35 protein-coding genes and 1 riboswitch are annotated in these 51,034 nt (G+C 72.0%); of the genes, 16 read left to right on the forward strand and 19 right to left on the reverse strand.

Features of this window, described 5'->3' with window-relative positions:
• Window positions 1–158 precede the first annotated feature (158 nt).
• From BG452_RS28485 to BG452_RS28520, 8 genes are all read right to left on the reverse strand, one after another.
• Window positions 159–818 carry a trimeric intracellular cation channel family protein gene (locus BG452_RS28485; protein WP_188307222.1) on the reverse strand — a complete coding sequence of 220 codons (660 nt, stop codon included), beginning with the start codon at window positions 816–818 and terminating at the stop codon, window positions 159–161.
• Between the two features lie 127 nt (window positions 819–945).
• Window positions 946–2,004 carry an ABC transporter ATP-binding protein gene (locus BG452_RS28490; RefSeq protein WP_188307223.1) on the reverse strand — a complete coding sequence of 353 codons (1,059 nt, stop codon included), beginning with the start codon at window positions 2,002–2,004 and terminating at the stop codon, window positions 946–948.
• Between the two features lie 34 nt (window positions 2,005–2,038).
• Window positions 2,039–3,121: an ABC transporter ATP-binding protein gene (locus BG452_RS28495; protein WP_188307224.1), complete on the reverse strand. Its 1,083-nt coding sequence runs from the start codon at window positions 3,119–3,121 to the stop codon at window positions 2,039–2,041.
• Complete coding sequence (locus BG452_RS28500) at window positions 3,118–4,128, reverse strand: ABC transporter permease (RefSeq protein WP_188307225.1); 1,011 nt, start codon at window positions 4,126–4,128, stop codon at window positions 3,118–3,120. The genes BG452_RS28495 and BG452_RS28500 overlap by 4 nt, the downstream gene beginning before the upstream one ends.
• 99 nt (window positions 4,129–4,227) lie before the next feature.
• The gene (locus tag BG452_RS28505) at window positions 4,228–6,000 is read right to left on the reverse strand and encodes an ABC transporter substrate-binding protein (RefSeq protein ID WP_188307226.1); all 1,773 of its coding nucleotides are present in this window, start codon (window positions 5,998–6,000) and stop codon (window positions 4,228–4,230) included.
• Window positions 6,001–6,066: 66 nt separating this feature from the next.
• The gene (locus BG452_RS28510; protein WP_188307227.1) at window positions 6,067–7,056 is read right to left on the reverse strand and encodes an ABC transporter permease; all 990 of its coding nucleotides are present in this window, start codon (window positions 7,054–7,056) and stop codon (window positions 6,067–6,069) included.
• 459 nt (window positions 7,057–7,515) lie between these two features.
• Entirely contained in the window at window positions 7,516–8,451 is a 936-nt protein-coding gene (locus tag BG452_RS28515; protein WP_188307228.1) for an enhanced serine sensitivity protein SseB C-terminal domain-containing protein, read from the reverse strand.
• A 115-nt stretch (window positions 8,452–8,566) separates the two neighbouring features.
• Window positions 8,567–9,373 (reverse strand): enhanced serine sensitivity protein SseB, encoded by an 807-nt coding sequence (locus tag BG452_RS28520; protein ID WP_188307229.1) that lies wholly within the window; start codon window positions 9,371–9,373, stop codon window positions 8,567–8,569.
• Between the two features lie 187 nt (window positions 9,374–9,560).
• Window positions 9,561–9,667: riboswitch (glycine riboswitch) on the forward strand.
• Window positions 9,668–9,911: 244 nt separating this feature from the next.
• Between BG452_RS28520 and gcvT the strand changes: the two genes are divergently transcribed.
• From gcvT to BG452_RS28545, 5 genes are all read left to right on the forward strand, one after another.
• Complete coding sequence (gene gcvT, locus BG452_RS28525) at window positions 9,912–11,033, forward strand: glycine cleavage system aminomethyltransferase GcvT (RefSeq protein ID WP_188307230.1); 1,122 nt, start codon at window positions 9,912–9,914, stop codon at window positions 11,031–11,033.
• Window positions 11,034–11,132: 99 nt separating this feature from the next.
• Window positions 11,133–11,516: a glycine cleavage system protein GcvH gene (gene gcvH / locus BG452_RS28530; RefSeq protein ID WP_188307231.1), complete on the forward strand. Its 384-nt coding sequence runs from the start codon at window positions 11,133–11,135 to the stop codon at window positions 11,514–11,516.
• Window positions 11,517–11,653: 137 nt separating this feature from the next.
• Entirely contained in the window at window positions 11,654–12,922 is a 1,269-nt protein-coding gene (glyA, locus tag BG452_RS28535; protein ID WP_188307232.1) for a serine hydroxymethyltransferase, read from the forward strand.
• Window positions 12,923–13,061: 139 nt separating this feature from the next.
• Entirely contained in the window at window positions 13,062–14,429 is a 1,368-nt protein-coding gene (locus tag BG452_RS28540) for an L-serine ammonia-lyase (RefSeq protein WP_188307233.1), read from the forward strand.
• Window positions 14,430–14,539: 110 nt separating this feature from the next.
• Window positions 14,540–14,689 (forward strand): hypothetical protein, encoded by a 150-nt coding sequence (locus BG452_RS28545; RefSeq protein ID WP_188307234.1) that lies wholly within the window; start codon window positions 14,540–14,542, stop codon window positions 14,687–14,689.
• 25 nt (window positions 14,690–14,714) lie between these two features.
• On the opposite strand, the gene BG452_RS28550 is transcribed toward BG452_RS28545, so the two are convergent.
• Both BG452_RS28550 and BG452_RS28555 read right to left on the reverse strand, forming a co-directional pair.
• Window positions 14,715–16,274 carry an MDR family MFS transporter gene (locus BG452_RS28550; protein WP_188307235.1) on the reverse strand — a complete coding sequence of 520 codons (1,560 nt, stop codon included), beginning with the start codon at window positions 16,272–16,274 and terminating at the stop codon, window positions 14,715–14,717.
• 30 nt (window positions 16,275–16,304) lie between these two features.
• Window positions 16,305–16,898 carry an NADPH-dependent FMN reductase gene (locus BG452_RS28555; protein ID WP_188307236.1) on the reverse strand — a complete coding sequence of 198 codons (594 nt, stop codon included), beginning with the start codon at window positions 16,896–16,898 and terminating at the stop codon, window positions 16,305–16,307.
• Between the two features lie 143 nt (window positions 16,899–17,041).
• On the opposite strand from BG452_RS28555, the gene BG452_RS28560 reads away from it, so the two are divergent.
• Complete coding sequence (locus BG452_RS28560) at window positions 17,042–17,779, forward strand: TetR/AcrR family transcriptional regulator (RefSeq protein ID WP_188307237.1); 738 nt, start codon at window positions 17,042–17,044, stop codon at window positions 17,777–17,779.
• A gap of 67 nt (window positions 17,780–17,846) precedes the next feature.
• Here BG452_RS28560 and BG452_RS28565 read toward each other — a convergent pair whose 3' ends face one another.
• From BG452_RS28565 to BG452_RS28585, 5 genes are all read right to left on the reverse strand, one after another.
• Window positions 17,847–18,707, reverse strand: a complete 861-nt coding sequence (locus BG452_RS28565) for a DMT family transporter (RefSeq protein ID WP_317621267.1) — start codon at window positions 18,705–18,707, stop codon at window positions 17,847–17,849.
• A 790-nt stretch (window positions 18,708–19,497) separates the two neighbouring features.
• Complete coding sequence (locus BG452_RS28570; protein WP_411293037.1) at window positions 19,498–20,055, reverse strand: ATP-binding protein; 558 nt, start codon at window positions 20,053–20,055, stop codon at window positions 19,498–19,500.
• 149 nt (window positions 20,056–20,204) lie between these two features.
• Entirely contained in the window at window positions 20,205–21,425 is a 1,221-nt protein-coding gene (locus tag BG452_RS28575; RefSeq protein ID WP_317621269.1) for an Ig-like domain-containing protein, read from the reverse strand.
• 163 nt (window positions 21,426–21,588) lie between these two features.
• Window positions 21,589–22,818 carry an Ig-like domain-containing protein gene (locus BG452_RS28580; protein WP_317621270.1) on the reverse strand — a complete coding sequence of 410 codons (1,230 nt, stop codon included), beginning with the start codon at window positions 22,816–22,818 and terminating at the stop codon, window positions 21,589–21,591.
• Between the two features lie 180 nt (window positions 22,819–22,998).
• Window positions 22,999–24,228, reverse strand: a complete 1,230-nt coding sequence (locus tag BG452_RS28585; RefSeq protein ID WP_188307239.1) for an Ig-like domain-containing protein — start codon at window positions 24,226–24,228, stop codon at window positions 22,999–23,001.
• A 518-nt stretch (window positions 24,229–24,746) separates the two neighbouring features.
• Here BG452_RS28585 and glgX point away from each other — a divergent pair.
• Window positions 24,747–26,954 (forward strand): glycogen debranching protein GlgX, encoded by a 2,208-nt coding sequence (gene glgX / locus BG452_RS28590; protein ID WP_188307240.1) that lies wholly within the window; start codon window positions 24,747–24,749, stop codon window positions 26,952–26,954.
• Between the two features lie 4 nt (window positions 26,955–26,958).
• Here glgX and BG452_RS28595 read toward each other — a convergent pair whose 3' ends face one another.
• Window positions 26,959–28,386, reverse strand: a complete 1,428-nt coding sequence (locus BG452_RS28595; protein WP_188307241.1) for a family 2B encapsulin nanocompartment shell protein — start codon at window positions 28,384–28,386, stop codon at window positions 26,959–26,961.
• 232 nt (window positions 28,387–28,618) lie between these two features.
• Between BG452_RS28595 and BG452_RS28600 the strand changes: the two genes are divergently transcribed.
• Together BG452_RS28600 and BG452_RS28605 are read left to right on the forward strand one after the other, a co-directional pair.
• The gene (locus BG452_RS28600) at window positions 28,619–30,442 is read left to right on the forward strand and encodes an ABC transporter ATP-binding protein (protein ID WP_188307242.1); all 1,824 of its coding nucleotides are present in this window, start codon (window positions 28,619–28,621) and stop codon (window positions 30,440–30,442) included.
• Complete coding sequence (locus BG452_RS28605; protein ID WP_223242855.1) at window positions 30,439–32,448, forward strand: ABC transporter ATP-binding protein; 2,010 nt, start codon at window positions 30,439–30,441, stop codon at window positions 32,446–32,448. Before BG452_RS28600 ends, BG452_RS28605 begins: the two co-directional genes overlap by 4 nt.
• Window positions 32,449–32,557: 109 nt before the next feature.
• Here BG452_RS28605 and BG452_RS28610 read toward each other — a convergent pair whose 3' ends face one another.
• Entirely contained in the window at window positions 32,558–33,457 is a 900-nt protein-coding gene (locus tag BG452_RS28610; RefSeq protein WP_188307243.1) for a hypothetical protein, read from the reverse strand.
• Between the two features lie 89 nt (window positions 33,458–33,546).
• Window positions 33,547–36,213: an alpha-glucan family phosphorylase gene (gene glgP, locus BG452_RS28615; RefSeq protein WP_188307244.1), complete on the reverse strand. Its 2,667-nt coding sequence runs from the start codon at window positions 36,211–36,213 to the stop codon at window positions 33,547–33,549.
• A gap of 1,065 nt (window positions 36,214–37,278) precedes the next feature.
• Here glgP and BG452_RS28620 point away from each other — a divergent pair.
• From BG452_RS28620 to pyk, 7 genes are all read left to right on the forward strand, one after another.
• Entirely contained in the window at window positions 37,279–39,234 is a 1,956-nt protein-coding gene (locus BG452_RS28620) for an alpha-1,4-glucan--maltose-1-phosphate maltosyltransferase (RefSeq protein WP_188307255.1), read from the forward strand.
• Window positions 39,231–40,955, forward strand: coding sequence for a maltose alpha-D-glucosyltransferase (gene treS, locus BG452_RS28625; RefSeq protein WP_188307245.1), 1,725 nt, complete (start codon window positions 39,231–39,233; stop codon window positions 40,953–40,955). The genes BG452_RS28620 and treS overlap by 4 nt, the downstream gene beginning before the upstream one ends.
• A 253-nt stretch (window positions 40,956–41,208) precedes the next feature.
• Window positions 41,209–42,699, forward strand: a complete 1,491-nt coding sequence (locus BG452_RS28630) for a maltokinase N-terminal cap-like domain-containing protein (protein ID WP_188307246.1) — start codon at window positions 41,209–41,211, stop codon at window positions 42,697–42,699.
• 99 nt (window positions 42,700–42,798) lie between these two features.
• Window positions 42,799–45,132: a 1,4-alpha-glucan branching protein GlgB gene (glgB, locus tag BG452_RS28635; RefSeq protein WP_317621271.1), complete on the forward strand. Its 2,334-nt coding sequence runs from the start codon at window positions 42,799–42,801 to the stop codon at window positions 45,130–45,132.
• 244 nt (window positions 45,133–45,376) lie between these two features.
• A complete protein-coding gene (gene pta, locus BG452_RS28640; RefSeq protein ID WP_188307247.1) occupies window positions 45,377–47,506 on the forward strand; it encodes a phosphate acetyltransferase in 2,130 nt (709 codons plus the stop codon).
• A complete protein-coding gene (locus BG452_RS28645) occupies window positions 47,503–48,726 on the forward strand; it encodes an acetate kinase (protein ID WP_188307248.1) in 1,224 nt (407 codons plus the stop codon). The genes pta and BG452_RS28645 overlap by 4 nt, the downstream gene beginning before the upstream one ends.
• A 94-nt stretch (window positions 48,727–48,820) precedes the next feature.
• Window positions 48,821–50,248, forward strand: a complete 1,428-nt coding sequence (pyk, locus tag BG452_RS28650) for a pyruvate kinase (RefSeq protein WP_188307249.1) — start codon at window positions 48,821–48,823, stop codon at window positions 50,246–50,248.
• Window positions 50,249–50,319: 71 nt separating this feature from the next.
• Here pyk and BG452_RS28655 read toward each other — a convergent pair whose 3' ends face one another.
• Window positions 50,320–50,853: a hypothetical protein gene (locus BG452_RS28655; RefSeq protein WP_188307250.1), complete on the reverse strand. Its 534-nt coding sequence runs from the start codon at window positions 50,851–50,853 to the stop codon at window positions 50,320–50,322.
• Window positions 50,854–51,034 lie beyond the last annotated feature (181 nt).

Consider the following 51,034-nt stretch of genomic DNA (forward strand, 5'->3'; position numbering starts at 1 on the left):
CTGCGTGGCCGCGCCGGTGGCGGGCAGCGGCGGGCGGACGGTCGCCGCCTGCGCGCTGAGCGCCCCGGCGGGCCAGGTGCCGCCGGCCGAACTGGCCCGGATGCTGCCGGAGCTGCTCTGCACGGCCGAGGCGATCTCGCTCGCGTACGGGGGCTCGCCTACTCCTCGCTGGTGCGAGAACCGTTGCGGTGCCAGGCCCGCGGGGCGCGCCAGCCGTACTTCAGGGCGAGCATCCGCAGCCCGAACGCGGTGAGCGCGGCGGCGGTGCCGGTGACGCCGGTGAGCCGGTCCGCGCCGATCAGCACGGCCACCAGGGCGGCGCCGACCAGGGCCGGGACGGCGTAGATCTCGCGGTCCCAGCGCAGCAGCGAGGGAATCTCCCCGGCCAGCACGTCGCGGATCACCCCGCCGCCGGCGGCGGTGACCATGCCGAGCGCGACGGCGGCGACCGCGCCCAGCCCGTAGTCGTGCGCCTTGGCGGTGCCGGTCACGCAGAACAGGCCGAGGCCGAGGGCGTCCAGGGTCTGCACCGCGCGGTTGATCCGCTCGACCTCGGGGTGCAGGAAGAACACCACGAGGGCGGCGGCGAGCGGGGTGACGAAGTAGCCGAGGTTGGTGAAGGCGACGACCGGGGTGGCGCCGATCACCAGGTCGCGCATCACCCCGCCGCCGAGGGCCGTGACCTCGGCCAGCACACAGATCCCGAAGATGTCCATGTTCTTGCGGACGGCGAGCAGCGCTCCGGAGAGCGCGAAGACGAAGATGCCGACGAGGTCCAGCGACTGCTGCACGTCGGAGGGGAAGATCTGCGAGGTCACCACACAACTATGACCTGCGCGAAACCCTCCCCTCCGCCCACGGCCCGCTCAGGCCTTGTTCTCCGGGAAGTGCTAGTCGTTCCCCACGCTCCGCTCCGGGCTGTGCAAGTCGTTCCCCACGCTCCGCTCAGGGCTGTGCCTGATCGTTCCCCTCGCTCCGCTCGGGGAAGTGACAGGCCACCTGGTGCCCGGTCGCCAGCGCCGTCAGCGGCGGCTCCTGGCTGGCGCACACCTCCTGCGCCTTCCAGCAACGGGTGCGGAAGCGGCAGCCGCTGGGCGGGTTGATCGGCGAGGGCACGTCGCCGGTGAGCAGGATCCGCTCGCGCCCGCCGCGCTGGCGCCGGCGCGGGTCGGGCACCGGGACGGCCGACATCAGGGCGTTGGTGTAGGGGTGCATCGGGGTGCGGTAGAGCGAGTCGCGGTCGGCGATCTCGACGATCTTGCCGAGGTACATCACCGCCACCCGGTCGGAGACGTGCCGGACCACCGAGAGGTCGTGCGCGATGATCAGGTAGGTCAGGCCGAGCTCCTGCTGGAGGTCGTCCAGCAGGTTGACCACCTGCGCCTGGATCGACACGTCCAGGGCCGAGACCGGCTCGTCCGCGATGACCATCTTCGGCTTGAGCGCGAGCGCCCGGGCGATGCCGATGCGCTGGCGCTGGCCGCCGGAGAACTCGTGCGGGTAGCGGTTGTAGTGCTCGGGGCTGAGCCCGCACAGTTCCAGCAGGTCCTGGACGGCCTTCTTGACGCCGCCCTCCGGGTGGACTCCCTGGAGCTTGAACGGCGCGCTGACGATGGTGCCGACGGTGTGCCGGGGGTTCAGCGAGGAGTACGGGTCCTGGAAGATCATCTGGATGTCGCGGCGCAGCGGCCGCATCCCGCCGGCGCCCAGGTGGCTGATGTCGGTGCCCTCGAACTCGATCGTCCCGCCGGTGGGTTCGTCGAGCCGGGTGACCAGCCGTCCCATGGTGGACTTGCCGCAGCCGGACTCGCCGACGACGCCCAGCGTCTCACCGGCGTTGACGGTGAAGTCGATGCCGTCGACGGCCCGCACCGCACCGGTCTGGCGCCGCAGCAGTCCGCCGCGGATCGGGAAGTGCCGGGTCAGGCCGGTCACCTTCAGCAGCGGCTCGCGGTCGGAGGCGGGCGCCGGCGAAGGGAGGGTGGCCCCCTGAGTGTCCGTCATCGGTTCTCTCCAGAAAGGTGGTACGAGGCCGGGCTCACAGCCGGGGCGCGATCTCTTCGGCGAAGATGCGGTGCCGCTCGCCGACCGGCAGGTGGCAGGCCGCGACGTGCCCGGGCCCGGCCTCGGCCAGGACCGGGACCTCGCTCGTGGAGCGCCCGCCGGTCAGGGCGGCGTACGGGCAGCGCGGGTGGAAGGCGCAGCCGGACGGCACGTTGATCAGGCTGGGCGGGGTGCCCTTGACCGGGACGAGCCGCTCCTGCAGCTCCCGGTCCAGGCGCGGCATCGAGCCCAACAGGCCCCAGGTGTAGGGGTGTTCGGGCGCGTCGAAGAGGCTCTCGGCGGGGCCGCGCTCGATGCACTTGCCGCCGTACATGACCAGGATGTCGTCGGCGAGCTCGGCGACCACCCCGAGGTCGTGGGTGATGATGATGACGGCGGAGCCGAACTCCTCCTGGAGGTCGCGGATGAGGTCCAGGATCTGCGCCTGGACGGTGACGTCCAGGGCGGTGGTGGGCTCGTCGGCGATCAGCAGCGAGGGGTCGTTGACCAGGGCCATGGCGATCATCGCGCGCTGGCGCATGCCGCCGGAGAACTGGTGCGGGTAGTCGTCCAGCCGGCGGTCGGGCTGCGGGATGCCGACCCGGTCGAGCATCTCGATCGCGCGGGTCCGGGCCTGCTTCTTGGTGGCCTGGGGGTGGTGCACCCGGTACGCCTCGACGATCTGCGCGCCGACGGTGTAGTAGGGGTGCATCGCGGTGAGCGGGTCCTGGAAGATCATCGCCAGTTCGCGGCCGCGCAGTTGGCGCACCCGGTCCGGTCCGGCCGCGATCAGGTCCTCGCCGTCCAGCCGGATCTCGCCGCTGATCCGGGCCCGCTTGGAGCGGTGCAGGCCCATGATGCCGAGCGAGGTGACGGACTTGCCGGAGCCGGACTCGCCCACGATGCCGAGGGTGCGGCCCTTGTGCAGGTCGAAGCTGACCCCGTCCACCGAGCGGACCAGGCCGTCGTCGGTGTCGAAGTGGATCCGGAGGTCGCGGACGGACAGGAAGGGGTCGCCCAGCGGGGGCCGGTCGGCGTCGGCCGGGGCGGCCGCCGGGGTCTTCTGGAGGTCGGTCACGAGAGCCTCACGCGGGGGTCGACGAGCGCGTACAGGAGGTCGACCACGAGGTTGCAGACGACGATGAAGAAGGCGGCGAGCAGGGTGACGCCGAGGATCTTGGGCAGGTCGTTGTCGGAGATCGCCTGGACGGCGAACTGGCCGATGCCCTTGAGCGAGAAGACCTGCTCGGTGATCAGCGCACCGCCGAGCAGCAGGCCGAGGTCCATGCCGAAGATGGTGACGATCGGGGTGAGGGCGGAGCGCAGCCCGTGCTTGACCACCACCTTGCGCTCGGCCAGGCCCTTGGCCCGGGCGGTGCGGATGTAGTCCTCGCTCATCGTCTCCAGCATCCCGGCGCGGGTGAGCCGGGCGTAGAGCGCGGAGTAGAGGAAGGCCAGCGAGATCCACGGGAGGATCAGGTTGCGGGCCCACATCAGCGGGTTGGCGGTGAAGTCGACGTACTCCAGGTTGTCCAGGATCGGCCACTCGTAGCTGAACACGGTCAGCAGCAGGGCGCCGGTGAAGAACACCGGCAGCGAGACGCCGGCCAGGGCGATGCCCATGGAGAGCCGGTCGAAGATCGACCGCGGCTTGAGGGCGGAGATCACGCCGGTGGTGACGCCGGAGACCAGCCAGAGCACCGCCGCGCCGATGGCGAGCGAGATGGTGACCGGGATCCGGCTGGTCATCTCCGGCCAGACCTCCAGGTGGTTCTTGAAGGAGTAGCCGAAGCAGGGCACGTGGCAGGTGGCCGGTTCCGGGCCGAACTTGTACTCGGCGCCGCTGACCAGCGCCTTCAGGAAGTTCCAGTACTGGGTGTACAGCGGCTGGTCGAAGCCGAGGTTCTGCTTGACCGCCTGGATCGCCTCGGGCGAGGGGTTCTTCCCGATGTACTGCGCGGCCAGCTGGTCGGTGGTCTCACCGGCGATGCGCGGGAGCAGGAAGAAGATCGCGAAGGTGACCGCGCTGACGACGACCAGCAGCGCGGCGGCCGCGAGGATCCTGCGGATGATGTAGGCAAACACAGTTGGGCGGCTCCGGCGGCCCGCCGCCGTCCGGGATCTGCCGGACGGCGGCGGGCGCCGCTGCCTTCACCTGCCTTCAGGGATGCGGAGCCAGGCTCTTTACTTGGTGGTGCCGATGTTCAGGTAGTCGTACTCGCCCGAGAAGGCCGGGGTGGAGGCGATGTTGGTCGCGCTGTCCGGGCGGTACAGGAAGACCTTGAAGTCGGTGAGCGGGACATACACCGCGGACTCCATGACCTTCTTGTCGATGTCGCCGTAGATCTTCTCGCGGGCGGCCCGGTCCGGGTTGACGGCCGCGTCGTCGATCATCTTGTTGACGGCGGGGTCGTTGAGCTGGGCCAGGTTGCTGTTGCCGGAGGCCTTGATCGCGCGGCCGTCGACGATCTGCTGCAGGAAGCCGTAGCCGGTCGGCCAGTCGGCGCCCCACTGCATCATCATCAGACCGATGTTGTGGTCCTGGGTGTACTGCGGGGCACCGGCCGAGTCGGTCAGGTACTTGCCCTGCGGGAACTGCTGGATCTCGGCGTTGATGCCGATGCTCTTCAGCTGCGCCTGGATCGCGGTGGCCGCGGCGACCTCGGTCGCGCGCTCGGTGCGGGCGGACAGCACGGTGCTGAAGCCGCCGTCCTTGCCACAGGCCTTCAGGGCGTCCTTGGCCTTGGCCTGGTCACCCTTGTTGTCCTTGGTCTCGAACAGGTTGAAGTCCTGGTGGCCCGGGATGTCCGGCGGGAGCACGGTGTTGGCCACCTGGCCGCGGATCGGGCCGCCGAGCGAGGTCTGCACCGCGACCTTGTCGATCGCGTACTGGACGGCCTTGCGGCACTCGATGTTGTCGAACGGCGCGACCTTGGTGTTGATCGCCATGTAGACCAGGCGGCCGCCGTAGGCGTTGTCGGTCTTGGCCTTGAGCTTCGGGTCGCGCAGGATCTGCGCCTGGGTCTGCGGGTCGACGCCGCCGCCCACCAGGTCGACCTGGGCGTTGCCGGCGATCAGGTCCTTGTCGATGGTGGCCTGGTCGATGTTCATCTTGAGCACGATCTTGTCCGCGAGCTGCTTGCGGATCGGGTCGGTGCTCTTGTCCCAGTTGGTGTTCGGCACCAGGACGGCCTGCTTGCCGTCCTCGTAGGACTCGAACTTGTAGCTGCCCGAGGACACGATGTGCTTCACGTAGTCGGCGCCGGTGTCCTTGGCCTGCGGGACCGGCGCGGTCTGCGGGGCGCTGACCAGGTAGTCGAAGTCGGCGAAGGGGTGCTGCAGGTGGAAGACGACCGTGGTGTCGTCCGGCGTCTCGATCGACTTCAGGTCGCCGGTCTTGTCCTTGTACGGGCCCTGGTACGGCGTCGGGTTGTCGACCAGCAGGTCGTGGAAGTACGTCGGGCCGTTGGAGTTCACCTCGGGCGCGAAGTTCGAGCGCTCCACGGCGTACTTGACGTCCTTGGAGGTGATCGCGGTGCCGTCGTCGTACTTCAGGCCCGCGCGGAGCTTGTACGTCCAGGTCAGACCGTCCGCGCTGGGCTGGCCCAGCGACTCGGCGAGGTCCGGGACCAGCTTGTTGCCGTCGGCGCCGGCCGCCGGGTTGAAGGTGGTCAGCGGACGGCCGTACAGGCGCGAGAAGTTGTAGATGTACGCGTAGTACGTGTTGCCCGGGTCGAGGGAGTCCGGGGTGCCCTTCATCTCGTAGGTGACCGTCCCGCCCTTCTTGTCCGAGGCGTTGACGACCTGCTTGGTGGCCGCGTCGGCACCGCCGCCACTGGCGTCGGCCGAGGAGGAGGAGCTGCCACCGCTGCTCTTGGAACTGGATGAGCAGCCGGTGACGACCAGGACCGCGGCAGCGGCCACGGCGGTCAGCACGGCGGTACGGGACCTACGCATGGGTGAGATCAACCCCTTGAGGATGTGGAGGAGGGAGGACCTGACGCGGAGCCGGTGGCTCTCGGGTCAGTTGCTCTTGGGATCGAGGGCGTCACGCAGCCCGTCGCCGAGCAGGTTGAAGGCGAGCACGGTGATGAAGATCGCGACACCGGGGACCACCATGTACTGGGGGTCCACCTGGTAGTAGTTCTTCGCGTCGGCGAGCATGCCGCCCCAGGAGGACTGCGGGGGCTGGATGCCGACGCCGAGGAAGCTCAGCCCGGCCTCGAAGAGGATGTTGGTCGGGATCAGCAGGGTCGAGTAGACCAGGATCGGGCCGACCAGGTTGGGCAGCAGTTCCTTGAACAGGATGAACGGGCCGCGGGCGCCGAGGCTGCGGGCCGCGTGCACGAACTCCCGCTCGCGCAGCGAGAGGGTCTGTCCGCGCACGATCCGGCCCATGTAGGGCCAGTTGAAGAAGCCGATCACGAAGATCAGCACCAGGATGTGCAGCGGGAGGCCGTGCAGGCCGAACGCGCCGCCCTGGAGCGAGGCCGAGATCGCGATGGCGAACAGCAGCAGCGGGAACGCCAGGAAGACGTCCATCAGCCGGCTGATCAGGGTGTCCACCCAGCCGCCGTAGTAGCCGGCCATCACGCCGAGCACGGTGCCGATGGTGTTGGACAGCACGGTCGCGCCGAAGGCGACCAGCAGGGAGACCCAGGAGCCGTCGACCACGCGGGAGAGCAGGTCACGGCCCTGCAGGGGGTCGACGCCGAGCAGGTGGTCCCCGCTCATCCCGCCCCAGTCGCCGAGCGGGAGTCCACCGAGGTCGGCGTCCAGCAGGTCCGGGTTGGGCTGGTCGGGGTTGAGCCCGAACAGGGACTCCAACGGCCCGGAGAGGACGGCCAGGAGGATCAGCAGGATCACCACGATGCCGCCGGCGACAGCGGCCTTGTCCCGCTTGAAGCGGGTCCAGGCGATCCGACCGAGGGAACGGCCCTCGATCGTCGTGGCCGGGCTCGGGGAGGCGGGTGCCTCGGGTTCGTTCCCGGCGGTTGTGATGGGTGCGGTCATGGTCAGTTGGTCCCCTCGCCGACGGTGGCCGGCCCACGGGTGCCGGGCGCCGGTTCGGCGGTACGGCTGCGGACGTGCGGAGGTGCTAGGAGCAGGTGGTCGCGGCAGTGCGTCGTGCACGGGCACTGCCTCCACGCGGGATGGGCGTCGCGTGGATCGAGCGGTCGGCGTGCGCGTTCACCTTCGTGGGGTTCCCAGTACGCGCGGTGCGTTGCGCAGAACTCTCTGCCATCCGAACTGGCTTGCGCCAGCCCTGACAACCGACAGATGCCCAACTGTGATCTGCCCGCATGCACCTCGCCGGTCTCCGGCATATACCTCTTCACACGGGTGTGAGAGCCATGTCAAGATACGTCGGCGGCGACGGTGGAAAATTCGTCCGGAAACCACCGAAGCCGACCTGATGGCAGATCAAGTCGGCTTCGTGTCCGAGACTTTGGCAATAGCCGGTTTCGGCAATCAGCGGCCGGGGTAGCCCGGCCACTGTCGCTGGGGGTGGTGACCCCAACCCGGCGCGGGCTGTTGGGCGCCGTACGACCACCCCGGCGTCGGCTGCCCCGGCATCGACTGCCCCGGATAGGGCGGCGGCACCGGCGGGTACGGACCGGTCTGCGGTCGGCCCGCCTCCCGGTCGAAGAACGGCCGGGCGTTCGCGCGCATCCACAGCGCCACCGGGTCGTACTCGTCCGCCATCGCCACCGTGGACACCGCGAGCCCCTCCGGAGCCACCGCGATCGCCCGCTGCATCAGCGCCCGCACCGCCTCCACGGCCGGCGGCGAACTCTCGTACAGGTCCAGGCCGATCGCCAGGTACGGCTCCCCCACCGCCGGCTGCACCCAGGCCCGGCGCAGCGCCCGCACCGCGCGCACCTCACCGGCCTGCCGCTCCAGCAGGGCGAAGAACTGCTGGGCGTTCACCTGCGGCTCGCTCAGCTTCAACGGACCGGCCGGCAGCCGGTCCAGGCCCGCGGCGACCCGCCGCAGGTCCGCCCACGGCACCCCGACCCCGCCGCCCGGCGCGTGCGGGTTGAGCCACAGGCCCCAACGGGTGCGGTACAGCGAGGCGGCGATCTCCCGCCCGGAGATGACCTCGTGGGCCCGCGCCCAGCCGGAGGCCGTCAACTGCTCGGGCGAGGTGACGGCCGGCGCGTAGCCGTGGCCGCTGATCTCCATGTTCCCGTACTGCGCGTCCGGGCTGCCCGGCGTACCGTGCCAGAGCAGCATCCAGACCCGGCCCTCGGCCAGCGCGTGCAGCAGCCGCTCGTACGCGTCGTAGCGCTCCGGCGCGACCTCGCGCAGAGCCTGCTCCAACACGCCCGGATCCGCTGCCGGGGGCCCGGCCGGTGCCTGGCCCCAGGGCCCCGGCACCCCGGCCGCTCCCGTTCCCGCACTCATGCGCCCACCTCGCCGCGCCTCTTTCCTGAACCCGCCGGCCCGTCAGCCGCCTGCACGCACCCTATGGCGCGGCACCGGCCGCCGCCACGGCGACGTGCCTGTGAAGGATCCCCGCTCACACCCGCGAGTAGAAGGGCATGACCCGGGTCAGCAGCCACTCGACCACCGGGTCGTCGGCGAGGTCGAGCAGCACGAGGTGGACGCCCCCCGGCAGCGGGGCGGTTCCCAGTGCCCGCCCGAGCGCCTCGTTCACCGCGCCCGGGTCGGCCGGGGCCGCCGGATCCAACTGGACCCCGACGAACATCACGGTCGGCTCGCCCTCGATGCTGGCCAGCGCCCGGCGCGCGGTCAACACCCCGGGCAGGGTCGACAGTTCGGCTCGGCAGACGGCCAGGAAGTGCTCCGGGTCCTCGCCCGGCACCGGCTCGCGCAGCGCCACCCGGCCACCGGTCGGCCCTTCCGGCGCGTTCGCGGTGTGCTCCCAGCGGTCCTCGCGCGGGCCGCGGCGCAGCTCGGCCACCCCCTGCGGCGGCACCGGAATGCCCACCGCCGCCTCGGGGTTGACCGCGATGCCCACGCCCAGCGGCAGCCCGCGGGCGAACTCCCAGGCCGGCGCGACCGCGAAGGGCATCCCCGGCGCCTGCTGCAGGAACACCTCCTGCGAGGAGAACACCGGCACGTACGGGGCCCCGGCCAGTTCGATGGTCGGCAGGTCCAGCGCCTGCCCGCCCGGGTCGCCCCCGGCCGGCAGCGGGATCCACACCTGGCTGCGGGCCAGCACCTCGACCACCCGCGGGGTCGCCCCCGGGTCGCCCAACGCGGCCGTCAGCACCTGCTCCAGCTCGTTCGCCGGCCACGCCCCGCCCGAGGGCGCCGCCTGCGGCCCGCCCCACCCCTGCTGCTGCTCCACCGGGTACTCCATGCGCCGCCGATCCGGCCCGCGGCCGGGTCGGCCGCCCATTGCTGCGCCGACGCGCAAGAGTTTAGGGCTCGGCCCCGAACGCGCGTCGTGTGACCGGGTCCCCTCTCCCGTCCTCCGCGAGGACGTGCCATGATGTGCGCGTCCGACGGCATGCGCCGCGGGCCCCCACAACTCCACACCGGCCGCTCGAACCCGCGCGGGAGAGCCCGGAGTGCCCCTTCGCGGGGGCACGGCCGGCGCCGAAGGAGCAAGTCCTCCCCGGAATCTCTCAGGCCCCCCTACCGCGCGGGTTAGGCACATCTGGAAAGCGGCGCACGGCCCCGCCGTGCGCCCACCCACGGTGCAAGCCGCCGTCCTGTCCCCGATGCTGGAACCAGCCGATGCTGGAACCGGCTGCGGGCAGGTGGGCGGTGAAGCTCTCAGGTTCGACGACAGATGGGGAGACCCACGCCGCCGCATGCCCGCGCGCGGGGTCGGCCCCGAGCGGTCCGGTCCGGCGCGTGCACCCCTGAGTGCCCCGACCGAGGAGTTCCTGGCCATGTCGTCCCTCCGCCTGACCGCGCTCGACGCGCTGCACCGCGCCCTCGGCGCGACCATGACCGACTTCGCCGGCTGGGACATGCCGCTGCGCTACGGCAGCGAGCGCGAGGAGCACCTCGCCGTCCGCACCAAGGCCGGCCTGTTCGACCTCTCGCACATGGGCGAGATCACCGTCACCGGCCCGCAGGCCGGCGAGATGCTGGACCACGCGCTGGTCGGCTTCGTCTCCGCACTCGGCGAGCTGCGCGCCCGCTACACCATGATCTGCGCCGAGGACGGCGGCATCCTGGACGACCTGATCGTCTACCGCCTGCGCGCGGACGCCTTCCTGGTCGTCGCCAACGCCTCCAACGCCCAGCTGGTGCTGGACGAGCTGATCGCCCGCGCCAAGGGCTTCGACGCCGTCGTCACCGACGACCGCGACACCTACGCGCTGATCGCCGTCCAGGGCCCGGAGGCCACCGGCATCCTGGCCGGGACGACCGACGCCGACCTGCCCGGCCTGAAGTACTACGCGATCCTGCCCGCCACGGTGGCCGGCCGCGAGGTGCTGCTGGCCCGCACCGGCTACACCGGCGAGGACGGCTTCGAGATCTTCTGCGCCCCGGCCGACGCCGAGCCGGTCTGGCAGGCGCTGACCGCCGCCGGCGAGGGCCGCGGCCTGGTCCCGTGCGGCCTGTCCTGCCGCGACACGCTGCGCCTGGAGGCGGGCATGCCGCTGTACGGGCACGAGCTGTCCACCGACCTGACCCCGTTCGACGCCGGCCTGGGCCGGGTCGTCCGCTTCGACAAGACCACCAACGAGGGCGCGTTCGTCGGCCGCAAGGCGCTGGAGCAGGCCGCCGCCGCGGCCGAGACCAACCCGCCGAAGGTGCTGGTCGGCCTGGTCTCCGAGGGCAAGCGGGTCCCCCGCGCCGAGTACACCGTGGTCTCCGCCGACGGTGCCCCGATCGGACGGATCACCTCGGGCGCGCCGTCCCCGACCCTGGGCAAGCCGATCGCGATGGCCTACGTCGACGCGGCCCACGCCGCCCCCGGCACCGCCGTCGCGGTGGACGTGCGCGGCCGGCACGAGCCGGTCGAGGTCGTGGCGCTGCCGTTCTACAAGCGCGCCCGCTGAGGCCCTCGCAGCCCCCGGTTTTCCCATCGACGCACGTCGGAGCCGTCCGTGCGGCGGCCCGCTGCGTCGTACCCGCTTCCCATCCTGGAGAATGACGCCATGAGCAACCCCCAGCACCTGCAGTACACCAAGGAGCACGAGTGGCTGACGGCCGCCGACGCCGACGGTGTCTCCACGGTCGGCATCACCAAGCACGCCGCCGACGCGCTCGGTGACATCGTCTACGTGGCGCTGCCCGCGGTCGGCGACACCGTGACCGCCGCCGAGACCTGTGGCGAGCTGGAGTCGACCAAGTCCGTCAGCGACCTGTACTCCCCGGTGACCGGCGAGGTCACCGAGGTCAACCAGGACGTCCTGGAGGACAACAGCCTGGTCAACAGCGCCCCGTTCGAGGGCGGCTGGCTGTTCAAGGTCCGCGTGGAGGCCACCGACACGCTGCTCAGCGCCGACGAGTACAACGCGCTCACCCACGCCGAGGGCTGAGCCGCCCACCGGGACGGACCGCCGCGCGGCGGTCCGTCCCGCCCCGCCGGCTCTCCGGCCACCCGTCGCCCGCCGCCGCCCCGCCGAGGGCGCGCTTCGCACGGCACCCCTGATCCTCCTCCCGGGAAGACCACACCATGACGGTTCTCAACCAGTCCCTGCACGCCCTCGACCCGGAGATCGCCGCCGCGGTCGACGCCGAGCTGCACCGCCAGCAGACCACGCTGGAGATGATCGCCTCCGAGAACTTCGCCCCGGTGGCGGTCATGGAGGCCCAGGGTTCGGTGCTCACCAACAAGTACGCCGAGGGGTACCCCGGCCGCCGCTACTACGGCGGTTGCGAGCACGTCGACGTGGTCGAGCAGATCGCGATCGACCGGGTCAAGGCCCTGTTCGGCGCCGAGCACGCCAACGTCCAGCCGCACTCGGGCGCGCAGGCCAACGCCGCCGCGATGTTCGCGCTGATCCAGCCGGGCGACACCATCCTGGGCCTGAACCTGGCCCACGGCGGTCACCTGACCCACGGCATGAAGATCAACTTCTCCGGCAAGCTCTACAACGTGGTCGCGTACCACGTCGACGAGAAGACCGGCCAGGTCGACATGGCCGAGGTCGAGCGCCTGGCCAAGGAGCACCAGCCGAAGCTGATCATCGCCGGCTGGTCCGCCTACCCGCGCCAGCTCGACTTCGCCGCTTTCCGCCGGGTCGCCGACGAGGTCGGCGCACTGCTCATGGTCGACATGGCGCACTTCGCCGGCCTGGTCGCCGCGGGCCTGCACCCGAACCCGGTGCCCTACGCGGACGTGGTCACCACCACCACCCACAAGACCCTGGGCGGCCCGCGCGGCGGCGTCATCCTGTCCAAGGCCGAGTACGCCAAGAAGATCAACTCCGCGGTCTTCCCCGGCCAGCAGGGCGGTCCGCTGGAGCACGTCATCGCGGGCAAGGCCGTCGCCTTCAAGGTCGCCGCCTCGGAGGAGTTCAAGGAGCGCCAGCAGCGCACCCTGGACGGCGCCCGGATCCTCGCCGAGCGCCTGCTGCAGGCCGACGTCGCCGAGGCCGGCGCCTCCGTGCTGTCCGGCGGCACCGACGTCCACCTGGTCCTGGTCGACCTGCGCAACAGCCAGCTCGACGGCCAGCAGGCCGAGGACCGGCTGCACGAGGTCGGCATCACCGTCAACCGCAACGCCGTCCCGAACGACCCGCGCCCGCCGATGGTCACCTCGGGCCTGCGGATCGGCACCCCGGCCCTGGCCACCCGCGGCTTCCAGGCCGAGGACTTCCGCGAGGTCGCCGACATCATCGCCGAGGCGCTCAAGCCCGCCTTCGACGAGACCGTCGCCGCCGCGCTGAAGGCCCGGGTCACCGCCCTGGCCGAGAAGTACCCGCTCTACCCGAACCTCTGATCATCGGCGGCGGGTGACCGGCCTCACGCCGGCCGGCCGCCTGCCGTTTCCGGGGCACCGCGCACACTGGACAGTACGCGCGGTGCCCCGTCCCATGTACCGCTTTGTCCTTCCACGAGACCCAGACAAGGACGTCCCCGTGGCCATCAGCGTCTTCGACCTCTTCTCCATCGGCATCGGCCCGTCGAGCTCCCACACCGTCGGCCCGATGCGCGCCGCCCGGATGTTCGCCCGTCGGCTGCGCTCCGAAGGCCTGCTGGACCGGGTGACCGGGGTGCGCGCCGAGCTGTACGGCTCGCTCGGCGCCACCGGCCACGGCCACGGCACCCCGAAGGCCGTCCTGCTGGGCCTGGAGGGCCACTCGCCCCGCACCGTCGACGTCGACCAGGCGGACAAGGACGTCGAGCGGATCGCCGCCGAGAAGCGGATCAACCTGCTCGGCGAGCACCCGATCGACTTCGACCCCGACAACCAGCTCGTCCTGCACCGGCGCCGCTCGCTGCCGTACCACGCCAACGGGATGACCCTGTGGGCGTACGCGGCGGACGGCTCGACGCTGCTGGAGAAGACCTACTACTCGGTCGGCGGCGGCTTCGTCGTGGACGAGGACGCGATCGGCGCGGACCGGGTCAAGCCCGACGACACCGTGCTGAAGTACCCCTTCCGCACCGGCGACGAGCTGCTGCGGCTCAGCCGGGAGACCGGGCTGTCGATCTCCGGCCTGATGCTGGAGAACGAGAAGGCCTGGCGCAGTGAGGAGGAGATCCGCACCGGACTGCTGGAGATCTGGTCCGTGATGCAGGAGTGCGTGCGGGCCGGCATGACCCGCGAGGGCATCCTGCCGGGCGGGCTGAAGGTCCGCCGCCGGGCCGCCGCCGCGGCCCGGGCGCTGCGCGCCGAGGGGATCGGGCCGGCCAACGCGATGGAGTGGGTGACCCTCTACGCGATGGCGGTCAACGAGGAGAACGCCTCCGGGCGCCGGGTGGTCACCGCCCCGACCAACGGTGCGGCCGGGATCATCCCCGCCACCCTGCACTACTACCTGAACTTCATCCCGGGCGCCGACGACGACGGCATCGTCCGCTTCCTGCTCGCGGCCGGCGCCATCGGCATGCTCTTCAAGGAGAACGCCTCCATCTCCGGCGCCGAGGTCGGCTGCCAGGGCGAGGTCGGCTCCGCCTGCTCGATGGCCGCGGGCGGCCTCGCCGAGGTCCTCGGCGGCACCCCCGAGCAGGTCGAGAACGCCGCCGAGATCGGCATCGAGCACAACCTCGGCCTCACCTGCGACCCGGTCGGCGGCCTGGTCCAGATCCCCTGCATCGAGCGCAACGGCATGGCCTCGGTCAAGGCCGTCACCGCGGCCCGGATGGCGCTGCGCGGCGACGGGCGCCACCACGTCTCGCTGGACAAGGCGATCAAGACGATGAAGGAGACCGGGGCCGACATGAAGATCAAGTACAAGGAGACCTCGCGCGGCGGCCTCGCCGTGAACGTCATCGAGTGCTGACCTCGGACGGCTGACGGCCGGCCCCCGGGCGGAACCCCGTACCGCCCGGGGGCCGACCCGTACCGGGGGCGGACCCGTACCGCGGGCGGGCGGGCGGTACGGTGCGGGCCATGAGAATGATCGGTGCGGGGATCCGCGGGTTCTGGTCGGCCGTGGCGATGGGCGATCCGCTGTGGCCCGCCGTGACGATCCTGCTGGGCTCGGTCGTCCTGGCGGTCGTGACGGCCGCGGTGCGCTTCAGGCGCTCCCGCAACGGGTGACCCGGGCCACCGCCGTACGGTGCCGCTACGGCCGTACCGCCGCTTCCGCCACGTCCTTCACCGGCGCCTCGGAGCCCTTCGACGCCGGGCTCGGCCCCGGGTTCGGCCGGGCCAGGCAGGCCACCGCCGTCGCCACCGCCGCCAGGGCGATGCCGCCCGCCACCGTGCCGTGCAGCCCGCTGGTGACCGCCGTGCCGACGGCGTCCCGGACGGCCTGGGGCAGGCCCGTCAGCGAGGCGGGGGTGAGTCCGCCGCCACCGGTCAGCTGGGCGGCCTCGGCCGGGCTCAGCCGGGCCTCCAGGCCGGCGGTCAGCCGGGCCGTGTAGACCGCGCCGAGGGCGGCCATGCCGAGCGAGCCGCCGACGCTGCGCAGCAGGGTCACCACGCCCATCGCCGCGCCCATGTCCTGGGGCGGCACCGCGCCCATCGAGGTCAGCATGGTGCTCTGCATCAGCAGGCCGATGCCGATCCCGGCGACCGCCGTGAGCCCGGACGCCAGTGCCACCGGCGTGTCCGTGCCCAGGAGCAGCAGCAGCGCGGCCCCGGCCAGGGCGAGTGCCCCGCCCAGCAGCGGGTAGCGCCGTTCGCCGCCGGGCCGGCTCATCAGCCGAGCGGTGACCAGCTGGGTACCCATCATGCCGAGCATCAGCGGCAGCAGGAGCAGCCCGCCGGTGGTCGGCGAGGCACCCTGGACGAACTGGAGGTACTGCGGCAGGTAGCCGATCAGGGCGAGCATCACGGCGCCGGTGAGGAAGCCCAGCACCTGGGCCACCGTGAAGTTGCGGTTGCGGAACAGCGCGGGCGGGACGAGCGGTCCGGGGGCGCGCAGTTCGGCGCGGGCGAAGCCGGCCAGCGCGAGCACCGCGACCGCGCCCGTCCCGAGGATCAGCGGCGAGGTCCAGGGGTACGTCGTCCCGCCCCAGCTGCTGACCAGGGTGAGCCCGAGGATGCCGGTGGTCAGCAGGACGACCCCGGCCCAGTCGAAGGGGGCGCGGATCCGCTCCGCCTTCGGCAGCCGGACCGCGGCGCCGACCGCGAGCAGGGCGAACACCCCGACCGGCAGGTTGACGTAGAAGGCCCAGCGCCAGCTGAGCCGGTCGGTGAGGAAGCCGCCGAGCAGCGGCCCGCCGACGAAGGCGATCGGCATCAGCACGCCGATCACCGACTGCACCCGGCCCCGGTCGGAGGCGGGCACCAGCACCCCGATCACCGACAGCGCGCCGACCATCAGGCCGCCCGCGCCGACCCCCTGGAGGGCCCGGAAGGCGATCAACTGGCCCATGTCCTGCGAGAGTCCGGACAGCATCGAGCCGATCAGGAAGACCGCCACCGCCCACTGGTAGGCGCCCTTGCGCCCGTACAGGTCGCCGAGCCGGCCCCACAGCGGGGTGGCGGCGGCGGAGGTGAGCAGGTAGGCGGTGACCACCCAGGAGAGGTGCTCCAGCCCGCCGAGGTCGCCGACGATGGTCGGCAGCGCGGTGCCGATGATCTGCCCGTCGAGGGCCGCCAGGAAGATGCCGAGCATCAGCCCGATCACGCCGAGCAGCGGCGGCTTGGGGCGTTCGCCCAGCGGTTCCGTGGTCATGACCGTTCCCCCTTTCCCCGGGCCCCGGGCTCAGGCCGCGAACGGGCGGGTCTGCCGGGCCTGCCGCAACGCCCGGGCCCACCAGTCCAGTTGGTCGAGCATGGTCGTGGCGGCAGCATCGGCGGCCGGGTCCTTCGCCTTGCCGTCGGCGTCGAAGCACTGCGCGGCGCCGTGGAAGCTGACCGTGTTGCGGATCGTCACGGCGTTCAACTCGGCCATCACCAGCCGCAGTTGCTCGACGGCCCGGAGCCCGCCGGAGAGCCCGCCGTACGAGACGAAGCCGATCGGCTTGCCGTGCCACTGCTGGTTGTGCCAGTCGATGGCGTTCTTCAGCGCCGCCGGGAAGCTGTGGTTGTACTCGGGCGTGACGAACACGAAGGCGTCGGCGGCGGCCAGTCGGGGCGACACGGCCTCCAGCAACTCGACGTCGCCGGGGGGCAGTTCGCCACCCCAGGACGGCATGACCGTGGGCAGCGGGGTGGCCGCCGGGTCGATCAGGTCGGCGGTCATGTCGCCGCGGGCGTCGAGGTGGCCGATCAGCCAGTCGGCGACGACCGGGCCGAACCGGCCGTCGCGGGTGCTGCCGAGGACGACGGCGACCTTCAGGCGCTGCTCCGTGGACATGGGAATCCCCCTCCGGGACGATGTGTACGCCGTATTGGCGATGGATACAACGTACACATTGGCGCGTACGTCGTCCACTGGCCAGATACGGCGTACACATGAGTGGTACGGTGAGACCTCCCAGCCGGAAGGAGCCCGCCCTCATGCCCGCTCAGCAGGCCCCCACCGGGGACGACCGCCCTCAGCCCTCACTCTGGGAGCGGCTCGACCGCCCGGCCGCCGCACCGCGCACCACCCTGACCCCGCACCGGATCGCCGAGGCCGCCGTCGCCATCGCCGACGCCGAGGGCCTGGACGCCGTCACCATGCGCCGCCTGGCCACCGCCCTCGGCGTCGCCCCGATGGCCGCCTACCGGTACGTCTCCGGCAAGGACGAACTCATCGAGCTGATGGTCGACTTCGTCTACGGCCGGCTCCCTCTGGACACCCCCTCCGACGGCTGGCGGGAAGCCATGCGCTCCCTGGCCGTCCACCTGCGTGCGATGAGCCTGACCCACCCCTGGCTCGCCCGCGCGGCCACCCCGTTCTCCCTCAGCCCCAACCAACTCGCCGTCCCCGAAAGGGCGTTCGCCGCCCTCGCCGGCCACGGCCCGGACGCCGACACCACCATGGCGATCTTCCGTACCGTCACCGGCTACGTCCACGGCTCGGTCTCCGCCGAGATCACCCTGGACACCCAGCGCCGCGACCGCGGCTGGTCCGCCGGCGACGAGACCCGCGCCGCCCTGGCCCCCCGGATGTCCTACCTGATGGGCACCGGCCGCTACCCCGCCTACCAGCAGTACCTCCAGCAGGCCACCCGCAAGGACGACCCCGCCTGGCACTTCGAAACCGGCCTCGACTGCGTCCTCGACGGCATCGCCGCCCACTTCGGCATCTGACCCGCCCAGGGGCTGGCCGCACGGGAAGTCGGCCGGCCCGACGTCCCGTGCGGCAGTGGCAGCGGGGCTACCGCCGACCGGGGAGGGCCAGGAACGCCAGGCCGGCCGCGAGGACCGCGAGGCCGCACCAGGAGACCGCCGGGAGCCGTTCGCCCAGGGCCGCGACGCCGAGGACGGCGGCCACGGCCGGTTCGGCGAGGGTGAGGGTGGTGGCGCTCTGGGCGGAGGTGTGCCGGAGGCCGTGGCCGAAGAGCCGGTAGGCGAGGAAGGTGGTGATCACCCCGAGGTGCAGCACGACGCCGGCCCCGCGGACCGAGAGCAGCCAGCTCACCGGCTCCAGCGCCAGCACTGGCAGCACCAGCACCGCCGCCCCACCGAACATCGCACCCATCACCCCGGCGGACGGGGGCCCGGCGGCGATCAGCCGCCCGGCGATCAGCGAGTACACCGCGTACGAGAGCCCGGAGAGCACCGCCAGCAGCACCCCGAGGAGGTCCACCGCCCCTCCGCCACCGGTGAGTTCGGGCCCGAGCACCAGCACCGCGCAGCCGAGCACGGCCAGCGCCGTGGCGCCGGCCCACCGCCCGCCAGGGCGGCCCTGCCGGGCGAGCCAGCCCAGCAGCCCGGTGAACACCGGCGCGCTGCCCAGTGCGATCACGGTCGCCACCGCGACCCCGGTGCGGGTCACCGCCGGGTAGAAGGTGAGCGGGTACCCCACGACGGCCACCGCCCCGACCGCCAGCAGCCACCGCTCCCGGACCCCGCACCTACGGGGCAGCGACCAGGCGGCGCGGTCGGTGAGGAACAGCAGCAGCCCGCCGAGCACCAGCGCGGCGGCCCCGATCCCGGCCGCCGGGGCGCCCCCGGGCGCCAGCGAACCGGCCGTCCCGGTGGTGCCCCAGAGCAGGGCGGTGACGAGGATCGGCACCGGCCCGTCGATCGGGCGGGTGCGGCGGGGAGTGGGGGATGTCAGGCGGGCGCGCGCAGGCGCGGACAAGCGATTCGGCACAGTCGTGAACTTCCGTCGTCGAAGACCGTCAGAGGAACGGGTTCCGAGACCGGACGCACGTCACTGCCCCCTGGCGGCCGCCCAAGGCCGGGCCGGGGATGCGGGGATCAAGCCACCGAAGCGCGCGCCCGATCAGGCGGTGAGCGGCGGCAGCGCGACGCGCCAGTACGAGTTCACGAGCCCGATGGTACGGGGCGCACATCCGTTCGTCACCACAACGACCGGGGAGCGGAAGACCCCTGGAGAGCCCGGGCAGGTCCGCGAAGCCGGCCGAACCGTCGGCGGTGACCACCCCCGGCGAGACCGGCGACGCCCGCGAGGCGTCAACGTTCGGAGCACCCGATCCCCCCAGAGAGCGAACGCTCAACCGCCTCTCCCCCACCACCGTCCGGACACTCACCGCCCGCGCCTGTCAAGCGATGATCACATCACCGAGATCATGAATATTCACAGGTAATCGCGTGAACCTATGCAAAATCTAAAGGTGAAGTAGGTTACAAACCTTTCAATCCAAGCCGCCCGGTTTGCCCACATGCTGAGATCCGTGCCATAGTCAAGGCATCGAACTTCGGCGGGCCCGACCTGGCACTGCCGACGCCCATCGCGCGACACGCACCCCCTTGGCCGCGCGATGACTTGCAGGGGCCCCCACCGCCGACCACGGCGAACCCGGGGGCCCTGCGCGTATCCGGAACCGGAAGCCGCCGCCTCAGCCCCGCTCGCGGATCCTCAGCTCGAACCAGACGCCCTTGCCGCGCGGCAGCAGGTCCGCACCCCACCGGTCGGCCAGATCGTCGACGATCTTCAACCCCCGGCCGCGCTCGTTCACCGGCCGGGGCTCGGCGAGGATCATGCAGGGCAGCGCCCGGGAGGAGTCCCGGACCTCGACCCGCAGCCAGCCGGGCTTGCGGCTGACGTGCAGTCCGATGGTGCGCCCGGCGGCGTGCCGCACCGCGTTGGCGACCAGCTCGCTGGTGAGCAACTCACCGGCCTCCAGGTGCTGGTGCAGCTCCCAGGACTCCAGGACGTTGAGCACCAGCCGACGGGCCACCGGGCCCGACTCCGGACGGGACGGCAGTCGCACCTCGTTCGGCGCGGACTGGTCGCACAGTCTGCCGGAGTACATCTCCTGCAGCTCCTCGGAGCTGAGCCGTTCCAGCGCCGAGAGCCCGCCCTGGGCGTCGATCCACGACGCCTGCGCGACCACGCCGGCCGCGGGAACCGCTGACTGATCTGTTTCGCCCCAACCCGCCATGCGGACCATCATTGCGGAACGCAAGCGGCCGCGTACGGACAATGAGCAAACGATCTCCCACGAGTCGGCATATGCCCGGAGCATGCCTGGGGCGGGAACGCGTCAACCCGGGCCGACCGAAGTCAAGCCCGGGTTGACGTCCAACGCCGACGACCTGCCGGTTACCACGTGCTCCAGGGCAGGTTCCAGCCGCTCAGCCCGTTCGCCGGGTCGAGCGTCTCCTTCTTCACCGAGTTCTTCACGATGACCACGTCCCCGACCATCGAGCCGTCGTAGAACTTGCCCATCGTGGTGGAGTTCCCGCCGCCCTTGGCGTCGCGCAGGCCCACGCAGCCGTGGCTGACGTTGTCCTCGCCGAACTTGTCGCTCCACCAGTTGCCGTGCACGTACGTGCCCGAGGTGGTCAGCCGCATCGAGTGCGGCACCTGGAGGTCGTAGGGCGCGCCGGTCATGCCGGGCAGGGTGCTGGACTGCATCCGCACCGTGCCCTCCTTCGCCATGACGACCATCGTGCCGTTCCAGGTCGGGTGGTCGTCCGAGCCGGAGGTGATGTCGATGTCGCTCGACGTGCCGTTCTGGACCACCGTCATCTTGTGCGCGGCGGCGTCAACCGTCGAGACCTGGGATCGCCCGATCGTGAAGGGCTCGTCCCGGTCGGTGCCGTACACCCCGGGGGCGATCTCCACACTCGTGAGGCGGTAGTGCACCGTCACCTTGGTGCCGGGCTTCCAGTACTCCTCCGGGCGGAAGTCCAGCCGGCGGTCGTCGAACCAGTGGCCCTTGACCACGGTGCCGTTGTCGGTCTCGAAGGTGATGCCCTTGAGGACGGCGTCCTTGTTCTTGACGTCCTTGCTGAAGTCCACCGAGACGATCATGCCGACGCCGTACGTGGCGTCGTTGTCCACGTTGTCGGAGGCCTTGGCGAGCGCCGCCGGGGTCAGCGTGGTGAAGCTGCTGTCCGCCTCGGCGACCGCGCCGTTGGCGTCCGCGGCCATCGCGCTGACCTGGTAGGCGGTGCCCACCGCGAGCCCCGTGGACGGGGTCCAGCCGGAGCCGTCCGCGGCGATGGTGCCGGGGACCTCCTTGCCCGTCTTGTCGCTCACCTTGACGGTGGTCAGCTTGCCGCCCGTCGCACCGATCTTGAGCGCGCCCGGCGCCACGTCCACCGCACCGTTCTTCGGCTCGATGCTCACCGTGGCCGTCGACACCTTCGGCGCCGAACTCGCGGGCGCCGCGGACGCGGAAGCGCCCGCCCCGGCCCCCAGATCGGCCTTGGCGGCGCCGCTCCCGCTGCCACCACCACTGCCACCGCCGCACGCGGCGGTCAACGCCATCGCCCCGCCGACCAGACCGACGGCCACCACCCTGCGTATCGACCTCACGTCGATTCCCTCCCTTGCTCCCCGCGGCCACGACGGGCCCCGCCCCATAGATGTGCCGGACCATCGGAAAGGTTGCGCCGTCCGAGGGGCTTTCCGCCCCGAAAACCGGACGGCCCGACCCCAACGAGTGAGGTCCGGGCCGCCCGGTGGAAGATCCCTCGGCCTACCAGTTGGCCCAGGACACGTTCCAGCCGCCCAGCCCGTTGGAGGGCGAGACGGTCTTCTCCTTGGTGTTCACGATCTTCACGGGATCGCCGACCATCGAGTCGTTGTAGAACTTGCCGGCGACCGAGCTGTCGCTGCCGCCCTTCACGTCCTGCATCGAGATGCAGCCGTGGCTGCCATTGGACTTGCCGAAGGGGTTGGACCAGTAGTTGCCGTGCAGGAAGGTGCCGGAGGTGGTCAGCCGCATCGCGTGCGGCACGTCCTGGATGTCGTACTCGCCGCCGAGACCGACGGTCTGCGAGTTCATCCGGGTGACCTTCTCCTTGTCCATGATCACCATGGTTCCGCCCCAGGACGGCGTCGCGTCCGCGCCCAGGGTGACCGGCAGGGTGGTGCTCTTGCCGTCCCGCTCGACCGTCATCTGGTGCGTCTTGGCGTCCGCGGTGGAGATCATCGAGCGGCCGATGGTGAACGGCTCGTCCTTGTCCACGTCGCCGTAGACGCCGGGCGCGATCTCCACGCTCTTCAGCCGGTACTTGATGGTCACCTTGGTGCCCGGCTTCCAGTACTCCTCCGGGCGGAAGTCCACCCGGCGGCTGTCGAACCAGTGGCCCTTGACCACGGTGCCGTTGTCGGTCTCGAAGGTGATGCCCTTGAGGACGGCGTCCTTGTTCTTGACGTCCTTGTTGAAGCCCACCGAGACGATCATGCCGACGCCGTAGGTGGAGCCGTCGGCGATGTTGTCGTTGGTGGAGACCTTCTTGTCCGGCGTCAGCGTGGTGAACGAGGTGGTCGACGCGGACACCAGCCCGGCGTCGTCCTTCGCCTGCGCGTTCACCTTGTACGCCATGCCGACCGCGAGCGCCGCCGCCGGCGTCCAGCCGCTGCCGTCCGGGGTGATCGCCCCCTCGACCGGCTTGCCGTTCTTGTCGGTCACCTCGACCGTGGTCAGCTTCCCACCGGTAACGGACACCTTCAGCGCGCTCGGCGCGACGTCCTGGGCGCCGTCCTTCGGCTCGACCGCCAGCACGGCCGCCGAGGCCTTCGGCGCCGGCGTGTTGCCCCCCGCGGCCGTCCCGTTCGCGTCCGCCGACGCCGTCGCGGCGGCGTCGCCCGACGTCCCGCCCTTGTCATCGTTGCAGGCCGCGGTGAGCAGCAGCACCCCGCCCATGGCCAGCGCTACCGCACCTCTACGTATCGCGGCGCCGGCCGTCTTTCCCGTCTTCACGGAATCTCCCCTCCCGGTGTTCACTCACTTGACGCGATGGGCGCCCTGAGAAGTTGCACCGGGCCCCGAACTTTCGGGGCGGCCCCGACGCGCCGGAGCAGGATAACCGGGCGGTTCTGGCGGATCGCCGGGGGGAGGCGGGTCAAGCGCGGGTGAACCCCGGGTGAAGACCGCGACCGGCTACCGCAGGGCGCTCCCGGCCAGCCACTGGTCCCACGGCACGTTCCAGCCGTTCAGCCCGTTCGACGGCGGCACGAAGTCCCCGGTCGACGCCCGCACCTCGATCACGTCCCCCGGAACGGTGTGCTCGAACAGCCACCCCGCCGGGGTGTCCTTGCCCGTGCCGCCCTTGGTGTCCGCCAGGCCGATGCAGCCGTGGCTGGTGTTGGCCGTGCCGAACACCCCGGGGTCGGCCCAGTAGTTGCCGTGCAGGAAGGTGCCGGAGGCGGTCAGCCGCATCGCGTGCGGGACGTCCTGGATGTCGTACTCGTCGCCCATGCCGACGGTCTGCGAGTTCATCCGGGTCAGCTTGTACTTCTCCGACACCACCATCACCCCCCGGTAGGTGGAGTGGTCGGGGCTGCCGCCGGACACCTTGAGCACCCGCACCACCTTGCCGCCCTGCCCGGCCCGGACGGTCAGCGTGTGCGCGTCCAGATCCACGGTGGACACCTGCGCCCGGCCCACCGTGAAGTGCAGGTCCCGGCTCTGGCTGCCGAACTCCCCCGGCGCACCCTGCACGTCCTTCAGCCGCAGCGCCACCGTCACCCTGGTGCCGGCCGCCCAGTACTGCTGCGGACGGAAGTCCAGCCGCTGGTTGCCGAACCAGTGCGCCGCCACCGGCACCGGCGGGTCCGCACCGACCTGGACCGCCCGCTCCACCGCCGCCCGGTCCACGATCGGCCGGCTGAACCGCAGCGAGACCGGCATCCCCACCCCGACCGTGGAACCGTCCTCCGGAGTGAAGAACGCCACGAAGGTGTGCGCCCGCGCCACCGTGGAGAACGCCGAATGCTGAGCCGCCCGCTGCCCCTGGTCATCCTCCGCGACCGAATCCACCGTGAAGGCCGTCCCGAGCGGCAACGGGCCGTCCGGCGCCCAACTGGCACCGTCCGCACTGATCGCCCCCGGCAACTCCACCCCCTTCGCATCCGCCAACCGCACGGACACCAAGCGCCCCTGCACCACACTCACCCGCACCGGCCCCTCCGGCGCCACATCCTGCGCCCCGTCCACGGGCACCACCGCGAGCACCGCCCGGGACACCACAGGAGGCACGGCATGCGAACCACCCCCGACGGCGTCCCCCGCCACCCCACCCGAGCCCCCACCCCCACACCCACTCAGCACGACCAGACAGCAGACCGCCGCCACCACCCGCCGCGCCCACACCCCAACTCGGCGCCGCATCCCGGGGCCTCCCACTGTTCACGTCCGCTGCCCCCGGACCAACGAGACGCGGCACCACAGAGACACGCCGAACACCCCGGAATCCACCCAACCACCCCCACCCCACGGGCGCACCCGCAACACCACCCACCCCACACCCACCCACCCCCTGCGCCCTCGACACCCCACTCACCCCCCGCACCCCTCCACCCACCTCCCCCACCCACCCATCCACCCTCCCTCCCCCCACCAGGCGAGAGGGACGCGCTGCGGGAGGGGGCGGCGCAGGGGGTGGCTGCGGAGAGGGGCGTGACGGGTGATTTTCAGACTGCCAACGGCGCCCAGCCCCCCGCGATGAGGGTCGGCAGTCCGAAAATCACCCAGCCCCCGGAGCGGCCACCCCCGGAGCCGCCCCCGGCACCCACCCTCCCGAGAGCCCACCTGAACACCCCGAAACCCCCACCTGCTTCCTCCCCCCACAATCCGGGAAAGAGAAGGTGAACGGGTTCCGGGACACCCCGTCCAGGGAGGACACGACCATGGCGTCAGGGCAGGAGCTGGAAGCCGAGGCACGGCCGGACGGCGGTCCGCGCACCGCCGAGCCACCGTGGCCCGGCAGCTGGCAGCCACTAGGCGCCCGCTTCCGTACGGACCAACTCGGCGGCCCGGGCACCAACTTCGCACTGTGGGCGGCCGGCGCCGAAGCCGTCGACCTGTGCCTGTTCGACGAGGACGGCCGGGAGCACCGGCACCGCCTCACCGAACAGGACTTCCAGATCTGGCACGGCTTCCTGCCCGGCGTGCGCCCCGGCGCCCGCTACGGCTTCCGGGTGCACGGCCGCTGGGACCCGTGGACGGGCGCCCGCTGGAACCCGGCGAAGCTGCTGCTCGACCCGTACGCCCGCGCCGTCGACGGCTGTTACACCTCCCACGACGCGGCCTGCTCGGCCGTCCGCAACTGGCCGGAGGCCGACGTCGCCGACACCGTCCGGGACAACCGGGACTCCGCCCCCTACGTGCCCAGATCCGTGGTCGTCCACGATGACGACGACTGGTACGACGACCACCGCCCGAAGACCCCGTGGGCCGAGACGGTGCTCTACGAGCTCCACGTCCGCGGCTTCACCATGCGCCACCCCGAGATCCCCCCGCACCTGCGCGGCACCTACGCCGGCCTGGCCCACCCCGCCGCCGTCGCCCACCTCACCCGTCTCGGCATCACCGCCGTCGAGCTGCTGCCCGTGCACCAGTTCGCCAGCGAGGACCACCTGCAGGCCCGCGGCCTGGTCAACTACTGGGGCTACAACACGGTCGGTTACTTCGCCCCGCACGCCGGCTACTCCGCCTCGGGCTCGCGCGGTGGCCAGGTCGGCGAGTTCAAGCGGATGGTCCGCGCCCTGCACGCGGCCGGGATCGAGGTGATCCTCGACGTGGTGTTCAACCACACCGCCGAGGGCGCCGAGCTGGGCCCGGCGCTGTCGCTGCGCGGCATCGACAACGCCGCCTACTACCGCCTCGCCCCGCACCGCCCGCGCGGCTACGCCGACTACACCGGCTGCGGCAACACCCTGGACACCCGCCGCCCGCAGGTGGTCCGGCTGATCACCGACTCGCTGCGCTACTGGGTCACCGAGATGGGCGTGGACGGCTTCCGCTTCGACCTGGCGGCCGCCCTGGCCCGGAGCTCGGACGGCGTCGACATGGACCACCCGTTCCTCGCCGCGGTCTCCCAGGACCCTCTGCTGAGCCGGGTGAAGCTGATCGCCGAGCCCTGGGACGTCGGCCCGGGCGGCTACCAGGTCGGCGGGTTCCCGCCGCTGTGGGCCGAGTGGAACGACCGCTACCGCGACACCGTACGGGACTTCTGGCGCGGCGCCCGCCCGGACGTGCGGGAGCTCGGCTACCGGCTGGCCGGCTCCTCCGACCTCTACCAGGGCGCCGGCCGCCGTCCGTACGCCTCCGTCAACTACGTGACCGCGCACGACGGTTTCACCCTGCGCGACCTGGTCAGCTACGACCGCAAGCACAACGAGGCCAACGGCGAGGCCAACCGGGACGGCACGGACGACAACCGCTCCTGGAACCACGGCGCCGAGGGCGAGACCACCGACCCGGAGGTCAACGCCCTGCGGCTGCGCCAACTGCGCAACCTGATGGCCACCCTGCTGCTCTCGGCCGGCGTCCCGATGATCACCGCCGGGGACGAGCTGGGCCGCACCCAGGGCGGCAACAACAACGCCTACTGCCAGGACGGCGAGGTGAGTTGGCTGGACTGGTCGCTGCTGGAGCAGCCCGGCTGGCGGGAGCTGTGCGAGCTGACCGGCCGGCTGGTCCGGCTGCGCCGGGCCCATCCGGTGCTGCGCCGGCGGGCGTTCTTCTCCGGCCGGGCCGCCGTCCCCGGCGGACAGCCGGACCTCGCCTGGTTCACCCCGCTCGGCAAGGAGATGACCGAGGCGGACTGGTACGCCCCGACGGCCTGCCTCGGCATGCTGCTGTCCGGCACCGCGATGTCCGAACGGGACGACACCGGGCGCCCGTTGGCCGACGACAGCTTCCTGCTGCTGCTCAACGCGGGCCACGAGCCGACCGTGTTCACCCTGCCCGGCGAGCCCTGGGCCGAGCCGGAGGCCGCGTACGAGACGGTGCTGGACACGGCCGCCACGGGCACGGGCGAGCCGTACCCCCGGGGAGCGGTGGTGCTGGGCGGGCGCTCGCTGCACCTGCTGCGCGCCCCCGCCCGCACCTGACGGATCAGCCCCGGGCGTGCCCGACCTCGACGTTCTCCAGGACGCCGATCGCGTCCGGCACCAGCACCGCCGCCGAGTAGTAGGTGCTGACCAGGTAGGAGGCGACCGCCTTCTCGTCGATGCCCATGAAGCGGACGTTCAGGCCCGGCTCGACCTCGTCCGGGATGCCGACCTGGGTGAGGCCGACCACGCCCTGGTTGTCCTCGCCGACGCGCATCGCGATGAAGGAGGTGGTCTGGTCGGCCGCCACCGGGATCTTGCCGCAGCTGAAGATCGGCACCCCGCGCCAGACCGGCCGCTGCTTGCCGAGGACGTCGACCGTGCCCGGGTGGATGCCGCGCTTGCTGCACTCCCGCTCGAAGGCGGCGATGGCCCGCGGGTGGGCGAACAGGTAGTCGGTGTCACGGCGCATGGCGAGCAGCTCGTCCAGGTCGTCCGGGGTGGGCGCACCGGAGTGGGTCTGGATCCGCTGGTCGAAGTCGGCGTTGCCGAGGAGGCCGAACTCCGGGTTGTTGATGAGCTCGTGCTCCTGCCGCTCGCGCAGCGCCTCGATGGTCAGCCGCAGCTGTTCCTCGGTCTGGTTCATCGGCTTGTTGTAGAGGTCGGCGACCCGGGTGTGGACCTTCAGGACGGTCTGGGCGACGCTCAGCTCGTACTCGCGCGGCGCCGGCTCGTAGTCCACGAAGGCGCCGGGCAGCTCGTACTCGCCCTCGTGGCCGGCCGAGAGGTCGATCTCCGCCTCGCCGTGGACGTTCTGCGCCTGGGCCGCGTCGGTGGCGAAGCCGAGCAGCTGCTCGCGCAGCGTCGCGGAGCGGTCGATCAGCTCCTGGAGCCGCGAGGCGTTCAGCGTCATCGCGACGCCGGCGGTAGCGGCCTTCACGGTGTACGACCAGGTGCCGCCGGGCTCGGTGATCACCTCGTCGCCGACGTGGTCGCCGTCCGCGAGGGTGCCGAGCACGGTCTGCTCGCCGTACTTGCCGGTGCCGATCCGGTCGACCTTGCCGTGCGCGATCAGGAACACCTCCTCGATCGGCGTCCCCTCCTGCACCAAGACCTCACCCGCGGCGAAGTCCCGCTGCACGAACCGGCCGGCGAGTTCGGTGAGCACCTCCTGGTCCTCGAAGCCGCGCAGCACCGGCACCTCGGCCAGCGAGGGGGCGATCACCGTCACCGTGGACCCGGTCTTCGCGAAGCCCACCCGGCCCCGCCCGACGGCGTAGCTCAACCGCCGGTTGACCCGGTACGTACCGGCGCTGACCTGCACCCACGGCAGCATCTTGAGCAGCCAGCGGGAGGTGATCTCCTGCATCTGCGGCTTCGACTTGGTCGTCGTCGCCAGATTGCGCGCGGCGGTGGTGCTGAGGCTGAGCTGAGCCCTCACCCGCACTGTCGCGGATCCGGGGCCGGGGGTGGGCTCGGTGTCGACCGTCATGTCCACACTCCTGTCACTCGCTCCTCATGAACATCCGTCAGGAGATGTAATCGGCCGTTCGGCAGGCGCTCGCAAGAGGCGCGCGGCGCACTCCTCCCTGCACGAACGGCTCCGCGCGCCCCGCATCGCGCCTCCGCCTCGCCCGTGCGGGTGGCCGGTTCTCGCCGGGCGCCACCGACAGGGGCGAAAAACCAGATGAGAAGTGACGGGCTCTCTGCCTACCCTCACCGCGATGGCCGAGAACAGACAAGACGCCGACCACCCGACCGGAAGCCACCGCTCCACGGTCCGCTCGCTGCTGCGCCTCTGGCCGTACGCCCGGGCCGTACGCGGCCGGCTCGTCGTCTCGGTGACGGCCGCCTCGCTCGCCATGCTGAGCACCCTCGCCGTCCCGGTGGTGCTCGGCCGGATCGTCGACGGTCCGCTCGCCCGGCACGACCTCGACGCGCTCTGGCCGCCGGTCGGCCTGCTGCTGCTCCTCGGTCTGGTCGAGGCCGCACTGTTCTACACCCGCCGGGTGGTCCTGTCCCGCCCACTGGGCCGGCTGGAGGCGGCCATGCGCGCCGACCTCTACGCCAAGCTCCAGCGGCTGCCGGTCTCCTTCCACGACCGCTGGGGCTCCGGCCAGCTGCTCTCCCGGGCCACCACCGACATGAACGCCATGCGGCTCTTCCTGGCCTTCCCGCTGGTGTTCCTGATCGTCAACTCGGTGACGTTCCTGGCCGGCACCGTGCTGATGTTCGCCCAGGACTGGCGGCTCGCCCTGATCGTCCTGGCGCCCGCCGTACCGCTGCTGGTGCTCACCCGGCGCTTCGAGTCCGGCTACTCGGTCACCGCCCGGCTCGCCCAGGACCAGAACGGCGACCTCGCCACCGTGGTCGAGGAGTCCGTCCTCGGCATCCGCATCCTCAAGGCCTTCGGCCGGCACCGCACGATGGCCGAGCACTTCCGCGCGCAGTCCCACCGGCTGCGCCGCACCGAACTGCGCAAGGCCCACCAGCTCGCCAACCTGTGGGCGGTCATCGTCGGCCTGCCGGAGATCGCCCTCGGCTGCGCGCTGGCCGTCGGCGCCTACCTGGTCGCCCACGACGAGCTGAGCGCCGGCACCCTGGTCGCCTTCCTCTCCACCGCGCTCGCCCTGCGCTGGCCGGTCGAGTCGCTCGGCTGGCTGCTGGCCTACGCCAACGAGGCCGCCACCGCCACCGACCGGTTCTTCGAGGTCATGGACGAGCCCGAGCCCGAGGACCAGGGCACCACCGGGGCGCCCGGCACCCCGGACGGCCTCCGCACCGCGCCGGACGGCATCCGCCTCACCGGCGTCCGGTTCCGCTACCCCGACGCCCCCGACGGCACCCCCGACCTGCTGGCCGGCGTCGACCTGCACATCCGCAGCGGCGAGACGATGGCCCTGGTCGGCGCCACCGGCAGCGGCAAGACCACGCTGACCGCGCTGCTCCCCCGGCTGTACGAGGCCACCGGCGGCCGGATCACCCTGGACGGCCGGGACATCGCCGGGCTGCCCCGGGAGGAGCTGCGCCGACTGGTCGCGGTCGCCTTCGAGGAGCCCACCCTGTTCTCCGCCACCGTCCGGGAGAACGTCCTGATGGGCGCCCCCGGCGCGGACGACCGGCAGCTGCTCGCCGCCCTCGCCACCGCCCAGGCCGGCTTCGTCGAGAAGCTCCCGGCCGGGGTGGAGACCGAGGTCGGCGAGCAGGGCCTGAGCCTGTCCGGCGGGCAGCGCCAGCGCCTCGCCCTGGCCCGCGCGGTGGTCGGCGACCCGCCCTTCCTGGTCCTGGACGACCCGCTCTCCGCCCTGGACGTGCACACCGAGGCGCTGGTCGAGCGGGCGCTGCGCGAGGTGCTCGGCACCACCACCGCCCTGGTGGTCGCCCACCGCCCCAGCACCGTGCTGCTCGCCGACCGGGTCGCGGTGCTCGCGGACGGCCGGATCGAGGCCGTCGGCACCCACCAGGAACTGCTGCGGGACTGCCCGCACTACCGCGAACTGATGTCGGGCGAGGCCGCCCTCGTACCCGAGGGGAGCCCCAGCCGATGACCACCACCGTCGAGCCCGCCGAGGCGGAGTCCGTCCGGGCGAAGCCCGCCGGGGCGGCGCCCGCCGAGGAGGAGCTGCCCCCGCCCCCGGCCGACGAGGAGGACATCCCCGTCCCGCCCGGCGCGCCCCGGGCGCTGCTGCGCTCACTGCTCGGCCCGCACCGGGCCCGGATCGCCGTCGCGATGGTGGTGATCCTGGTCCAGCAGGCCGCCCTGCAGTCCGGCCCGCTGCTGGTCGCGGTGGCGATGGACCGCGCCATCCCGGCGCTGCGCGAGCACGACTCGGGCCCGCTGGTCGCGGTGGTGGCCGGCTACCTCTGCTGCGCGCTGCTCAGCCCGGCGCTGCAGTGGGCGTTCATCAAGATCAGCGCCCGGGTGAACCAGGACGTCCTGCTGGACCTGCGCGGCCGGATCTTCCGGCACGCCCAGCGGCTCAGCCTGGACTTCCACGAGCGCTACACCTCGGGCCGGATCATCTCCCGGGCCACCAGCGACATCGACGCGCTGCGCGAACTGCTCTCCGAGGGCCTCCAGGAGCTGCTGACCGTCTTCCTGTCGGTCTGCTACATCTCGGTGCTGCTGGTGGTGCTGGACTGGCGGCTCGGTCTGGCCTCGCTGGTGGCCTTCCTTCCGCTGGCCCTGATCGCCCACTCCTTCCGCACCCGCTCCCGCCGGGTCTACCGCCGCTCGCGGACGGCCGCCGCCTCGATGATCGTGCGCTTCACCGAGACCATGAACGGCATCCGCCCGGTGCAGGCCTTCCGCCGCGAGAAGGCCAACGACGCCGCCTTCGCGGTGGTCAACGGGCAGTCCTCGACCGCCAACGCGGAGGGCTTCCTGGAGCTCGCCCGGTACGTCGGCCTGTCCCGCGTCACCGCCAACATCTGGACCACCGGCATCGTGCTGCTGGGCGGCTACCTGGTCGCCGACGACGCGCTGGAGCTGGGCGTCCTGACCGCCTTCGTGCTCTACCTGCGCCGCCTGTTCGACCCGATCGACCAGCTGGCGATGTTCCTGAACAGCTACCAGGCCGCCGCTGCGGCCCTGGAGAAGATCGCCGGCCTGCTCGCCCACGAGCCGACCGTCGCCGAGCCGTCCGAGCCGGTGGCCCTGCCGCAGACCGCGAGCGGACGAGTGGCGCCCCGAGCCGAAGGGCGCGCCGGTGCCGAAAGCGGTGAGCGAGCAGCGACCGACGCAGGAGGGAGTGCCGGAGCGAAGAGCGTCGGCACCGGGCCTGAGCGCCCGGAGGCGAGCGGGCGAGTCACAGTCAAGGGCCGCGAGGTCTCCTTCGAAGGGACCCGCTTCGCCTACCGGACCGGCAAGGAGGTGCTGCCGCCCTTCGACCTGCTGATCCCGGCCGGGCAGACGGTCGCGGTGGTCGGTGCGACCGGCGCCGGCAAGTCGACGCTCGCCAAGCTGCTGGCCCGTTTCTACGACCCGACCGAGGGCCGGATCCGGCTGGACGGCGTGGACCTGCGCGACCTCGCCACCCCGGAACTGCGGCGCGGGGTGGTGATGGTGACCCAGGAGTCCTTCCTGTTCTCCGGCACCGTCGGCGAGAACATCGCGATCGGCCACCCGGGCGCCACCCGCGCCGAGGTCGAGCAGGCCGCCCGGGACATCGGCGCGTACGAGTTCATCGCCGCGCTCCCGGACGGCTTCGACACCGACGTGCGCAAGCGCGGCGGCCGGATCTCCGCCGGTCAGCGCCAGCTGGTCGCCTTCGCCCGCGCCCTGCTGGCCGACCCGGCCGTACTGATCCTGGACGAGGCCACCAGCTCCCTGGACGTGCCCGGCGAGCAGGCCGTGCAGCGGGCGATGCGCACGGTGCTGGCCGGCCGCACCGCGGTGATCATCGCCCACCGGCTCTCCACCGTGGAGATCGCCGACCGGGTGCTGGTGATGGACCAGGGCCGGATCGTCGAGGACGGCTCCCCGCAGGAGCTGATCGACGGAGCGGGGCGTTTCGCGACCCTGCATCGTGCCTGGCGGGACAGCCTGGTGTAGAACTCCCCACAGTGGTGCCCGTCCAGGAAGCCCCACAGTTGTGCCCGTCCGGGTGCGCCGTCACGCACCCGGGCGGGCATCCCCTTTCCCGGGGCCGGTCGCGACACGGTCAGTCCACGGTCACCACGTAGTCGGTGTGCCAGTCGGGCGACGGGCAGTCCTCCTGCGCGGCCACCACGTCCAGCGTCCCGCCCGGCAGCACCTGCCCGGCGACGGTCGAGGAGTCGATCACCACGGCCGGGTCGATGAAGATCGCGTCCTGGTAGCGCGGCCCGGCCCCGTAGTGGCAGGTGAGCGTGCGCGGCCCGGTGGCCGTGCAGCCGTACGGCGGCGTGCCGGTCAGGGTGGTGTGCTCGGGCACGGTGATCGCCACGTCGATCGGGTGGGTCGAGTACGAGGGGCCGGCGTCGTACACCCACAGCGGCAGGTCGATGGTCGCCCCGGGGTGGCCGGTGAGGTCGCCCGGCTGCGGGATCGGGCGACCGGCCTGCCAGGCGGAGGAGGCGCCGACCATGAAGTGGGCCCTGGTGTCGGCGGTGGTGAAGCTGTACGGGGTGGTGTGGCCGGACTGGTCCGGGTCACCCGGGTAGAAGGCCTGGACGTCGCCGCTGACGGTGGTGAACGGCGAGGTGATCGGCGCGACGTGCAGCGCCAGCCGCTCGACCGAGCTCGCCCCCGGCGCCAGCCCGGCCGGGATCTTGTACGAGCTGCCGGTGCCGAAGTAGTCCAGCGGGACGGCCGGGTCGGCCGACTGCACCACGCCCGGCGGCGGGAGGTGCACCACCACCAGGGTGTCGTCGGTGGTGGTGGCCGGCCCCCGGTTGGTGACCCTCACCTCCAGGGTCCCGTTCTCGCCCGGGACCACCGGGTCCTGCGGCGGGCAGATCTCCAGGGACAGCCGCGCGGTCGCCGGCGGCGCCGCGAGGGGGGCGGTGGCGGCCTGGGCCGGCCACGCCACGAGGAGCACGGCGAGCGCGGCAAGGACGGCCGAGCGGATGGTACGCGTCATGACCATCACGCTCCCCCCGCCCGACACGCGGGGCAACCGGATGACTGCCGTCCGTAGGACTTCCGGACGGCAGTCGTCCGTTCAGGACCTCAGCGCAGCAGCCCGGCGTCCATTCCGTTGGACTCGGCCGGGAGGGCGACCAGCCCCAGTTCGGCGGGCGAGGCCAGCCGGGGGTGCGCGGGCAGCACCCGCACGGTGTAGCCGAACGGGCCGGTGCGGCCGAGTTCCAGCGACCCCTCGTAGCGGGTGCGGCCGTCCAGGTCCGGGCCGCCGACCGGCTTGAGGGCGAGCACCGCGGCGTCCGAGATGCCGTCCGTCTCGTCCACCCGGCCGGACACCACCTGCACCTCGACGTCGCCCGGCTCCAGCGGGCCGAGCGCGACCTGCACCCGCAGCGCCAGCGAGCTGCCCAGCTCCTGGGCCTCGGCCGGACAGTCGGCCTCGACGTGCTCGACCAGTACGCCCGGCCAGCCCTCCCGGACCTTGGCCTTCCACAGCGCCAGCTCGCGGGCGCCCGCGTGCCCGCGGGCCGCCAGCTCCCGCTGGGCCAGCGCCGCCGGGGCGTACAGCCGTTCGACGTACTCGCGGACCATCCGCCCCGCCAGCACCTTGGGCCCGAGGGTGACCAGGGTGTGCCGGACCATGGCGATCCAGCGGTGCGGCAGCCCGTCGTCGCCCCGGTCGTAGAACCGGCCGGCCACCTGCTCCTCGATCAGGTCGTACAGCGCGGCGGCCTCGATGTCGTCGCGCCGCTCTGCCTCGCTGCTCTCCGGGTCGAGCACACCGGCGCCCTCGTCGGCGGTGGGGATCGCCCAGCCGTTCTGGCCGTCGTACCACTCGTCCCACCAGCCGTCCAGGACGGACAGGTTGAGGCAGCCGTTGAGCGCAGCCTTCATCCCGGAGGTGCCGCAGGCCTCCAGTGGGCGGAGCGGGTTGTTCAGCCAGACGTCGCAGCCCGGGTAGAGGTGCTGGGCCATCGCCATGTCGTAGTCCGGCAGGAAGACGATCCGGTGGCGCACCGTCGGGTCGTCGGCGAAGGCGACCATCTGCTGGATCAGCCGCTTGCCGCCGTCGTCGGCCGGGTGGGCCTTGCCGGCGACCACGATCTGCACCGGCCGGGTGGGGTGCAGCAGCAGGGCGCGCAGCCGGACCGGGTCGCGCAGCATCAGGGTGAGCCGCTTGTACGAGGGCACCCGGCGGGCGAAGCCGATGGTGAGCACGTCGGGGTCGAGCACCGAGGAGACCCAGCCGAGTTCGGCCTCGCCGGCGCCGCGCTGGTGCCAGGAGGCGCGCAGCCGGCGGCGGGCCTCGTCGACCAGTTGGGCGCGCAGACTGCGGCGCAGGTCCCAGATCTCGGTGTTGCCGATCCGCTCCAGGCCGGTCCAGCGCTGGGTCTCGCCGGTGGTCATCGCCTCCTCGGCGCGTTCGGCGCCGATCTCGGCGGCACCCAGGCGCACCACGGCCGGGTCGATCCAGGTGGCGGCGTGCACCCCGTTGGTGACCGAGGTGATCGGCACCTCGGTGGGGTCGAAGCCGGGCCACAGGCCGTTGAACATCGAGCGGCTGACCTCGCCGTGCAGGGTGGAGACCCCGTTGGCGCGCTGGGCGAGCCGCAGGCCCATGGCGGCCATGTTGAAGAGCTTCGGGTCCCCGCCGCGCCAGGTCTCGGCGCCGAGCGCGAGCACCGGCTCGACCGGGACGCCGGGCAGCGCGGCGTCGCCGCTGAAGTGGCGGGCGACCAGGTCGCGGTCGAAGCGGTCGATGCCGGCCGGGACGGGCGTGTGGGTGGTGAACAGGGTGCCGGCCCGGACGGACTCCAGGGCGGCGGCGAAGTCCAGCCCGGTCGCCCGGTCGGCGACGAGTTCGCGGATGCGCTCGACGCCGAGGAAGCCGGCGTGGCCCTCGTTGGTGTGGAAGACCTCGGGGGCGGGGTGCCCGGTGAGCCGGCAGTAGGCGCGCACGGCCCGGACGCCGCCGATGCCCAGCAGCATCTCCTGGAGCAGCCGGTGCTCGCTGCCGCCGCCGTAGAGCCGGTCGGTGATGTCGCGCTCGGCGGGTGAGTTGGCCTCGATGTCGGAGTCGAGCAGCAGCAGCGGGACCCGCCCGACCTGGGCCTTCCAGATGTGTGCGGCGAGGGTGCGGCCGCCGGGCAGGGCGAGGTCGACCCGGGTGGGGGCGCCGTCGGCCTCCCGGAGCAGGCTGACGGCCAGTTCGTCCGGGTCCAGCAGGGGGTAGCGCTCCTGCTGCCAGCCGCCCCGGTCGAGGGACTGCCGGAAGTAGCCGTGCCGGTAGAACAGCCCGACGCCGATGACCGGGACGCCGAGGTCGCTGGCGGCCTTGAGGTGGTCGCCGGCCAGGATGCCGAGGCCGCCGGAGTACTGGGGCAGCGCGGCGGCGATGCCGTACTCGGGCGAGAAGTAGGCGACGGCGGCGGGGGGCGGGGTGGCGCCGCCGTCCAGCTGGGCCTGGTACCAGCGCGGGCCGGTGAGGTACTCGCGCAGGTCGTCGGCGAGGTCGCCGAGTCTGCGTAGGAACCGCCGGTCGGCGGCGAGGGCGGCGAGCCGGGCGGCCGGGACCTCTCCGAGCAGCCGCACCGGGTCCTCGCCGGTCGCGGCCCAGACCTCCGGGTCCATGGACCGGAAGAGGTCCCTGGTCTCGGGGTGCCAGGACCAGCGCAGGTTGAGGGCCAGCTCGTGCAACGGCTGGAGTTGTTCGGGCAGGACGGTGCGGACGGTGAATCTGCGGATTGCCTTCACAGCGGTGAAGCGTAGCCTCGCCGATCGTCCTGACTACGGGTCAAGTGAAGTATTGGGCATCCGTTCGGCCTATTGGTGAGATCGCATTCGGCGCATTGGTCTGCACAGGGGGCGCGCGAGGCGCGCATTCCGGGGCGTCGCGCTACCAATACGTGAACTCCGTGGAACAGATCCATTTCCGGCGGCTCGTCCACTCCGGACAAAGCCCGAAACTACTGTCGTACCGCTGCGAAAACCTGGTCCCCAGTGCGAGGATGGCCGAAGGTCGTTCATGCCGCGGGGACAACGACGACGGGTGGAGTCCCCCGTGGAGCAGCACGTCCGGATCCTTTTCGCGTTGATCCTTCCCCTTCTCCCTTAGCCCGTTCGGCGCTCACCGCGCACCGACGCGTGTCCTCGCGCCCGGTCGGCTCGTTCACGGGTCGACCGGGCCGCCCAGGGGCGTACCCCCGGGAGGCGTGCGCCGGGACGCGCACGGGTTCCGGGGTGTCCCGCCACCGGTTCGGCGGGCGCCGGGCAGGTTGCCGGGGACAGCGACGCGGGCAGGCTCCGGTCGCACGTCCACCCCACCCAGCAGTCCTCCCGGTACTCCTCCGGCCCGACCCCTCCGGCCCGTGGGGAGCTGCCGCTGATCTCGGGCAGGAGCTTGGCATGCACGGCGACACGCGGGACCAGTCCACACCGGTGGCCGACACCGTCGACGCAGCGGTCGCGGAATCCGCCGGACGGATGGATTCTGACACTCGGACAGACCCGGCGATGCCGTCGCCCCGGGTTTCCGGAGCGGTCCATACCGAATCCTCCGAAACCCAGGCCTCCACCGCGCAGGTCGCCGCGACATCACCCGCCGCGGCACGGGCCGCCACCACGGCCCGGCAACCCGGGGCCGAGGAGGGCCCGGCGGCGGCACCGCGCAGGCGCACCACCACCACGCGCCGCAGCACCGCGAAGGCCACCGCCGAGACCGCTCCCGCGGACGCGGCCGCGAAGGCACCCGCCCGCAAGGCCCCCGCCCGCAAGACCGCCGCCAAGCCCTCCGCCCGCAAGACGACAGAGAGCGACACCGTGATCGGCCGCATCCCCGTCCTGGACGTCAGCCCCCAGATCGACGCCGGCCGCCGCCCGGCCAAGGCCGTCGTCGGCGAGACCTTCCCGGTCACCGCGACGGTCTTCCGCGAGGGCCACGACGCCGTCAACGCCAATGTGGTGCTGCGCGACCCGCGCGGCCGCAGCGGCCCGTGGACGCCGATGCGCGAGCTGGCCGAGGGCACCGACCGCTGGGGGGCGCACGTCACCCCGACCGCGCCCGGCCGCTGGTCGTACCTGGTGGAGGCGTGGAGCGACCCGATCGCCACCTGGCGCAAGACCGCCGCGGTGAAGCTGCCGGCCGGGATCGACACCGCGCTGGTGCTGGAGGAGGGCGCCCGGCTGCTGGAGCAGGCCGCCGCCGGGGTGCCGAAGAAGGACGGCCGGGCGCACGTGCTGGCCGCCGCGGGCGCGCTGCGCGACCCGGGGCTGCCGCCGCTGTCCCGGCTGGCCGCCGCGCTCGCCCCCGAGGTGCTGGAGCTGCTGGCCCGTCACCCGCTGCGCGAGCTGCTCAGCGCCTCCCGTCCGCTGCCGCTGCAGGTGGACCGCGAGCGCGCGCTGTTCGGCTCCTGGTACGAGTTCTTCCCCCGTTCGGAGGGTGCGGTGGTGGACCCGAACGGGGTCGAGCCGCCGCGTTCGGGCACCCTGCGCACCGCCGCCGAACGGCTGCCGGCGGTCGCCGCGATGGACTTCGACGTGGTCTACCTGCCGCCGGTGCACCCGATCGGACGAGCCTTCCGCAAGGGCCCGGACAACACCCTGACGGCCGGTCCGCACGACGTCGGCTCGCCATGGGCGATCGGCTCGCCCGAGGGCGGCCACGACGCCGTCCACCCGGACCTCGGCACCATCGAGGACTTCGACCACTTCGTCGCCGAGGCCAAGGCGCTGCACCTGGAGGTGGCGCTGGACTTCGCCCTCCAGTGCTCCCCCGACCACCCGTGGGTGAACAAGCATCCGGAATGGTTCAGCCATCGCGCCGACGGCACCATCGCGTACGCCGAGAACCCGCCGAAGAAGTACCAGGACATCTATCCGATCAACTTCGACCAGGACATGGACGGAATCGTCAAGGAAACCGTCCGGATCCTCCGGTTCTGGATGTCCCACGGCGTCCGGATCTTCCGGGTCGACAACCCCCACACCAAACCGGTGGTGTTCTGGGAGAAGGTGCTCGACGACATCGCCCGCACCGACCCCGATGTGGTGTTCCTGGCGGAGGCGTTCACCCGCCCGGCGATGATGCACACCCTGGCGAAGATCGGTTTCCACCAGTCGTACACGTACTTCACCTGGCGCAACACCAAGAACGAACTCACCGAGTACCTCACCGAACTCACCGGCGACGCGGCCGCCTACATGCGCCCCAACTTCTTCGCCAACACCCCGGACATCCTGCACGCCTTCCTCCAGCGCGGCGGCCGCGCCGCCTTCGCGATCCGCGCCGTGCTCGCCGCCACCCTCTCCCCCAGCTACGGCGTCTACGCCGGCTACGAGCTGTGCGAGAACGAGCCGGCCCACCCGGGCTCCGAGGAGTACCTCCACTCGGAGAAGTACGAGCTGCGCCCCCGCGACTGGAACCGCCCCGACACCCTCGCCCCGCTGCTCACCGTGCTGAACCGGCTGCGCCGGCGCCACCCCGCCCTGCAGCAGCTGCGCGACCTGCGCTTCCACCCCACCGACAACGAGCAGGTGCTCGCCTACTCCAAGACCGCGACCACCCCCGAGGGCCTGACCGACCGCGTGATCACGGTGGTCAACCTCGACCCGCACCACGTCCAGGAAGCCACCGTCACCCTCGACGGCGACGGGCCCTACGCGGTGCACGACGAGCTCACCGGCGCCGTCTACACCTGGGGCCGGCACAACTACGTCCGGCTCGATCCCTCAGCCGAGCCGGCTCACCTCCTCACGGTTCGGAGGAACCCAGCGTGACAGTGAACGAGCCCGTCCCCGACACCTTCCCGGAGACCTCGAAGAAGAACCTGGACCCGGAGTGGTTCAAACGTGCGGTCTTCTACGAGGTGCTGGTGCGGTCCTTCCAGGACAGCAACGGCGACGGGGTCGGGGACCTCAAGGGGCTCACGGCCAAGCTCGACTACCTGCAGTGGCTCGGCGTCGACTGCCTCTGGCTCCCGCCCTTCTTCGCCTCGCCGCTGCGCGACGGCGGCTACGACGTCGCCGACTACAAGTCGGTGCTGCCGGAGTTCGGCGACCTCGCCGACTTCATGGAGTTCACCGACGCCGCCCACGCCCGCGGCATGCGCGTGATCATCGACTTCGTCATGAACCACACCAGCGACCAGCACCCGTGGTTCCAGGCGTCCCGGGCCGACCCGGACGGGCCGTACGGCGACTTCTACATGTGGGCCGACGACGACAAGCAGTACCCGGACGCCCGGATCATCTTCGTCGACACCGAGACCTCCAACTGGACCTACGACCCGGTCCGCAAGCAGTACTACTGGCACCGGTTCTTCTCGCACCAGCCGGACCTCAACTACGACAACCCCCGCGTCCAGGACGAGATGATCGCCGGGCTGCGGTTCTGGCTCGACCTCGGCATCGACGGCTTCCGGCTGGACGCGGTGCCGTACCTGTTCGCCCGCGAGGGCACCAACTGCGAGAACCTCCCCGAGACCCACGAGTTCCTCCGCCGGGTCCGCAAGGAGATCGACGCCGACTACCCGGACACCGTGCTGCTCGCCGAGGCCAACCAGTGGCCGGAGGACGTGGTCGACTACTTCGGCGACTTCACCGCGGGCGGCGACGAGTGCCACATGGCGTTCCACTTCCCGGTGATGCCGCGGATCTTCATGGCCGTGCGCCGGGAGTCCCGGTACCCGGTGTCGGAGATCCTCGCCAAGACCCCGCAGATCCCCGGCGGCTGCCAGTGGGGCATCTTCCTGCGCAACCACGACGAGCTGACCCTGGAGATGGTCACCGACGAGGAGCGCGACTACATGTACGCGGAGTACGCCAAGGACCCGCGGATGCGCGCCAACGTGGGCATCCGCCGCCGGCTCGCCCCGCTGCTGGAGAACGACCGCAACCAGATCGAACTGTTCACCGCCCTGCTGTTCTCCCTGCCGGGCTCGCCGGTCCTCTACTACGGGGACGAGATCGGCATGGGCGACAACATCTGGCTGGGCGACCGGGACGGCGTGCGCACGCCGATGCAGTGGACCCCGGACCGCAACGCGGGTTTCTCCTCCGCCGACCCGGGCAGGCTCAGTCTGCCGCCCATCATGGACCCGGTGTACGGCTACCAGGTGACCAACGTCGAAGCGCAGCAGAGCAGTTCGAGTTCGCTGCTGCACTGGACGCGTCGCATGATCGAGATCCGCAAGCTCAACCCGGCGTTCGGCCTGGGCACCTACACCGAGCTGCCGTCCAGCAACCCCGCCGTGCTGGCCTTCGTGCGCGAGTACGAGGGGGACCTGGTCATGTGCGTGAACAACTTCTCGCGGTTCGCGCAGCCGACCGAGCTGGACCTGCGGCAGTACGGCGGACGGTACCCGGTCGAGCTGATCGGCGGGGTGCGCTTCCCGTCGATCGGCGAGTGGCCCTACCTGCTCACGCTCGCCGGACACGGCTTCTACTGGTTCCAGCTCCGACAGCCCCCGCGCCTGAGCGGAACCAGGCGATCGAAGTAACGATCCGCCGCACCCTGCCACCCGCGGCCCGCACAGCACCACCAGACCCTCCGGGGGCGCGAGTTGACCCCCGCGCCCCCGGAGTTCTCTGCACCACCGCGTACGGAGAACAGCCCAACGGCTACCCACACGAAGGCGTGACACCCGAGCCGTGCTCGCGTGCCGCGACCGCCGCGCCGCCGAAATCCGGAAGACTGTCGGACCCCGGCCACGACCCGTCGGGCCGTCCGCGTGCTTCCGGGGAAAGGGAGTCATGTCCGAAACCTCCCGTTCTCAAGCCCATGTGCAGCACGACGCCCCGGCCGGCTCCGCCGCGCACCCGGGCGCTCGGGGCACCGGAGCCCGGAGAACCGCCCTGGGGGTCAGCGAACTCATCCAGGCGGCCGTGCCGCTGATCGCCGACTGGCTCCCCACCCAACGCTGGTACGCCGGGAAGGGACGCCCCATCACCGGACTCGTCCCGGTGGTCGGCACCCCGCTGCAGGTCGGCGACCCCGCCCTGCTGCACCTGCTGTTGCGGGTCGAGCACGCCACCACGGCCGGCCTCCCGCACGGCGACACCTACCAACTCCTGCTCGGCATCCGCTCCCAGGGCCCCGCGGACATCGAACCCGGCGCCGTGCTCGGCCGGCTCAGCCAGGGCCCGTACGACGGCGCCACCCTCTACGACGCGGTGCACGACCCCGAACTCACCGGCCGGCTGCTGGAACACCTGGCCACCGGCGACCGGTTCGGCTCGCTGTCCTTCCGCCGCACCCCAGGCTCCGGACTGCCCGCCAACCTCCCCGGCCGGGCCTCCACCGCCGAACAGTCCAACAGCTCCGTCATCTACGGCACCTCGTACATCCTCAAGCTGTTCCGGCGCATCCACCCCGGCACCAACCCCGACCTGGAACTCTCGCTCGCCCTCTCCCGGGCCGGCTCCACCCGCATCCCCCGGGTCGCCGCCTGGTTCGAGAGCCGGATGGAACGCGCCGAACCCGCCACCCTCGGACTGCTCCAGCGCTACCTGCCGGACGCCGAGGACGGCTGGGAACTCGCCCTCGACCAGGTCGGCCGGCTCAAGGGCGACCGCTCCCCCGGCAACTTCGCCATCGAGGCCCACCGGCTCGGCCGGGCCACCGCCGAAGTCCACCGGGTGCTCGCCCGCTCCATGCCCGTCGCCCGGCTCGACCGCACCCAGACCGGCCGGCTCGCCACCGCCATGGCCGACCGGCTGGACAGCGCCGTCGCCGCCGTCCCCGGCCTGCTGCGCTTCCGGGCCGCCCTGCGCACCGCCTTCCAGCAACTCGCCGACGCCCACCCGGACGGCCTGCCCGTCCAGCGCATCCACGGCGACCTCCACCTCGGCCAGGCCATGCGCACCCCGCACGGCTGGGTACTGCTCGACTTCGAGGGCGAACCCGCCAAGTCCGTCAACGAACGGCGCGAACCCCAGCCCGCCCTGCGCGACGTCGCCGCGATGCTGCGCTCCTTCGACTACGCGGCCGCCCACCTGCTGGCCGGCGGCCCGGTCGACCCGGAGCTCGCCCACCTCGCCGCCGCCTGGGCCCAGCGCAACCGCACCGCCTTCTGCGCCGGCTACACCGCCGGAGGCGGCGCCGACCCGGCGGCCTCACCGGAACTGATGCGGGCGCTGGAGATCGACAAGGCGGTGTACGAGGTCGTGTACGAGGCCCGGCACCGGCCCAGCTGGCTGCCGATCCCGCTGGCCGCGATCAACCGGCTCGCCCTGTCCGTCTGACCACCCCCGCCCGAACCCGTCCCCCTCGAACCCCGTCCCACTCGACCCCCGTCCCGCCCGCCACGAGTTCGCCCACCCCCGCCGCTGGAGGACCACGCCGTGACGCCGCTCGACCCGACCGGCCGCCCCACCCGCCCCGTACCGGCCACCTTCCTGGCCGGAACCCCCGAACGGGGCGAGCCCCGGGAGGCCCACGAGCCCACTCCTCCCCGCGTTCCGGCGGACACCCCCGCCGGGGCCCTGCGCCTCCCCGAGGCGCCACTGCCCCCCGCCGAGGTCGACCGGCTGGTGAGCGGCCAGCACCACGACCCGCACGCCCTGCTCGGCGCCCACCCGGTGCACGGCGGCACGGCGATCCGGGTGCTGCGCCCGTTCGCCGAGCGGGTGGTGGTCGACACCGCCCACGGACCGGCCGAACTCACCCACCAGCAGGGCGGGTTGTTCACCGGCCTGCTGGCGGGCGGCGAACTCCCCGACTACACCCTGCTGGTGAGCTACCCCGGCGGTGAACCCCTGCGCCAGCACGACGGCTACCGCACCCGGCCCACCCTCGGCGAACTCGACCTCCACCTGATCTCCGAAGGCCGGCACGAGCAGCTGTGGCAGGCACTCGGCTCGCACCTGCGCACCGTCGACGGCGTCGCCGGCACCGCCTTCGCGGTCTGGGCGCCGAACGCCGCCGGGGTGCGCCTCATCGGCGACTTCAACCACTGGAACGGCACCGGCCACCCGATGCGCTCGCTCGGCTCCTCCGGCATCTGGGAGCTGTTCGTCCCCGGCCTCGCCGAGGGCACCACGTACAAGTACGAGATCCACACCCGGCAGGGCTGGGTGCTCGACAAGGCCGACCCGCTGGCCCGGGCCGCCCAGTGCCCGCCCGGCACCGCCTCCGTCGTCACCTCCTCCACCCACCGGTGGCAGGACGAGGAGTGGATGGCCCGCCGGGCCCGCACCGCGCACCACCGGGCACCCATGTCGGTGTACGAGCTGCACCTGGCCTCCTGGCGGCCCGACCTCACCGACTACCGTGCCATCGCCGAAGAACTCCCCCGCTACCTCAAGGAGTTGAACTTCACCCACGTGGAGTTCATGCCGGTGATGGAGCACCCCTTCGGCGGCTCCTGGGGCTACCAGGTCTCCGGCTACTACGCCCCCACCGCCCGGCTCGGCAGCCCCGACGACTTCCGCCACCTGGTCGACACCCTGCACCAGCACGGCATCGGCGTGATCGTCGACTGGGTGCCCGCGCACTTCCCCAAGGACGACTTCGCCCTCGCCCGCTTCGACGGCGAACCGCTGTACGAACCCGCCGACCCGCTGCGCGCCGAACACCCCGACTGGGGCACGCTGGAGTTCGACTACGGCCGCACCGAAGTCCGCAACTTCCTCGTCGCCAACGCCGTCTACTGGTGCGAGGAGTTCCACATCGACGGCCTGCGGGTCGACGCCGTCGCCTCGATGCTCTACCTCGACTACTCCCGCGAGGGCGGCGCCTGGACGCCCAACCAGCACGGCGGCCGGGAGAACCTGGACGCGGCCGCCTTCCTCCAGGAGATGAACGCCACCGTCTACCGGCGCTGCCCCGGCGTGATCACCATCGCCGAGGAGTCCACCGCCTGGGACGGCGTCACCCGCCCCACCGACGCCGGCGGCCTCGGCTTCGGCCTGAAGTGGAACATGGGCTGGATGCACGACTCGCTGGTCTACATCTCCAAGGAGCCGGTGCACCGCAAGTACCACCACAACGAGATCACCTTCTCGATGGTGTACGCCTACTCCGAGAACTACGTCCTGCCGATCTCCCACGACGAGGTCGTCCACGGCAAGCAGGCCCTGGTCTCCAAGATGCCCGGCGACTGGTGGCAGCAGCGCGCCAACCACCGCGCCTACCTGGGCTTCATGTGGTCCCACCCCGGCAAGCAACTGCTGTTCATGGGGCAGGAGTTCGCGCAGGGCGGCGAATGGGACCACGAACAGGGCCCGCAGTGGTGGGTGCTCGACCGGCAGTGGCCCGCCCACCAGGACCACCAGGGCGTACGCCGCCTCGTCCGCGACCTCAACCGGATCTACCGGGACACCCCCGCCCTCTGGGAACTCGACACCACCCCCGACGGCTTCCGCTGGCTCGACGGCGGCGCCGCCGAGGACAACCTGCTCTCCTTCGTCCGCCACGCCGCCGACGGCACCCCGCTGGTCGCCGTCTGCAACTTCTCCCCCGTCGTCCGCCACGGCCACCGGGTCGGCCTGCCCGCCCTGGACGGCCGCGAACAGCTCTGGGAGGAAGTGCTGAACACCGACGCCGAGACCTACGGCGGCAGCGGCACCGGCAACTCCCACCCGGTCAAGGCCGAAGCGGTCGCGTGGAACGGCCAGCCGCGCTCCGCCGAACTCGTCCTCCCCCCGCTCGCCACCATCTGGCTCCGGCCGGCCTGACCACCCCCGGGCGCCCGCCCCATCGGGCGGGCGCCGAGCCGGGGACGGCGACCGGGAACCCGAGGTCCTCGGCGGCCCGGCCCAGCTCGCGGTCGTCGGTGACGAAGTCGGTGAGCCCGGCGCGGAAGGGCTCGGCACCGGCCGGTTGCCACCGGGTTGGGGCTCTGCTCGCGGACGGGGGTTCGGGGTGCGAAGGTATGGTCGATATGACCACCTTCCGAGGCGACGGGACGGAGACATCCGCGTGGCGCGCAGCGTGTACGTGACCGGGATCGACCGGGGGGACGGCCGACAGGCGGTCGAACTCGGGGTCATGGAACTGCTCACCCGCCAGGTGGACCGGGTCGGGGTGTTCCGTCCGCTGGTGCACGCGGCGGCGCCCGGGGAGTCGGGGTCCGACCACGTGGTGGAGCTGCTGCGCGGGCGGTACCGGATCGAGCTGCCGAGCCAGGAGCTGTACGGGCTCACCTACGAGGAGGCCGCCGCGCTGCAGGCCGCCCGGGGGCAGGACGAGCTGGTCTCCACGCTGGTGGACCGGTTCCGCGCGCTGGAGCGGCGCTGCCAGGCCGTGCTGGTGCTCGGCACCGACTTCGCGGACACCAACATCCCGGACGAGCTGGCCTTCAACGCCCGGCTCGCCAACGAGTTCGGCGCCGCGGTGCTGCCGGTGGTCGGCGGGCAGGGCAAGGAGGCGGAGGCGGTGATCGCCGAGGTCCTGGGCGCCCACCGGGCGTACACCGACCTCGGCTGCGAGACCCTGGCGATGATCGCCAACCGGACCGCCCCGGGCGCCGAGCAGCGGATCCAGCGCGCGCTCACCGAGAAGCTGCCGATCCCCGCGTACGTCATCCCGGAGGAGCCGGCGCTGGCCGCGCCGACCGTCGCCCAGCTGGTCGAGTCGACCGGCGCCGAGGTGCTGCTCGGTGACGCGGCCGGGCTGGCCCGGGACGTGCGGGGCTTCGTCTTCGGCGGCGCCATGCTGCCCACCTTCCTGGACGCGCTGACCGAGGGCGCCCTGGTGGTCACCCCCGGGGACCGCGCGGACCTGGTGATCGGTTCGCTGGCCGCGCACGCGGCCGGTGCGCCGCCGATCGCCGGCGTGCTGCTGACCCTCGGCCAGCACCCCGGCCCGAACGTGCTGGCGCTGGCCGCCCGGCTCGCCCCCGGCACCCCGGTGGCGGTCGTCCCCGAGGGCAGCTGGCCCACCGCCGCCACCCTGACCCACCTGGAGGGCAAGCTCACCGCGGCCAGCCCCCGGAAGGCCGAGATCGCCCTCGGCCTGTTCGAACTGCACGTGGACACCGTCGAGTTGACCAACCGGATCGAGGTCGGCCGGTCGGAGCGGGTCACCCCGATGATGTTCGAGCACGAGCTGCTGGAGCGCGCCCGGGCGGGCCGCCGGCACGTGGTGCTGCCGGAGGGCACCGAGGAGCGGGTGCTGCGCGCGGCCGAGATCCTGCTGCGCCGCAACATCTGCGACCTCACCCTGCTCGGCGAGGTCGACGCGGTGCGCCGCAAGGCCGCCGCCCTGGGCATCGTCCTCCCGCAGGTGGACGCGGGCGCCGACCGGGCCCAGGTCCGGGTCGTGGACCCGGCCACCAGCCCGTTGCGCCGCCAGTTCGCCGAGCTGTACGCCCGGCTGCGCGCCCACAAGGGGATGACCGTCGAGCTGGCCCTGGACGTGGTCACCGACGTCTCCTACTTCGGCACCCTGATGGTCCAGGAGGGCATCGCCGACGGCATGGTCTCCGGCGCGGCGCACTCCACCGCGGCGACGATCCGGCCCGCCTTCGAGGTGATCAAGACCTCGCCGGGCGCGTCCATCGTGTCGAGCGTCTTCTTCATGTGCCTGGCCGACAAGGTGCTGGTGTACGGAGACTGCGCGGTCAACCCCGACCCGGACGCCCAGCAGCTGGCCGACATCGCGATCCAGTCCGCCGCCACCGCCGCCCAGTTCGGCGTGGAGCCACGGGTCGCGATGCTCTCGTACTCGACCGGCACCTCCGGCTCGGGCGCGGACGTCGACAAGGTCCGCAAGGCCACCGAGCTGGTCCGCGAACTGCGGCCGGACATCCTGGTCGAGGGCCCGATCCAGTACGACGCGGCGGTGGACGCCCACGTCGCGGCGGCCAAGCTGCCGGGCTCGGCGGTGGCCGGGCGGGCGACCGTGCTGATCTTCCCGGACCTCAACACCGGCAACAACACCTACAAGGCCGTCCAGCGCTCGGCCGGCGCGGTAGCGGTCGGCCCGGTGCTGCAGGGGCTGCGCAAGCCCGTCAACGACCTCTCGCGCGGGGCGCTGGTGCAGGACATCGTCAACACCGTGGCGATCACCGCCATCCAGGCCCAGGACGACAAGGAGCCCCAGGCATGAGTGGAGGGACGCGCGTTCTGGTGCTCAACGCCGGCTCCTCGTCGGTGAAGTACCAGCTGATCGACATGCTGGACGGCGACCGGCTGGCCTCCGGGCTGGTGGAGCGGATCGGCGAGGCCGGCGGCCGGCTGGTGCACACCCCGCGCGACGGCGGGAAGCGCGAGCTGTCGCAGGCCTTCCCGGACCACTCGGCCGCGCTGAAGGCCGTCGCCGAGGAGCTGTCCGCGGACGGCCTCGGGCTGGACTCCCCCGAGCTGGCCGCGATCGGCCACCGGGTGGTGCACGGCGGCAAGCGGTTCACCGAGCCGACCGTGATCACGGACGAGGTGCTGAAGGAGATCCGCCGGCTGATCCCGGTCGCGCCGCTGCACAACCCGGCGAACATCACCGGCATCGAGGTGGCACACGCGCTGCGGCCGGACCTGCCGCAGGTGGCCGTGTTCGACACCGCCTTCCACGCCTCGATGCCCGAGTACTCGGCCCGCTACGCGATCGACAAGGCCGTCGCGGACGAGCACCGGGTGCGCCGCTACGGCTTCCACGGCACCTCGCACCAGTACGTCTCGCGGGCCACCGCCCGGCTGCTCGGCAAGGACCCGGCCGAGGTCAACGTGATCGTGCTGCACCTGGGCAACGGCGCCTCCGCCTCGGCGGTCAGCGGCGGCCGCTGCGTGGACACCTCGATGGGCCTGACCCCGCTGGAGGGCCTGGTCATGGGCACCCGTTCGGGTGACATCGACGCCGGGGTGGTGTTCCACCTGCACCGGGTCGGCGGCCTGTCCGTGGACGAGATCGACGACCTGCTCAACCGCCGCAGCGGCCTGCGCGGCCTGTGCGGCGAGAACGACATGCGAGAGATCATGCGCCGCGCCGACGAGGGGGACGCGGACGCGAGGCTCGCCTTCGACGCGTACGTCCACCGGCTGCGCAAGTACATCGGCGGCTACTACGCGGTGCTCGGCCGGGTGGACGCGATCGCGTTCACCGCGGGCGTCGGGGAGAACGCGGCGCCGGTGCGCGCGGCGGCCACCGCCGGGCTGGAGGAGCTGGGCATCGCCGTGGACCCGGAGCTGAACTCGGTGCGGTCCGGCGACGCCCGGATCATCTCGCCCGAGTTCTCCCGGGTGGCGGTCGCGGTGGTGCCCACCGACGAGGAGCTGGAGATCGCCCGACAGGCCTTCGCCCTGGTGCACCGGGAAGGTGAACAGTCCGAGGACTGACACGGAATTGTCTCGCCCCTCGGGATCATTCGTCGGCGATTCCTCCCGGTCCGTGCCGAATGCACCTATAACACGAACGGATAGACTGATCCATATGCGCCGAGCGAAAATTGTCTGCACCCTGGGTCCGGCGACGGACTCCTACGAACAGCTGAAGGCCATCGTCGAGGCGGGCATGAACGTCGCCCGACTGAACATGAGCCACGGCAACCACGCGGACCACGAGGAGCGGTACCGCAAGGTCCGCCAGGTCTCGGAGGACACCGGCAAGGCCATCGGCGTCCTGGCCGACCTCCAGGGTCCCAAGATCCGTCTGGCGACCTTCGCCAACGGCCCGGTGACCGTCGACAACGGCGACGAGTTCACCATCACCACCGAGGACGTCCCCGGTGACCAGCACATCTGCGGCACCACCTACAAGGGCCTGCCCGGCGACGTGAAGCCCGGCGACCCGATCCTGATCAACGACGGCGTCATCGCCCTGGAGGTCGTCAGCGTCGACGGCCCGCGGGTGAAGACCGTGGTGGTCGAGGGCGGCGTGCTCTCGAACAACAAGGGCATCAACCTGCCCGGCGCGGCCGTGAACGTGCCCGCCCTGTCCGAGAAGGACAAGGACGACCTGCGCTTCGCGCTGCGCCTGGGCGTCGACATGATCGCCCTGTCCTTCGTCCGCAACGCGGACGACATCAAGGACGTCCACGAGGTCATGGACGAGGTCGGTATCCGGGTGCCGGTCATCGCCAAGATCGAGAAGCCGCAGGCCGTCGAGGCCATGGAGGAGATCGTCCTCGCCTTCGACGCCATCATGGTCGCCCGCGGCGACCTGGCCGTCGAGTACCCGCTGGAGCGGGTGCCGCTGGTCCAGAAGCAGCTGATCACCCTGGCCCGTCGCAACGCCAAGCCGGTCATCGTCGCCACCCAGATGATGGAGTCGATGATCCACGCCTCGCGCCCGACCCGCGCCGAGGTCTCCGACGTCGCCAACGCCATCCTGGACGGCACCGACGCGGTGATGCTCTCCGCCGAGTCCAGCGTCGGCAAGTACCCGGTCGAGACCGTCCGCACCATGAGCCGGATCTGCGAGAAGGCCGAGGAGGAGCTGGTCTCCCAGGGCCTGCAGCCGCTCAACCCGGGCCGCAAGCCGCGCACCCAGGGCGGCTCCGTCGCCCGCGCCGCGTGCGAGCTGGGCGACTTCCTGAACGGCAAGGCCCTGGTCGCGTTCACCAAGTCCGGTGACACCGCGCGCCGGCTGTCCCGCTACCGCTCGCCGATCCCGGTGGTCGCGTTCACCCCGGACTCGGCCACCCGCAACCAGCTCTCGCTGAGCTGGGGCGTCGAGTCGTACGTCACCGAGCAGGTGGCCACCACCGACGCGATGGTCGCGCAGGTCGACCGCGAGCTGCTGAAGATGGGCCGGCTGACGCAGAGCGACACCGTGATCGTCACCGCCGGTGTCCCGGTCGGCATCCCCGGCACCACCAACATGGTGCAGGTGCACCGCCTGGGCTCGCACGGCGAGTAGGCGGTCCCGCGAACGCCCGTGGGGCGGCTCCTCCTCGACGGAGGGCCGCCCCACGGGCGTCGTGCGTTCCGCTACTTGTCGCTGTAGGGCGCGTTGTCGTTGAACAGGTGCATCCCCGGGATGTGCAGGGTGCCGCCGAACTGGCCGGCCTGCTTGGCGGTGACCCCGGTCAGCTCCAGGTCCAGTGGGATCGGGATGGCGCCGATCAGGTCGTACAGCCAGCGCGGCAGGGTGTCCGGAGTGAGGGTGATCTCGCCCAGGTCGATCGGGATCGGCAGGCCCAGCAGCTTGGACAGGTGGCCGGACAGCCGCTCCACGTACATGGTGACCGGGCCGTTGCGCATGGTCGAGGTCGAACCCGGGGCGCCCTGGACGTGGAAGGTGACGCCGTTGCCCTCCAGGGTCGACATGTCGAGGTTCTCGATGTCCACGTTGTCGACCACGAACTTCAGCACCCGCTTGGTGCCGGTCGGGGACTTCACGTCGTAGACGCCGTGGAAGACCGCGCCGTGCAGGCCGAGCCGGCTCGTCTGCAGCGTCCAGTTCTGCTCCGGGACGACCTGCTCGGTGGAGGCCGCGCCGGCGGTCAGACTGCGCGCGTCCACATCGCAGTTGGGGTTCGCTGTGGGCGAGGCGGACGGGGTCGCGGTGGCCGAGGAGCTCGCCGAAGCACTCGCCGTCGGGGCCGGCTTCGCACCCGGCTTGGCGCCGGAGGCGGTGGCGGCCGGCGAGGGCTGCCCGCCCGAGGGCTGGGCGGCGGACGACTGGGCAGCGGACGGCTGGGCA

Source organism: Streptomyces sp. CBMA123, from assembly GCF_014596465.1.
Taxonomy (GTDB): Bacteria; Actinomycetota; Actinomycetes; order Streptomycetales; family Streptomycetaceae; genus Kitasatospora.

Bases quoted from the DNA above. Each gene is read 5' to 3' on its own strand.
- BG452_RS28490 (WP_188307223.1), bottom strand. From the start codon at position 2,004: ATGACGGACACTCAGGGGGCCACCCTCCCTTCGCCGGCGCCCGCCTCC.
- BG452_RS28505 (WP_188307226.1), bottom strand. From the start codon at position 6,000: ATGCGTAGGTCCCGTACCGCCGTGCTGACCGCCGTGGCCGCTGCCGCG.
- BG452_RS28510 (WP_188307227.1), bottom strand. From the start codon at position 7,056: ATGACCGCACCCATCACAACCGCCGGGAACGAACCCGAGGCACCCGCC.
- BG452_RS28515 (WP_188307228.1), bottom strand. From the start codon at position 8,451: ATGAGTGCGGGAACGGGAGCGGCCGGGGTGCCGGGGCCCTGGGGCCAG.
- BG452_RS28520 (WP_188307229.1), bottom strand. From the start codon at position 9,373: ATGGAGTACCCGGTGGAGCAGCAGCAGGGGTGGGGCGGGCCGCAGGCG.
- gcvT (WP_188307230.1), top strand. From the start codon at position 9,912: ATGTCGTCCCTCCGCCTGACCGCGCTCGACGCGCTGCACCGCGCCCTC.
- gcvH (WP_188307231.1), top strand. From the start codon at position 11,133: ATGAGCAACCCCCAGCACCTGCAGTACACCAAGGAGCACGAGTGGCTG.
- glyA (WP_188307232.1), top strand. From the start codon at position 11,654: ATGACGGTTCTCAACCAGTCCCTGCACGCCCTCGACCCGGAGATCGCC.
- BG452_RS28545 (WP_188307234.1), top strand. From the start codon at position 14,540: ATGAGAATGATCGGTGCGGGGATCCGCGGGTTCTGGTCGGCCGTGGCG.
- BG452_RS28550 (WP_188307235.1), bottom strand. From the start codon at position 16,274: ATGACCACGGAACCGCTGGGCGAACGCCCCAAGCCGCCGCTGCTCGGC.
- BG452_RS28555 (WP_188307236.1), bottom strand. From the start codon at position 16,898: ATGTCCACGGAGCAGCGCCTGAAGGTCGCCGTCGTCCTCGGCAGCACC.
- BG452_RS28560 (WP_188307237.1), top strand. From the start codon at position 17,042: ATGCCCGCTCAGCAGGCCCCCACCGGGGACGACCGCCCTCAGCCCTCA.
- BG452_RS28570 (WP_411293037.1), bottom strand. From the start codon at position 20,055: ATGATGGTCCGCATGGCGGGTTGGGGCGAAACAGATCAGTCAGCGGTT.
- BG452_RS28585 (WP_188307239.1), bottom strand. From the start codon at position 24,228: ATGCGGCGCCGAGTTGGGGTGTGGGCGCGGCGGGTGGTGGCGGCGGTC.
- glgX (WP_188307240.1), top strand. From the start codon at position 24,747: ATGGCGTCAGGGCAGGAGCTGGAAGCCGAGGCACGGCCGGACGGCGGT.
- BG452_RS28595 (WP_188307241.1), bottom strand. From the start codon at position 28,386: ATGACGGTCGACACCGAGCCCACCCCCGGCCCCGGATCCGCGACAGTG.
- BG452_RS28600 (WP_188307242.1), top strand. From the start codon at position 28,619: ATGGCCGAGAACAGACAAGACGCCGACCACCCGACCGGAAGCCACCGC.
- BG452_RS28605 (WP_223242855.1), top strand. From the start codon at position 30,439: ATGACCACCACCGTCGAGCCCGCCGAGGCGGAGTCCGTCCGGGCGAAG.
- BG452_RS28610 (WP_188307243.1), bottom strand. From the start codon at position 33,457: ATGACGCGTACCATCCGCTCGGCCGTCCTTGCCGCGCTCGCCGTGCTC.
- BG452_RS28630 (WP_188307246.1), top strand. From the start codon at position 41,209: ATGTCCGAAACCTCCCGTTCTCAAGCCCATGTGCAGCACGACGCCCCG.
- BG452_RS28645 (WP_188307248.1), top strand. From the start codon at position 47,503: ATGAGTGGAGGGACGCGCGTTCTGGTGCTCAACGCCGGCTCCTCGTCG.
- pyk (WP_188307249.1), top strand. From the start codon at position 48,821: ATGCGCCGAGCGAAAATTGTCTGCACCCTGGGTCCGGCGACGGACTCC.